This window comes from Planktothrix paucivesiculata PCC 9631, assembly GCF_900009265.2.
Classification (GTDB): Bacteria; Cyanobacteriota; Cyanobacteriia; order Cyanobacteriales; family Microcoleaceae; genus Planktothrix; species Planktothrix paucivesiculata.
On sequence record NZ_LR735015.1, the window covers coordinates 1 to 57,671 of the forward strand.

Annotated in this window: 47 protein-coding genes and 1 pseudogene; 24 read left to right on the forward strand and 24 right to left on the reverse strand. The window is 39.2% G+C overall.

All coding sequences use genetic code 11. The features are described 5' to 3' along the window. Window positions 1-108: 108 nt before the first annotated feature. Complete coding sequence (locus PL9631_RS11725) at window positions 109-1,521, reverse strand: flippase (RefSeq protein WP_083620547.1); 1,413 nt, start codon at window positions 1,519-1,521, stop codon at window positions 109-111. 152 nt (window positions 1,522-1,673) lie between these two features. On the opposite strand from PL9631_RS11725, the gene PL9631_RS11730 reads away from it, so the two are divergent. Then, window positions 1,674-3,410 (forward strand): Rqc2 family fibronectin-binding protein, encoded by a 1,737-nt coding sequence (locus PL9631_RS11730; protein ID WP_083620550.1) that lies wholly within the window; start codon window positions 1,674-1,676, stop codon window positions 3,408-3,410. A gap of 74 nt (window positions 3,411-3,484) precedes the next feature. Here the strand turns inward: PL9631_RS11730 and PL9631_RS11735 are convergent, their stop codons facing one another. After that, window positions 3,485-4,513 (reverse strand): peptidoglycan recognition protein family protein, encoded by a 1,029-nt coding sequence (locus PL9631_RS11735; RefSeq protein WP_231516709.1) that lies wholly within the window; start codon window positions 4,511-4,513, stop codon window positions 3,485-3,487. A gap of 208 nt (window positions 4,514-4,721) precedes the next feature. Continuing rightward, entirely contained in the window at window positions 4,722-5,831 is a 1,110-nt protein-coding gene (gene aroB / locus PL9631_RS11740; protein ID WP_083620551.1) for a 3-dehydroquinate synthase, read from the reverse strand. A gap of 113 nt (window positions 5,832-5,944) precedes the next feature. On the opposite strand from aroB, the gene petL reads away from it, so the two are divergent. After that, the gene (gene petL, locus PL9631_RS11745; protein ID WP_231516710.1) at window positions 5,945-6,049 is read left to right on the forward strand and encodes a cytochrome b6-f complex subunit PetL; all 105 of its coding nucleotides are present in this window, start codon (window positions 5,945-5,947) and stop codon (window positions 6,047-6,049) included. Between the two features lie 161 nt (window positions 6,050-6,210). Here the strand turns inward: petL and PL9631_RS11750 are convergent, their stop codons facing one another. Together PL9631_RS11750 and PL9631_RS11755 are read right to left on the reverse strand one after the other, a co-directional pair. Continuing rightward, window positions 6,211-8,481: a pentapeptide repeat-containing protein gene (locus PL9631_RS11750; RefSeq protein ID WP_083620553.1), complete on the reverse strand. Its 2,271-nt coding sequence runs from the start codon at window positions 8,479-8,481 to the stop codon at window positions 6,211-6,213. A 183-nt stretch (window positions 8,482-8,664) separates the two neighbouring features. Beyond that, window positions 8,665-8,910, reverse strand: a complete 246-nt coding sequence (locus tag PL9631_RS11755; RefSeq protein WP_083620554.1) for a hypothetical protein — start codon at window positions 8,908-8,910, stop codon at window positions 8,665-8,667. 359 nt (window positions 8,911-9,269) lie between these two features. On the opposite strand from PL9631_RS11755, the gene PL9631_RS11760 reads away from it, so the two are divergent. From PL9631_RS11760 to PL9631_RS11790, 7 genes are all read left to right on the forward strand, one after another. After that, a complete protein-coding gene (locus tag PL9631_RS11760) occupies window positions 9,270-10,781 on the forward strand; it encodes a diguanylate cyclase (protein ID WP_083620556.1) in 1,512 nt (503 codons plus the stop codon). Window positions 10,782-10,842: 61 nt separating this feature from the next. Then, window positions 10,843-15,693, forward strand: coding sequence for a PAS domain S-box protein (locus tag PL9631_RS11765; RefSeq protein ID WP_083620557.1), 4,851 nt, complete (start codon window positions 10,843-10,845; stop codon window positions 15,691-15,693). Window positions 15,694-15,765: 72 nt separating this feature from the next. Continuing rightward, entirely contained in the window at window positions 15,766-16,515 is a 750-nt protein-coding gene (locus PL9631_RS11770) for a DUF502 domain-containing protein (protein ID WP_083620558.1), read from the forward strand. Window positions 16,516-16,547: 32 nt separating this feature from the next. Next, window positions 16,548-17,252 (forward strand): transcription antitermination factor NusB, encoded by a 705-nt coding sequence (nusB, locus tag PL9631_RS11775; RefSeq protein ID WP_083620560.1) that lies wholly within the window; start codon window positions 16,548-16,550, stop codon window positions 17,250-17,252. A gap of 84 nt (window positions 17,253-17,336) precedes the next feature. Beyond that, complete coding sequence (ftsY, locus tag PL9631_RS11780; protein WP_083620561.1) at window positions 17,337-18,899, forward strand: signal recognition particle-docking protein FtsY; 1,563 nt, start codon at window positions 17,337-17,339, stop codon at window positions 18,897-18,899. A 154-nt stretch (window positions 18,900-19,053) separates the two neighbouring features. Beyond that, window positions 19,054-20,535 carry a GAF domain-containing SpoIIE family protein phosphatase gene (locus PL9631_RS11785; protein WP_083620895.1) on the forward strand — a complete coding sequence of 494 codons (1,482 nt, stop codon included), beginning with the start codon at window positions 19,054-19,056 and terminating at the stop codon, window positions 20,533-20,535. Then, on the forward strand, window positions 20,507-20,722 hold the full coding sequence (locus tag PL9631_RS11790; protein ID WP_083620563.1) for a hypothetical protein: 216 nt from the start codon (window positions 20,507-20,509) through the stop codon (window positions 20,720-20,722). The genes PL9631_RS11785 and PL9631_RS11790 overlap by 29 nt, the downstream gene beginning before the upstream one ends. Before the next feature lie 91 nt (window positions 20,723-20,813). On the opposite strand, the gene PL9631_RS11795 is transcribed toward PL9631_RS11790, so the two are convergent. From PL9631_RS11795 to PL9631_RS11805, 3 genes are all read right to left on the reverse strand, one after another. After that, window positions 20,814-22,133, reverse strand: coding sequence for a YcjF family protein (locus PL9631_RS11795; protein ID WP_083620564.1), 1,320 nt, complete (start codon window positions 22,131-22,133; stop codon window positions 20,814-20,816). Window positions 22,134-22,304: 171 nt separating this feature from the next. Beyond that, window positions 22,305-22,589, reverse strand: coding sequence for a WGxxGxxG family protein (locus PL9631_RS11800; protein ID WP_197046348.1), 285 nt, complete (start codon window positions 22,587-22,589; stop codon window positions 22,305-22,307). Between the two features lie 9 nt (window positions 22,590-22,598). Next, window positions 22,599-22,883 (reverse strand): WGxxGxxG family protein, encoded by a 285-nt coding sequence (locus PL9631_RS11805; protein ID WP_083620566.1) that lies wholly within the window; start codon window positions 22,881-22,883, stop codon window positions 22,599-22,601. 475 nt (window positions 22,884-23,358) lie between these two features. Between PL9631_RS11805 and PL9631_RS11810 the strand changes: the two genes are divergently transcribed. Next, window positions 23,359-23,868, forward strand: a complete 510-nt coding sequence (locus PL9631_RS11810; protein WP_156090537.1) for a hypothetical protein — start codon at window positions 23,359-23,361, stop codon at window positions 23,866-23,868. A 429-nt stretch (window positions 23,869-24,297) separates the two neighbouring features. Here PL9631_RS11810 and PL9631_RS11815 read toward each other — a convergent pair whose 3' ends face one another. The 7 genes from PL9631_RS11815 to rpsP form a co-directional block, all read right to left on the reverse strand. Continuing rightward, a complete protein-coding gene (locus tag PL9631_RS11815) occupies window positions 24,298-24,666 on the reverse strand; it encodes a Lin0512 family protein (RefSeq protein WP_083620571.1) in 369 nt (122 codons plus the stop codon). 68 nt (window positions 24,667-24,734) lie between these two features. Next, on the reverse strand, window positions 24,735-25,571 hold the full coding sequence (locus tag PL9631_RS11820) for a transglutaminase-like domain-containing protein (RefSeq protein WP_083620572.1): 837 nt from the start codon (window positions 25,569-25,571) through the stop codon (window positions 24,735-24,737). Between the two features lie 6 nt (window positions 25,572-25,577). Further along, entirely contained in the window at window positions 25,578-26,381 is an 804-nt protein-coding gene (locus tag PL9631_RS11825; protein ID WP_156090539.1) for a DUF6816 family protein, read from the reverse strand. 99 nt (window positions 26,382-26,480) lie between these two features. Next, window positions 26,481-26,885 (reverse strand): ChuX/HutX family heme-like substrate-binding protein, encoded by a 405-nt coding sequence (locus PL9631_RS11830; RefSeq protein ID WP_083620575.1) that lies wholly within the window; start codon window positions 26,883-26,885, stop codon window positions 26,481-26,483. Between the two features lie 89 nt (window positions 26,886-26,974). Continuing rightward, window positions 26,975-27,934 carry a PhoH family protein gene (locus PL9631_RS11835; protein ID WP_083620576.1) on the reverse strand — a complete coding sequence of 320 codons (960 nt, stop codon included), beginning with the start codon at window positions 27,932-27,934 and terminating at the stop codon, window positions 26,975-26,977. Between the two features lie 224 nt (window positions 27,935-28,158). Next, window positions 28,159-28,608: a KH domain-containing protein gene (locus tag PL9631_RS11840; RefSeq protein ID WP_083620577.1), complete on the reverse strand. Its 450-nt coding sequence runs from the start codon at window positions 28,606-28,608 to the stop codon at window positions 28,159-28,161. Next, window positions 28,544-28,831, reverse strand: a complete 288-nt coding sequence (gene rpsP, locus PL9631_RS11845) for a 30S ribosomal protein S16 (protein WP_083620579.1) — start codon at window positions 28,829-28,831, stop codon at window positions 28,544-28,546. Before rpsP ends, PL9631_RS11840 begins: the two co-directional genes overlap by 65 nt. Before the next feature lie 112 nt (window positions 28,832-28,943). Between rpsP and PL9631_RS11850 the strand changes: the two genes are divergently transcribed. Further along, the gene (locus PL9631_RS11850; protein WP_231516711.1) at window positions 28,944-30,044 is read left to right on the forward strand and encodes a ligand-gated ion channel; all 1,101 of its coding nucleotides are present in this window, start codon (window positions 28,944-28,946) and stop codon (window positions 30,042-30,044) included. 512 nt (window positions 30,045-30,556) lie between these two features. Then, complete coding sequence (locus tag PL9631_RS11855) at window positions 30,557-31,471, forward strand: polysaccharide deacetylase family protein (protein WP_083620580.1); 915 nt, start codon at window positions 30,557-30,559, stop codon at window positions 31,469-31,471. Between the two features lie 31 nt (window positions 31,472-31,502). On the opposite strand, the gene PL9631_RS11860 is transcribed toward PL9631_RS11855, so the two are convergent. After that, on the reverse strand, window positions 31,503-32,135 hold the full coding sequence (locus PL9631_RS11860) for a GNAT family N-acetyltransferase (protein ID WP_231516712.1): 633 nt from the start codon (window positions 32,133-32,135) through the stop codon (window positions 31,503-31,505). Window positions 32,136-32,418: 283 nt separating this feature from the next. Between PL9631_RS11860 and PL9631_RS11865 the strand changes: the two genes are divergently transcribed. From PL9631_RS11865 to PL9631_RS11875, 3 genes are all read left to right on the forward strand, one after another. Next, a complete protein-coding gene (locus PL9631_RS11865) occupies window positions 32,419-35,883 on the forward strand; it encodes a response regulator (protein ID WP_083620582.1) in 3,465 nt (1,154 codons plus the stop codon). A gap of 146 nt (window positions 35,884-36,029) precedes the next feature. Continuing rightward, entirely contained in the window at window positions 36,030-36,338 is a 309-nt protein-coding gene (locus tag PL9631_RS11870; protein WP_083620583.1) for a hypothetical protein, read from the forward strand. After that, window positions 36,338-36,787 (forward strand): type II toxin-antitoxin system VapC family toxin, encoded by a 450-nt coding sequence (locus tag PL9631_RS11875; protein WP_083620585.1) that lies wholly within the window; start codon window positions 36,338-36,340, stop codon window positions 36,785-36,787. Before PL9631_RS11870 ends, PL9631_RS11875 begins: the two co-directional genes overlap by 1 nt. Before the next feature lie 210 nt (window positions 36,788-36,997). Here PL9631_RS11875 and PL9631_RS11880 read toward each other — a convergent pair whose 3' ends face one another. Then, on the reverse strand, window positions 36,998-37,207 hold the full coding sequence (locus PL9631_RS11880) for a type II toxin-antitoxin system HicB family antitoxin (RefSeq protein WP_083620586.1): 210 nt from the start codon (window positions 37,205-37,207) through the stop codon (window positions 36,998-37,000). A 293-nt stretch (window positions 37,208-37,500) separates the two neighbouring features. On the opposite strand from PL9631_RS11880, the gene PL9631_RS11885 reads away from it, so the two are divergent. Further along, entirely contained in the window at window positions 37,501-38,592 is a 1,092-nt protein-coding gene (locus tag PL9631_RS11885) for an ISAs1 family transposase (RefSeq protein ID WP_083616174.1), read from the forward strand. A gap of 643 nt (window positions 38,593-39,235) precedes the next feature. Here the strand turns inward: PL9631_RS11885 and PL9631_RS11895 are convergent. Together PL9631_RS11895 and PL9631_RS11900 are read right to left on the reverse strand one after the other, a co-directional pair. Further along, window positions 39,236-40,015 carry a transposase family protein gene (locus PL9631_RS11895; protein ID WP_331281244.1) on the reverse strand — a complete coding sequence of 260 codons (780 nt, stop codon included), beginning with the start codon at window positions 40,013-40,015 and terminating at the stop codon, window positions 39,236-39,238. Further along, window positions 40,016-40,207, reverse strand: coding sequence for a hypothetical protein (locus PL9631_RS11900; RefSeq protein WP_083620588.1), 192 nt, complete (start codon window positions 40,205-40,207; stop codon window positions 40,016-40,018). Window positions 40,208-40,654: 447 nt separating this feature from the next. On the opposite strand from PL9631_RS11900, the gene dnaK reads away from it, so the two are divergent. Beyond that, window positions 40,655-42,562, forward strand: a complete 1,908-nt coding sequence (dnaK, locus tag PL9631_RS11905; protein ID WP_083620589.1) for a molecular chaperone DnaK — start codon at window positions 40,655-40,657, stop codon at window positions 42,560-42,562. Window positions 42,563-42,670: 108 nt separating this feature from the next. After that, window positions 42,671-43,174 (forward strand): DUF4112 domain-containing protein, encoded by a 504-nt coding sequence (locus tag PL9631_RS11910; RefSeq protein WP_083620591.1) that lies wholly within the window; start codon window positions 42,671-42,673, stop codon window positions 43,172-43,174. Window positions 43,175-43,819: 645 nt separating this feature from the next. Here PL9631_RS11910 and PL9631_RS11920 read toward each other — a convergent pair. After that, a pseudogene (locus tag PL9631_RS11920) lies at window positions 43,820-44,870 on the reverse strand (transposase). 107 nt (window positions 44,871-44,977) lie between these two features. Beyond that, window positions 44,978-45,655, reverse strand: a complete 678-nt coding sequence (locus PL9631_RS11925) for a hypothetical protein (protein WP_083620594.1) — start codon at window positions 45,653-45,655, stop codon at window positions 44,978-44,980. A 196-nt stretch (window positions 45,656-45,851) separates the two neighbouring features. Between PL9631_RS11925 and PL9631_RS11930 the strand changes: the two genes are divergently transcribed. Beyond that, the gene (locus PL9631_RS11930; RefSeq protein ID WP_083620595.1) at window positions 45,852-46,472 is read left to right on the forward strand and encodes a PD-(D/E)XK nuclease family protein; all 621 of its coding nucleotides are present in this window, start codon (window positions 45,852-45,854) and stop codon (window positions 46,470-46,472) included. Between the two features lie 230 nt (window positions 46,473-46,702). Next, complete coding sequence (locus PL9631_RS11935; protein WP_083620597.1) at window positions 46,703-48,091, forward strand: cobyrinate a,c-diamide synthase; 1,389 nt, start codon at window positions 46,703-46,705, stop codon at window positions 48,089-48,091. Window positions 48,092-48,230: 139 nt separating this feature from the next. Here the strand turns inward: PL9631_RS11935 and PL9631_RS11940 are convergent, their stop codons facing one another. Together PL9631_RS11940 and PL9631_RS11945 are read right to left on the reverse strand one after the other, a co-directional pair. Continuing rightward, entirely contained in the window at window positions 48,231-49,067 is an 837-nt protein-coding gene (locus PL9631_RS11940) for a metal ABC transporter permease (protein ID WP_083620598.1), read from the reverse strand. 86 nt (window positions 49,068-49,153) lie between these two features. Next, window positions 49,154-50,992 carry an aspartate kinase gene (locus PL9631_RS11945; protein ID WP_083620600.1) on the reverse strand — a complete coding sequence of 613 codons (1,839 nt, stop codon included), beginning with the start codon at window positions 50,990-50,992 and terminating at the stop codon, window positions 49,154-49,156. 317 nt (window positions 50,993-51,309) lie between these two features. Between PL9631_RS11945 and PL9631_RS11950 the strand changes: the two genes are divergently transcribed. Beyond that, window positions 51,310-54,078 (forward strand): hybrid sensor histidine kinase/response regulator, encoded by a 2,769-nt coding sequence (locus PL9631_RS11950; RefSeq protein ID WP_156090543.1) that lies wholly within the window; start codon window positions 51,310-51,312, stop codon window positions 54,076-54,078. Window positions 54,079-54,127: 49 nt separating this feature from the next. Beyond that, complete coding sequence (locus PL9631_RS11955) at window positions 54,128-55,387, forward strand: sensor histidine kinase (protein WP_083620603.1); 1,260 nt, start codon at window positions 54,128-54,130, stop codon at window positions 55,385-55,387. A 210-nt stretch (window positions 55,388-55,597) separates the two neighbouring features. On the opposite strand, the gene PL9631_RS11960 is transcribed toward PL9631_RS11955, so the two are convergent. After that, the gene (locus PL9631_RS11960) at window positions 55,598-56,680 is read right to left on the reverse strand and encodes an IS630 family transposase (protein WP_083616166.1); all 1,083 of its coding nucleotides are present in this window, start codon (window positions 56,678-56,680) and stop codon (window positions 55,598-55,600) included. Between the two features lie 30 nt (window positions 56,681-56,710). Between PL9631_RS11960 and PL9631_RS11965 the strand changes: the two genes are divergently transcribed. Next, complete coding sequence (locus PL9631_RS11965; RefSeq protein WP_269321698.1) at window positions 56,711-57,283, forward strand: mechanosensitive ion channel family protein; 573 nt, start codon at window positions 56,711-56,713, stop codon at window positions 57,281-57,283. A 78-nt stretch (window positions 57,284-57,361) separates the two neighbouring features. Next, complete coding sequence (locus PL9631_RS26130) at window positions 57,362-57,505, forward strand: hypothetical protein (protein WP_197046349.1); 144 nt, start codon at window positions 57,362-57,364, stop codon at window positions 57,503-57,505. Window positions 57,506-57,671 lie beyond the last annotated feature (166 nt).

The following is a 57,671-nucleotide window of genomic DNA, read 5'->3' on the forward strand; positions in this document are numbered from 1 at the left end:
ACAGGACTTACGCAAAACAACCATATCTAGTAGGGGCGAACGGCCGTTCGCCCCTACAGATGGTGTATAATTGGTTATTCTGCGTAAGTCCTAAGAGGTCTAATTTTTTTAGACCAAAGGATTAGATTCACCCAGAAAACGACGACGTTGAGCTAAATAGAGAATGGCTAAAAGTGAACCCATAATTAAAGCAATTCCGATGCTGGGATTTAAGCCATAAATAATAAAAGAAGGACAGGCGGCTGCGAATAAACTGAGTAAACATATCCCCATAATTTTTTTAGCAATGTGGGAATAGGGTGTGCGAATCATAATTTGTAATCCCAGTAAACATAGGGCAATTTCACTAATTAAAGTGGCGATCGCAGCCCCTGGCCCTCCGAACTGGGGAATTAAAAACCAATTAATTAAAACGTTACCCGATGCTGTCCAAAACAAAATATTAGGTAAGGTTTTTTCCTGTCCCGTTGCTTGTAAAAATCGTTGGGCTAAATTGCCAAACATACTAATTCCTAAACTTGGTAACAAAATTGCTAAGGAGTAAACCGATCGCTGAAATTCGGGGCCATAAATTAAGGGAAGTAAAATCTGTTGTAAGAATCCAGCTATAATCACCGCAGGTAAAACTCCAATTAATAAAAGGCGAGTTGCTTTATATAATTGTTCAGGTAAACGACTCGGATCATTCGCATGATATTTAGCAAATCGAGTAAAAATTACCTGAAAAATGACTCGGGGTAAGGCAAAAAACATCTCCATAACTTTATAAGCGGCACTATAATATCCCGCTTCAACAGTTGATCCAATTGCTTGTAACATGACTAAATCCACTTGATAATATAAAATCCATAAAACTCCCGACAGGGCGAAAGGGTAAGCCATCCGTAATGAATCCCAACAATCGCTAATCGTAAACGGCGACCAAATTGGCAGTTTACGACTGAGGTAGTAGAGTAGAACTAAAATATCTAAAAGTCGGACAACAACAATACTAATGACGACTAAAGTTAAACTTTTTGTAGCATATAATACCCCCAAAGAAATAACCACCGTAGCAGCCCGTTCTAGGGCAACAAAAACCGTTTCTGTCCTAAACCATCCCATGCCTTTTAATGCTCCCCGGAGGGTCATTTTGATGGCGCGGCAAATTTCTGAAAATACCACAATATAACAAATAATTAGGGTATTTTGCTCGTTGTATCCCATAAAAATTGCAATGGGATATAGGATGATAAAAACCGGAATTGATGTTAGTAACTCTAATAAAATAAACCGGGATGTTAATTTTGATCCAACTTCGGCATTTGCTGAAACTTCTCGGTTTAAAAGCACAGGTAAACCAAACTGAATTAATAAGGCCAAAATTGCGCCTAAAGCAGAAGCTGATGTGAAAATTCCATATTCCTCCGGCCCTAAAACCCGGGCTAAGAGAATATAAAAAATAAAGGTTAAACCTAGGGTTGCTTCTCCTAAAAAGACATAAAGATAAGACAAATCTAAGCGAGTCAGCAGGTTTTTCATGAAAATTTACTCAAAATTAAGTCGCGGATCAAAAATAATTGAAAATTTTAAACCCAGTATAGGTTAAAAAAACTTGATTCTGGAAAATTAGGTCAAGTTGAGGGAAAAATAGTGAGACAATAGGTAATGGTTAAGGCGATCAGGCAAATATTATGCAATCTTTTGATTTAACAACATTAATCGCAAGCTGTTGTGAACTGCGGCAAGACTGGCTTCCAGCCCGGTTAGAACAGGTGTATCAACGTGATCGCTTTACGATTTCTTTGGGGTTACGCACCCTCAAAAGTCGAGGCTGGTTAGATATTTCTTGGCATCCCCAAGCCGCCAGAATTTGTATCGGTGATTCCCCCCCCCGGATTCCTGATACCTTTACTTTTAGTGATCAACTTCGTCATCAATTGGCGGGATTAGCATTAGTTGAAATTCGGCAATTTGACCCCTGGGAAAGAATTTTAGATCTGCAATTTGCCCAACGTCCGGGGGATGATCCCCTATGGCATTTGTATGTGGAAATTATGGGAAAATATAGTAATGTAATTTTAACTGGATCGGATAATATTATTGTGACTGCTGCCCATCAAGTGAATTTACAACAGTCGAGTGTTCGACCGATTTTAACGAATCAATTCTATGAACTTCCCCCCAAATTAACCGAACCCATTCCGAGTTTAAATGAAGATCAATCCCGTTGGCAAGAGCGGGTGAGTTTAATTCCCAGTGCCTTAAAACAACAACTCTTAAAAAACTATCGGGGTTTAAGTTCTGGGTTAGTTCAAGGAATGATTGAAGCTGCCAGTTTAGATCCAACTCAACCCACTAATAGCTTGAATTCAGAAGACTGGAATCGGTTATTTCAAAGTTGGCAAACTTGGCTAAAAACCTTAGAAAATAATAATTTTATTCCTCATTATACCCAAAAAGGTTATGATATTATTCCTTGGAATTTAGATATTATTGCTGAAGTTAAAACGGTTCAAATTTTAATTAATACTTATTATACAAATGAGTTAAATCAACAGGAATTTAAGCAACTACACCATCAAGTTAGTCAAAAACTGAATAGTGTTTTAAAGAAACTACAAGTTAAAGCAGATCAATTTATTCAACGGTTACAACAATCCGATGAAGCGGACGATTATCGGGCAAAAGCGGATTTATTAATGGCTTTTCTGCACGAATGGAAACCGGGGATGAAGGAGATTCTATTACCGGATTTTGAGACGGGAGAACCTGTTAAAATTCCCCTCAATCCCGAGAGTAATGCCGTCCAAAACGCTCAAAGTTTATATAAACGACATCAAAAGTTAAAACGGGCGAGAATTGCCGTAGAACCCCTATTAAATGAAGTGAAAACCGAGATTAACTATTTAGAACAAGTCGAGTCAGCAATTAGTTTAGTTGAAACCTACAAAACCGCCGAAGATTTACAAACCTTAGCCGAAATTCGAGAGGAGTTAATTCAACAAGGTTATATTAATATTCCTGATTATCGCAGTCCTAATGCTACTTTATCTACACAATTCCATCGGTATCAAACCCCTAACGGAATTGAGGTTTTAATTGGCAGAAATAATCGTCAAAATGATCAGTTAACCTCTAAATTAGCCACGGATTATGATTTGTGGTTTCATACTCAAGAAATCCCCGGAAGTCATGTTTTATTACGGTTAAACCCCGGACAGGTTGCTGATGATATTGATTTACAGTTTACCGCTAATTTAGCAGCCTATTATAGTCGAGCTAGAAATAGTGAACAAGTTCCGGTTATTTATACTAAACCTAAGCACGTTTATAAACCCAAAGGGGCTAAACCTGGGATGGTAATTTATAAACATGAAACCGTGATTTGGGGCAGTCCTCATCAATCAGTTATCAGTGCGCTAACGTAGTGAGCCCTGAAGGGCTCTAATATAATTAAGAGAGGATGCGCTTAAGCGCAACAACAAGGCAACAACAAATAATTTTAATTCAGATAAGCTGATTGACAACTAATCATAATTTCCTGAGTCCGGGGATAGGATTGTAAATACTGCGAAAAAAGTTGAGCATCAAAACTTCTAGGATCTCGTCTTTCTCCCGAACGGTCAACCGTCGCATGGGTTGTAATTCGGGAATCAGGAACTCCGGTTTTTGCTATTAACCAGGCTAAAGATTGATATTGTGCAGTCGTATAACCACTGTGAGAATTGGCATTATTACGACCATCCACAGGGGTTTCTAAAGAAACATGATAGGCAAAATTATTCACCGAAGGCGGACGTTTAGCATGGGTTTTTACGGTTTCCGTTCCCGTTGAACTAGCAAATACCGAATTTCCCGCGCCAAAAGCTCTTAAATCCGGCGGAACAATATAAACAATATCCCCGGTTAACATAATTAAAGTATGATAACTGGCTTGATTATCCTCCGAAGCTTGGGCATTTTGGAACAAATTCACCGCACTATAAACATCCGATACGGTTTCATGGAGCACCACAATCGGGGTATTATTCACGGGCTGGCCATTAATATCATACAAAAATCGCTGTCCGTAATTTGTCGCATTCGCCAGGGCTTGATATTCATTGGGACTGTAACCCGCCCCACCTTGAAGATTGGCCGTTTGCAGATCCGTTGGCCGGCGAAACCGATATAACGTCACTGGATTAACGGCTGGCCCCGGTCTACCATTAACGGGAGGGTTCGGGTCGGGTTGGAGGGCACAGGTTCCCGGCACAGGAATATTATTAACATTAACTATGGTTTCTGGTTCTGGCTCCCTCACCTGGGGCTGTTCGGCGGACTCCTCATCGGCCACCAGTTTGACATCTGCGGGCTTTGGTGTTGGAGAGACTGTTTCCGCCATCACCCGCTCAAAGGGTGCGGGCGCGGGCTGTTGTTGCCATAATGTCATGCCTTGAGCCACAATCCAATCTTGATTTTTCAGTCCAATTGTTACCCCTACCGCTAGTAAATAGAGGGTTAACAGTAGAATCGGAGTCCATTTTCTCATGGGTGAGTTTAGCCCGGTTTAAGTGCAGTGTTTTCCAGTGTACAACAACAATTAATCAGGCAAAAAAAATCCACTGGGGGTGAGCCAGTGGTGAGGAACGAAACGTGATTTTGATGTGAGGAGTTAACTTGCCTTTGATTTATAGATTATCGTCAGGATATGAAGTTAATGTGTCAATCCGATGACATTTATATGAAATTTTGCCCGTCTAAGCCAAACAATTCATAGAAGAAGTTTCTAACACCTGACGAATTATATCAGAAGTGACAATATCTGTTACCGTTGCGGCTCCGATGCGGGTCGGTAAAACAAATCGGACTTTTCCAGCTTTGACTTTTTTATCCGTTTGTAGACTTTCTAAAATTTCATCAATCTTGAGTCCGGGGGGAAGTTGGGTCGGTAATTTTGCCTTCTCAATCATGGCCAACTGACGGCGATCGCTTTCTTGATCCCATAATTCTAATTTAAGCGCGATTTGACTGGCGGCGACCATGCCAATTCCCACTGCTTCCCCATGAATGACCACGGTATATCCGGTTAAACTTTCAACGGCATGACCGATGGTATGACCATAATTCAAAATTGCTCTTAACCCCGATTCTTTTTCATCCTGACTCACCACATCGGCCTTACTTTGACAGGAACGGGTTAAAATTTCTTGTAATAATCCACTATCTAAAGATTGAATATTATCTAAGTTTTGGGATTGTTCTAATTTATCAAATAATTTATGATCCCAAATCACACCATATTTAATCACTTCTGCCATTCCTGCGCGAAATTCTCGTTCAGGAAGGGTTTGCAAAACATCGGGATCAATTAAGACTAATTTCGGTTGATGAAACGCCCCAATTAAATTTTTTCCCTGGGGATGATTTACCCCGGTTTTCCCTCCAATAGACGCATCAACCATCGCTAATAAAGAGGTAGGAACTTGCACCACATTAATTCCGCGTAACCAAGTCGCCGCCGCAAATCCGGTCATGTCTCCAATAATTCCTCCCCCTAAAGCAACCATTGTGGAGGAACGTTCTAATTTATGTTTTAACGCCGCATCATAAATTTTTTGCAGGGTTTCGGGAGTTTTATATTCTTCTCCGGGGGGAAGGGTACAAATTGCCACATCAAACCCGGCTTTTTCTAAAGCGGTGCGGGTGCGTTCTCCATAATAATTAAAGATTTCCGGGTTAGAAACTAATAATACTTTTTTACCTAAATTTAAGGAGGTCATTTCCTCCCCTAATCTGTCTAAATTTCCAGTGCCGATAGCAATATTATAGGATAATGAACCTAAATCTACTCTAATAATCGAATCCATTTTTTCCCCTCATCAAGTTATTTCTAAAAATTGTATTCCATTTTTAACCCGTTACGGATAGTCACAGAATGATCACTCATGATTCAATAGAGTAATGTTTATGGAGATGTCTAATGATTACAGCCGATGGCGCGATCGCTTACCTGGTCATCTATGCGGGTGCTTTAATCGCAGCAGCAGGAATTATGTTTACCCTGCGGGCAGTTAAACTGATTTAATTCTACCCCCGTGGCGCGTCTTTACGGCGCGTCTCTACCCGTTGTTGCGCCGTTGTTGCGCTTCAGCGCATCTTCTCCTAATGAGAGGCGTGAACGCCTCACTACGTTGTTGGGATTAAGCGCATCTTATAGAGGCGTGAACGCCTCACTACGTTGTTTGATCAAATCTCCTCCCCCTTTAAAAAAATTCGAGTTTGATCCGATAATCCCGCATTATTCCCTAATTTAACCCCGACAGTTTGCGCTTCGGAAATCCCACTACGAAATAGATTAGCACCCTGTAAATCAGCGTATAATAAAATAGCATCTTTGAGATTAGTATGACGAACAATTGCATCTATTAAAGATGCACAAGTGAAATCGACCTGCATTAAATTAGCTCGAGTTAAATCTGCTTTAGTTAAATCTGCATAACTCAGATTACTTTGGGCTAAATTAGTATCTCTCAGTTGGGCATTGATTAAAATAGCCTGAGTTAAATTGGCTTGATTAATCATTGCGCCCATAAGATTTACATTAGATAAATTGGTGGATTGTAGGTTAGTTTGAGATAAAATAGCACCTTTTAAATTAGCATCTTTTAAATTAGCATTTTCCAGATTGGCTCCTTCGAGATTGGCTCCTTCGAGATTGGCTCCTTCCAGATTAACTTCTTCCAGATTGGCTCGTTTTAAATTAACTCCTTTTAAATTAGCTCCTTTTAAATTAGCTCCTTTTAAATTAGCTCGACTCAGGTTAGCCCGTTGTAAATTAGAAGCGGATAAATCTACTTCAGTTAAATCACTATTTTCTAAATTCGCTTCTTGTAAATTCGCTTTTGTGATAATTGCTCCCCTTAAATCAGCACGATTAAAATTAGCCTGTTGCAAATCCGTAGCAGTTAAATTAGCGTGTTTTAATTCAGCCCGACGAAAATCTGTTTTAATTAAATTAGCCTCCGTGAGATTCGTATAATTAAGATTAGAAATAAAAAATTTAGTTTCTGTAAAAATTCCCTGACTTAAATCCGCATGGCTGAGTTTAGCTAGGCTTAAATCTACTCGAATGAGTTTAATCGATTTTAAATCCATGTCGCGCAAATCTGCACCCCGTAAATCCTGACCTTTTAACTCAATTTCTTTAATATTAGTATGGCGTAAATCGGGCCCTTTAAATTGACAAAATAAACGATAGGTGTCTAATTCTGTTCCCGACTGAGTTCCGGGGTCTAAATCTTTAGTTTTGACTAAAAAATATTGGACATTTTCTGTAAATAAGGTAAAGACTAAATTAAAAATTTCTAAAAATTGAATTAAGCCCTGACACCGGACTTCCTCATGGTCTTGATAGAATTGAACTAAATTGGCAATACAAATGTCTAAATAGGTTCGACAGGGACTCCCCAATAATACCAATTTGAGCAGTAAAATCACTAAAGTCAGTTGACTTCCCTGACGAATCATTAAGTTAAATAAAAATGAGGGAGGTTTCCCCTGTTCAATTAATAAAAACTCAATCAGTCGGTTGCAGGTTCTAATAATCAGAGCTTTATTAACAATTTTGTCATCATGAAGACGGTACAAAGATTGTAATTTTTCTTCTATTTTGTCTCTGAGAATATTAGCAGGATATTGCTGACTCAGATTAAACAATAAATATTGAGGCAAACATTGCTTAAAGGCTTGATAATTAAAATCCTGACTATTTTGTAAAAATAAATTGGCTTGAGTACCATAATTAAAGACTCGCTGGGTGGAAATTGTTTGTTTAATTAAACTCACGACTTCATCCCCGAGTTGGGTAGGATTATTTAGTTTACGATTTTTACCCGTTGGAGAGTCTAAACGGGTAATATACATCGCCAAATCAAATTTATATTTATCTTTAAGCTGTTTTGCTAAATTGCGGGCGACTTCTTTTTGTTCCCTGGAATTGCGAGGATTCAGGTATTGAGGAACTAATAAATAGGATTGATAACGGCTACTCCAATTATTGCGATCAAAATTCGCACATTGAAGTAAATTTTGATAATCTTCACTGTTTAAAAAGTTGTTAACCCATAGAATTAGTCGGCTTTCTTGAATCGATAAACAGGTTTGATTAATATCCGGGGGGTTTGATAATTTTTGGATGAGGTTTTTAATTAACCTTTGTTGACGTCTAAGCAGCCAATTATTAATCAGAATATAGCAACATCTTTGAATCGTACTATGAAAACAAGATTCCCCGGTTTCCACACTCAGAATGCTCTCTAAAGCCCTTTGTACTTTAGGTTCGCTGGGACAGAGCAGGTAGAAGAATAGTTGTTCAAAGGTATCTAAAACGGCTTCGGGACTCGATGTTTGTACCCCATGCAGGAAAAACTCATAGATCGCTTCTGCTGTCACTCCCAAAGGAGTAGAAAAGGAGTGACCGGTAGAATGGTCGGAAGTGTGATAAGAGTTGCTAATCAATTTTTTTCCTGACCCAATAAACTGTTAGATGCCCTGAGTAATAATACTCCTAAGACTATCATAGCTCTGTTTCAGATAATTGGCAACATTTAATCATTGCTTTATATTGATTTTACATAAATAATAGATTTGTGAAGATTAAAAGTTAACTGGGAATTTTATCTATAATTTAGTAATCTTCCCCTACCCCACCGCCCCACTATTATCCACACCAAAATCACCACCACCGCCTGAACTTCTGCCTCGACCGGAACTACTATTATTTTCTTGGGGAATGATTTCTTGTCCTTCTTTGTGATAGTTACAACATTGACAAGTAGAAGTAATTAACCGGATTCGACTATAGGAGGTTGTGGCTTGTCTTGTAATTTTTGATCGGTGAGTAATGGTTAATTGATTACCTTTTGGGCAGTTAATATGGAAATACAAAATAACAGAACAGTCTCCCCAAAAATGATTTGTGATGACGTTTAAATCTATACATCAGCATTATTTATCCCCTCAAGGGGTGACTAATTTTAGTTATATCTATTTTTTCCAAGATATAACAAATTATTAAGAAAATCAAACTTTTGTGCGCTTCTTCAGTTTTTATTTATAATCTTCCAGTTTAAACTGAATAGATCCGCTTCCAAAATCTATTTAGGTCTAAGGTGGGCAAATCATTAACTTTACTGCTGTTCAGAACAGATTAAGATAGAATAAATAAAACTTGGGTCTCTGATCGGGGTATAATGGAGAGTAATCTCAGACTGGCAGATTAAAAACCATTTAATCTGAGGTTTATTATGTTAGCTGAATTAGAGCAAATGTATGTGTCTTATAATTTTGCACCTAGGGCAGATTTGCTAGTTATTGATGATACACTAGCGAATTTAAGGCTCTTAGTCAATCTCCTTCGAGAGAACGGCTACAAAGTTCGAGCGGTTAGTAATGGTTACGAGGCTCTGGAGACAATTAAAAAGAGTCCTCCCGACTTAATCTTATTAGATATTCTGATGCCGGATTTATCCGGTTATCAAGTGTGCCAAATATTAAAACAGGATATCATAACTCAGGATATTCCGATTATCTTTCTGAGTGCTTTGAGTGATGGATTAGATAAAGTTAAAGCATTTAGTGTAGGAGGTTCAGATTATATTACCAAACCGTTTCAAGTCGAAGAAGTGTTAGCCAGGGTAAAAAATCAACTCACGATTCAATGGCACAAAAAACAACTTCAGCTTGAAATTTTAGAACGGGAACAGGCTCAAGAGGCTTTACGATCGCAATATCAACGGGAACAAGCCTTAAACCGAGTCATTCGGGCTATGCGTAATTCCTTAGAAATATCAACGGTATTTTCTACGGCGGTTACGGAAATTGGTCAACTTTTACAAGCTGATTGGGTAGCCATTGTTCAACATTTATCTGAATCCAAAACTTGGCAACCGATTGTTGAATATTTTCCCAATTCTGATCTGGCTAAATTAGTCAATATCAAACTGTCTAATACGGGTTATTTATTAACAGAACGTTTAAAATTATTGCAGACTTTTTGCGTCGAAGATCCCGAAACCATTATCAATCCCTTTAATCAGGATTTGGTTGAACAATATTCTAGGATTTGGTTGCCGATTCCTGTGGATGCTAATGGAGATGCTTGGGGAAGTTTAAGTATTGTGAGACATCACTCTGTCCCTTGGTCAGAAAGTGATGTAGAACTGGCCGTAGTGGTTACGGATCAATTAGCGATCGCCATCGAACAATCTCAACTTTATCAACAACTACACCAAGTCAATCAAGAATTAGAAAATTTAGCAAATTTAGATGGATTAACTCAAGTGGCAAATCGCCGGCGGTTTGATCAAATTTTAGAACAAGAATGGCTCAGACTCCGACGAGAAAAACTGCCGCTTTCTCTAATTTTAGCTGATATTGATTATTTCAAATTATATAACGATACCTATGGTCATTTATCCGGGGATGATTGTTTAAAACAAGTTGCCCAAACTATTAATGAAACCCTAAAACGTCCTGCGGATTTAGTTGCCCGTTATGGAGGAGAAGAATTTGTCGTGATTCTTCCTAATACCTCCCTACCAGGAGCGCTACAAGTCGCGGAAAAAATTCGAGAAGCCATTTATAACTTGCAATTATCCCATGAAAAATCCCCAGAAAAAGGTGTAGTAACCCTCAGTTTAGGCGTTAGTAGTTTAATTCCTTTAGCAGAGGAAAAGCCACAAATATTAATTAAAAAAGCCGATAAAGCTCTATATAAAGCCAAAAATAATGGTAAAAATATTGTTTGTTATTTTTAATCTTAACCAGATTTTTTAATTCAGATCATTATAGGTATATCCACTAAAAAGGGCAGGTGTTATGATGAGTAATAAATGGTCATTTTCATCAAATCCTACTCAATATTTAGGAGATATTAATGGATTTTCTGCACGGATAAATTTATTGATATTTGGGCTAGGATTTCTGGTTCTAGTCACTGGTATCAGTCAACTTATTTTTACTAATTATCTTCTTATCCCTATAATTTACAATCTCATTAGTTTGATTCTAAGTGGATTAATTGTATTTCTTTATGGTTATGATATTTGGATTAAAATTAAATCGTCTGACACAGAATTGATTGGAGTCTCTAAAATTGATCAAGATATTAGCGATCGCCAACAACTAGAAGCAGAATTACTCCAAAAACAACAATTATTAGATGCTTTTATTACCAGTGCGCCAGTAGGGATGACGATTCTGGATACGGAACTCAAATATACTTTTATTAATCAAGCCCTCGCCGAGATAAATGGGGTTTCCGTGGCCGATCATATTGGGAAAACTCCCTGGGATATCGTACCCGAAATCGCCATTCAACAAGAACAAATATTTCAAGAAGTTTTAAATACTGGAAACTCAATTCTTTCCGTTGAAATTTCTGGAGAAACCCCCAAACAACCCGGTATTCATCGCACTTGGTTAATCTCTTATTTTCCGATCAATTCACAAGCTCAAAAACCCATCGCCCTGGGAGTTGTTGTCGCTGAAATTACCGACCGTAAACAGGTAGAAGCCGCCCTTAAAGATAGTGAAGCCCGTTTCCGAGGGATTTTTAATCAAACCTTTCAATTCATGGGACTATTAACCTGTGAAGGACTGACCTTAGAAATTAATCAAACTGCCTTAGATTTTGCGGGTTTACAACTTCAAGAAGTTGCGAATCAACCTTTTTGGGAAGGGTGCTGGTGGCCGATTTGTCCCCAATCCCAAGCCCAACTCAAAGATGCAATTAATCGGGCTACTCAAGGAGAATTTATTCGCTATAAAATTGATATGTTAGGTCAAGGTAATCAAATTAAAACCATTGATTTTTCTCTGCGTCCCTTATTAGATGAAGATGGAAAAGTAAAACTTTTAATTGCCGAGGGACGAGATATTACAGAACACCAAGCTTTGCAGCGAGAACTGGCGCAACGAGAATCCTGGTTAGATGCTTTTTTTGCTTGTGCTCCCGCCGGATTATTAATTTTAGATGATCAAAAAAAAATCATCAAAATTAACAATGCGATCGCCAAAATGCACAAAATTTCCCCCAAAGATCATATTGGGCAATCAATTCAAAATGTTTTTTATGAATATACAGCAATTTTAGAATTTGTTTGTGATGAAGTATTAAATAAAAGCAACCCCATTCTGGATTTAGAAATTAGTGGAGAATATATGCAACCGGGAATTAGGAGTTATTGGATGGCATCCTTTTTCCCCCTATCTACTAATATTAAAACTGCTGCATCTGGAGTGGGTGGGGTGTTATTAGATATCACGGAACGTAAGCGAGTAGAATTAGAATTACGGTCTGTTAGTGAACGGTTGCAATATTTATTAACGGTAAGTCCCGCCGTAATTTTTAGTTGTCAACGGGATGGAGATTATGAAATTACTTTTATTAGTGATAATGTGCATCGTTTATTGGGTTATTCTGCTCAGGAATTTCTCAGAAATCCTGGTTTTTGGTTACATCATGTTCACCCGGAAGATATTCAACTATTGCGTTCAGGTTTGAAGCAGATTTTAAAACGAGATAGCTTTAATTATGAATATCGATTTCTACACGCTGATTATACCTATCATTGGTTAGATATGCAAATGCAGTTGGTTAGAGATCCTAAAGGTAGACCTTTAGAAATTGTCGGATATTGGGTCGATATTAATGAGCGAAAAAAAGCTGAATCTGAACTCAAAATCACCCAAAGACGCTTACAAACAGTAATTGAAACCATTGGTAATGGAATCACCTTGAGCAATACCCAAGGTAAATTTTTGATCTTTAATTCCCAAATGGAAAAGATCACTGGATATGGTGTAGAAGACACTCAAAGTCATCCCGATTTCATGCGCTTACTTTATCCTGAGAGCCTAGCTTATCAAGAGGCTGGGGAACGATTACAACAGGTAATCCATGAAGGATCATTACATAATATTGAAACCAATATTATTACTAAATTAGGAGCAACAAAAACCCTATTAGTTTCAACGGTATTATTAGCCGATGAATGGGGAGAACTATTTTTAACAGTTTATCAAGATATTACTGAAAGGAAACAAACTGAAGCCTCTTTACAAGCAGTTAATGATTTATTAAAAGCGACAATTCAAGCCGCCCCCGTGGCGATTGATGTCATTGATCATCATGGTAATATATTAGTTTGGAATCCGACGGCGGAACGGATTTTTGGTTGGAGTTTTCATGAGGTAATAGGTCAAAAATTACCGATAATCCCTAAAGATTTTCAACAGGAATTTCAGCAAATGGTTGAAAACACTTTTTCAGCTAATACCTTGAGCCAAGTGGAAACAAAACGTCTACGAAAAGACGGATCTTTAGTGGATATTAGTTTATCTACAGCTTTAGTTAGAAATTCCCAAGGTCAAATTATTGCCTCCATGGGAATTTGTGAAGATATTAGTGAACGTAAACGCACGGAGGAATCTTTACGCCGTTACGAGAGAATTGTGGCGGCGACAACGGATCAAATTTGTTTGATTGATCGTAACTATACCTATCAATTAGCTAACCCGGCTTATTTGAGTCTTTATCATCAAGTTTTGGAAGCATTAATCGGTCGTCCGGTGATGGATTTTGTTGGTCAATACCAATTTGAACAGATTATGAAACCCAACTTAGAAAGGTGTTTAGAAGGAGAAGTTATTCATTATCATTGTTGGTCAAATTCCCCTCCCCTAGACCATCAATTTTTGAGTATTACCTACGCCCCTTATTATGAACTAAATCAGAATATTTCTGGGGTAGTAATTAGTATTAGAAATTTAACCGAACTAAAAATTGCTGAAGAAAAATTGCGACAAAGTGAAGAAGCATTAGTAGAAGCTCAACGGATTGCTCATATTGGCAATTGGAAATTTGATGTTGCCACTCAAAAAATGATGTGGTCAGAGGAAATGTTAAGAATTTTTGGCTTAGAAAAATCCCAGACTGAATCCAGTTATGTGGAGTATTTACAGTATGTTCATCCTGAAGATCTTCGCCATATTGAATATAATATTAAACAAGCAATTAAAACCGGTATTTCCTTTGAACTAGATTATAAAATTATTCGCGCAGATGGTTCAATTCGTTATTTAGAGGTTCGGGGAGAAGGAGTCAGAGATGAACAAGAAAATATTGTACAACTGTTTGGAACAGTTTTAGATATTAGCGATCGCAAACAAGTCGAATTAGAACTGCAAACAGCGAAAGAATCCGCAGAAGTTGCGAATAAAGCCAAAAGTATTTTTATTGCCAATATGAGTCATGAATTAAGAACTCCCTTAAATGCAATTCTGGGATTTGCTCAATTAATGAGCCATGATTCCGCCCTTCCTGCCTATCAACAAGAAAATTTAGAAATTATTCGCCGTAGTGGTGATTATCTGCTGCATTTAATTAATAATGTTTTAGATTTATCCAAAATAGAAGCCGGACGGATGACCGTTGACGAAAGTACCTTTGATCTGAATTATTTGATTTTATCCATCTGGGAAATGTTCCGTTTACGAGTAGAAACAAAAGGACTAAAATTTTGTCTCAATCTTGACCCTAATGTCCCTCAATATATTATTACAGACTCGAATAAACTTCGACAAATTTTAATTAATATTTTGGGAAATGCTATTAAATTTACCCAGAAAGGCAGTGTGAGTTTAACTGTATCTCAGGGGAGTGAGGGAGAACCTTCAATCCCTAGAATTCAAAATAGCCAACCCACACTCCTGAAGGGTCAAGGTCAATACCTAACCCTGAAATTTGAGGTTGAAGATACGGGAGCCGGAATTGCTGAGGCAGAATTAAATAATATTTTTGATGCGTTTATTCAAAGTCAATCGGGGAAAAAAGCCCTCGAAGGAACGGGTTTAGGACTGACAATTACTCGGAAATTTGTTGAGTTAATGGGGGGAGATTTGGGAGTTAAAAGTAACCTAGGTGTTGGGAGTATCTTTTGGTTTGAAATTCCGGTATTAGTCACCCAGGGAAGCCCAATTCAATCCCTAGAAATTAGTCGCCAGGTCTTAAGTTTAGCTCCGGGTCAACCGGAATATAAAATTTTAGTGGTCGATGATCAACCCGAAAATCGGCAATTGATGATTAAATTATTAACTCAAATCGGCCTACAGGTGAAAGAGGCTGAAAATGGACAAGAAGCTCTCCATTTATGGGAAGAATGGCAGCCCCATTTGATTTGGATGGATATTAGAATGCCGATTATGAATGGTTATGAAGCCACTCAACGAATTCGCGCGAGTTTAGATGGTGAAAATACTGTTATTATTGCCTTAACTGCCTATGCTTCCAAAAGCGATCGCAACCTAGCTTTATCGGCGGGATGTAATGACTACTTGAGTAAACCCTTCCAGGAAGATGAACTATTCAGTAAAATGGCTGAATATTTGAAATTAAAATATGTCTATGCAGACTCTACCCCTTCCGCCGCCCAGTCCTCTATTCTCTCATCTTCAGTTAACCCATCCTTAACCTCTGAAAGTTTGTTAGTGATGTCGCAGGAATGGATTATTGCCCTACAGGAAGCCTGTCTCCTCTGTGATGAAGAAGAAGTTCTGCATTTAGTCCAACAAATCCCCCCCGAACATCAAGCTTTAGCCACGAGTTTGAGATCTTTAGCCCGGGATTTTCAATTTCAACAGATTCGACAGTTAACATTTGGTAAATAGCTCGCTGCAAAAACCAATAATCGTTAATAATGGGAAAGAGAAACACCAAAAAAAGAGGAGACTGGACGCTCTGTGTTCCAACGCTTAAAGCAGGACTTTAAAAACGACTTAATTGCAGGTCTGTTGGTCGTGATTCCCCTAGCAACCACGATTTGGTTGACTATCACCATCTCCAGTTCCGTGATTGAGTTTCTGACTCGTATTCCTAAGCAAATTAATCCCTTTGATGGTTTGCATCCCATTTTAGTTAACCTGCTGAATGTTTTGGTCGGGTTAGCTGTACCCCTGTCAGGGATTTTATTTATTGGTTTGATGGCCCGTAATATTGCGGGACAATGGCTTTTGGGCTTTGGTGAAAAAATCTTACAAGCTATTCCCTTAGCGGGTTCGGTTTACAAAACTCTGAAACAACTTTTAGAAACCCTTTTACGAGATTCTAACGATAAATTTAGTCGCGTGGTCTTAGTGGAATATCCCCGTCGAGGTCTTTGGTCACTGGCTTTTGTTACCGGGTCGGTGAGCGATGATATGCAGTCTAAATTGTCTGAGGAAGTGGTGAGTGTATTTATTCCCACTACCCCGAACCCCACCAGTGGATGGTATGCTATTGTTCCACAGCACGAGGTGATCAACCTGACCCTCTCGGTAGAAGATGCGTTTAAAATTATCGTGTCCGGTGGAATTGTCAATACCACGTCTTCAACGACGGTAAAAGCCCTGAGCCCTAAACCTGAACTCCCATTAGAATCTATGGTTAACGGCGAAAATATAATTCCAGCTATTGTCCTAGAAGATGAGGGAATTGGGGTCGGCGAAAATTAAAGGGACAAACTTTATTCTTTATTCTTAAACTTATGCAAGCCCGTCGTACTGCTCGCGAACTCGCTTTACTTGGAATTAGTCAGCTTCCGGCGACTTCCGAACGCCTAGAATCTCAAGAATTACATGATGTTTTAATTGCCGCCGTCAGGACGTTAACCACTGAAGGTCAAGAGTCCTTAGAAACAGCAGCTACTGAATTACAACGCAGTAGCGATCGCCTTTTAAATAGCCAAATTCGGGCGAGTGATTTACAAAGTTCTAGGACAATGGTTTATGAAGCCATTGAATTAGTTCAAGGGGCGATTAATCGTTTAAGCACTGCCATTGAATTACCGGAATTGGTACAATTAGCCAATCAACAAGAAGTCTGTAATTATGCCCTGGAAATTCTGATTCAAGTCAATAGCCACAAGGCCGAAATCGATCAGTTATTAACAGATGTATTAGTTGATTGGCAACTCAACCGACTTCCCCGAATAGATCGGGATATTCTCCGCATTGCCGTTGCCGAATTAATGTATTTAGATTTAAAAGAACAAGTAGCAATTAATGAAGCCATTGAACTCGCAAAACGCTACAGCGATGAAGAAAGTTATCGCTTCGTTAATGGCGTTCTCCGTCGATTTGTCGATAAATTAAAAGCCGGGGAACAGGGAACAGGGAACAGGGAACAGGGAACAGAGAACAGTGAACAGAGAACAGAGAACAGGGAACAGAGAACAGGGAACAGGCAATAGTTTGCTCCTCCTACCTCCCCTGCTCCCCTGCTCCCCTACTCCCCCTGCCTCCCCTGCCCCTAATAACTAATATTAAAAAAAACTATGGTATTTAATTGGTTTCGTCGTCAATTTAATGAAAAAACCGATCAGAATCAAGAACCGGAAACGGAGGTTAAATCTGAACCCGTCAAGGTAGATAAACCGGCTGAAACGGCTGATAGTTCAGAAGAAAAACCTCAAATTTCTGAGGATTACTTACAGTGGGCAAAAGCAGCTTATAAAAATATTCAAAAACAACAGCAACCGGAACCGGAAGTTGAACCGGAAGTTGAACCGACCGTTTTAACCGATGAAACTCCAGAGGTGGAAACAGCTGTAGAAACCCCTGTAGAAGCCATTGAAATTGAGGAGACAGAACCCGAACTAGAACCTGAAACCGACCTCCCAGATACAGAAACCCCCCCTGCTTCCCCTGCCCCCCCTGCTCCCCCTGCGGCCACTGAGCCTGTCGAAGTGCCCCCTGCTCCCCCTACTCCCCCTGCCCCCTTCTGGGCTGCATCCACCACAGAACGTCAAACCCGCCTAGAACGGCTGAAAGAAACCGCCATTGAACCCGAACCCGAAACCAGCGAAACGGCTTCTGGGGAAGCGGGAATGGTGTTTGATGAGGTCTTTATGTGGTCGGCTCAGGTCTTAGCCGATCAAGGTCGGCGTCCCGATCAAGTGGCCCTAGAAGAAATTACCTGGTTACAGAAACTCTGGAAAGCCCTAGGAAGAACACGGCGCAACTTACTCAACCAATTAAAAGCGATTGTCGGCCAGGGGCCATTAAATCAACAGGCTGTTGATGAAATTGAATCCATGCTCTTACAGGCAGATGTCGGGGTGGCAGCCACTGATCGCGTGATTGAAGCCCTACAAAGTAAACTCCGTCAAGAAGCCCTGCCCCCAGAACAAGCGATCGCCTATCTGAAACAAATCTTAAGGGGCATTTTAGAAGAACCCTTTTCCCAGGGCTATCCCATCAGCTTTGCACCGGAAAAAGATACCTTAAATATTTGGTTAGTCACCGGAGTTAATGGGGCGGGTAAAACTACAACCATCGGCAAAATTGCCCATTTAGCTCAAAAATCCGGTTATCGGTGTTTAATCGCCGCTGGGGACACCTTTCGGGCGGCGGCCGTTGATCAGGTGAAGGTCTGGGGAGAACGCACGGGGGTGGAAGTTGTGGCGAACCCCGGAAAAAATACCGATCCGGCGGCGGTGGTTTATGATGCGATCGAAGCAGCCCGCTCTCGCAATACGGAATTGTTAATTATTGATACAGCCGGGCGCTTGCAAAATAAAAAGAATTTAATGGAGGAACTCAATAAAATTCGCCGAGTCATTGATAAGCGCGCTCCATCCGCTAAAATCCAATCTTTGTTAGTATTGGATTCAACCCTGGGTCAAAACGGTTTACGCCAAGCCGAAGTTTTTTCAGAAGTGGCCCAATTAAGTGGGGTGGTCTTGACAAAACTCGATGGAACTGCTAAAGGTGGTGTTGCCCTAGCGATTGTCCAGCAACTCGGCTTACCGATTCGATTTATCGGAGTTGGGGAAAGTATCGAAGATTTACGCCCCTTTTCCAGCTACGAGTTTATCGAAGCCCTCCTCAGTGGCTAAATCACAAACACCCCCGTCCTTTATTTATCTGAACACCGGAATAGGGAATAGGGAACAGGGAACAGGGAACAGGGAACAGGGAACAGACAATCGGGAACAGACGATCGGGAACAGACAATCGGGAACAGGCAATAGTTTGCCCCCCCTGCCTCCCCTGCCCCCCTGCCCNGCCTTGCCCCTTCCTCGACGCTCGGATCAATTTGCTGACTCGATTACGGGTTCTGCAACACCAGAAACGACACCAGTTTTTGCCCTCAAGGAAATGGTGGCGCGTTTGCATCGAGAACAGCAAAACGTGAACGAGTTGTTAAGTTCCTTGGGGTATGCCCTGCGTAGCTTCAACAACCTGAATCAATTTTTAGAGTTAACTCCCCTAGTCGCTAGTCGGGTGACGGATTCCGACGGGGGGGCTTTGGTATTATTTAAACCTAACGGCCAAGTCCGGTTTCAACGGCTCCACTGTCAGGAAGGACGCCAATGTCAGGATATTCGGCAGGCGATCGAAGCTGTAACCCGACAAATTACCGCATTCTCAACTACAGGAAGGTTAGAAGACCTCTCGGAATCTGCCTTACAAACCTATACGGCAAATTTAGATTATCAAGTTAGTCGCTATCTCGGCGCCGATGTGCAGCTATTCGGGACGCCAATTTTGGTGAATAATATCGAGCGGGGACGGTTATATGTTTTTAGCCATGATGTTAATTATGTTTGGACACCGACCCGGCAAAAATTAATCCGGTTAGTGGCGGATCAAACGGCAGTTGCTATTGCCAATGATGAGTTAGCAACTTCCCTCCGGGAGAAAGAAAGATTAGATCGAGAATTGGAAATTGGGGCGGAAATTCAGTTACAATTACTGCCTCGAAAATGCCCAACTATTCCGGGTTTAGATATTGCCGCCCAATGTCAAACGGCGAACCGAGTGGGGGGGGATTATTATGATTTTATTCCCTCTAATTTTGACCAACGGGGTGATCATGTTTCTGTCCATCATGATAAACGCTGGAGTATTGTGATCGGCGATGTCATGGGTAAGGGAGTCCCGGCGGGTTTGATTATGACCATGACCCGGGGAATGTTGCGGGCTGAGGTATTAAACCGTCATTCTCCGGCCTTGATTTTGGGGCATTTGAATCAAGTTATGTATGCGGATTTGGAAAATTCTAGCCGGTTTGTGACGTTATTTTATTCGGAATATGATCCGGCGACTCGAATGTTATCCTATAGTAATGCGGCCCATCATCCGCCGTTATTATGGCAGATTGCCACTAATAATATTATTAGGTTGGATACTTTGGGAATGTTGATTGGATTAGATGCGGATAGTCGCTACTATGAAGATAAAATCCAACTTTATCCGGGGGATACAATTATTTATTATACCGATGGATTTACGGACGCGATGAATCAACGGGGCGATCGCTTCGATGAGGACAATCTTAGCCAAGCATTCCATTGGGCGTGTCAGAATTGTAGAAATCCCCAGGCGATTCTTGATTATTTGTTTGAACAAGTTCAACAGTTTATTGGTGCAGAAAATCGAAATGGGGATGATATGACCCTCGTGGTGTTGCAAGTTCAATCGAGCAATGGAGGCAGTAATCATGATTCTTCTAATTCTGAATCCTGTTGATGGGTTTAATATCCTCGATCACAGTTTAAATCTGTTCCATCACACAATAATTTTAGCTCAACAGGTGAATGTCGATATTGTGGGGGATTTTGTTAGTAAATGGAACCATATTGTTAAAACCGGGCAAATTTGGGCGTTTTTTGTGGGTGTTGTTGCGGGATGGGGAATTAGGAGTTTGTTACCCTAACTCAGAATAGGGAATAGGGAATAGGGAATAGGGAATAGGGAATAGGGAATAGGGAATAGGGAATACTTCGAGCTTCTTCAGCAAGCCCTAATTATTTTGGCAGATTAATTCCTTTAAATCGTTCTTTTGCCGTGGTAAATGCTTCTTTCATCACCGCTTGAATTCTCTGAGAATCAGGTTTTTTCCCTCCCATTAAATCCCCAAAATAAACACAAGCTCCTTCCCCTAAAGCCCAAGTATAAGCAGCAGCCCAAGACGCGGCAATCACACTACCAAAACCGGGGATAAATTTAATCAATTCCCGACCAATCATTTGGGCCAAAAATCCGCCGCCGATCGCACTAACTAAACCACCAGCTTGAGAAGGATTTAAGGTTTGTCCATAGAGATTTCCTAATAACACCACCAGAGAAACTTGTATAGCAGTTAAAACAGGCATAGTGGCAAAAGGAAGGGGAACAGCGGCAACGGTCGCTGCCATAATACTAAAGGCTAAAATATACCGTCGTCCCACATCTCGATAGATGTTTCCTAGTTGATTATTAACCTCTCCATTTAATAATTGATGAATCGTTCTAGCTTCCGCTTCAGGAAGTAGATCAGCCAAGGTATCCCGCAGAGATTCCAAGCCATAAAATACAGGATTATACCCATCTTCTTCTAGGGTAAAATCAATTAATACCGCTTGATCATACAACCCTTTAAATGCTATTTTTAAAGTATCGAAAGCACGATTAATATCCTCAAAATCTGGGGGATAAAGGGGATGATTTTCCGTTTGGGGCGGATAAATTTCATGCAGACAAGTCACTGCTAATAAACAAGGAATATGGGGATATTGTTGTCGTAAACTTTCGGCAATGCTTCGCAGGGTATCGGTGGCAAAATCGTTAATTTTAACAGTTAGAATTAAAACCCTAGCCCCTTGAGTTTCCTGTTGCAAATCGCCGATTAATTCTTCAATTAGAATAGAAGTATTTTGGTTAATATCTCCCAAACCAACGGTATCTTTAAAAATCAGTAAGGGTAAATCATTAGACGGATAAGCATAACGTTCTGTATGTTGAGTATGGGGACGGAATCCTTGGCCGATAATTTCGGCTGAAACCCCGGTTACTCCCCGCACAATTGAGCTTTTTCCCGCTTGAGGTTTACCAATTAATAAAGCTTCGGTTGTGGGAAGTTGCGCCTTAACTGTTTCTAAAATCTCAGCAATTTGGGTTTCATTAACATTGAACCATTGCACAAAGGTTTTGGCGATTTGATCACCAGGGAATAGTTTTTTTAATTCTTGGGTGGTTCTATTCCAGCCCGTTGTGATACCCTCTATCCAAGGGGAATGAGCAGATGGGGGTTGATGGGATGTTTCACCCTCCGGGGGGGAGATTTGAGAATCAGGGGTTTCGGTCATGGGTCAGGTCTGATATTTTCTACTTTGATCATTCTAGTTCAAAGTTAAAAGCGTATTTTTTCCTTTCGGTTTCCCCTGGAAGTTTAGAGACTCAACATAAAATTAGGGTAGGTGATACCTACCCTAGCTTTTTAGGATGATTACTTCTAACCTAAACAACATCATGAGATTTTATTCTCGATAGCCGGGACGAGTTGTAACGTTCGGATCACGATAGGTTTCGGGATTAGTCTTGGGTTGACGGAACAAATTGGCTAAACCGATTAACCCCAACAATCCTAACCAACCCCAGTTATTATTATCATCTGTTGTTTCTTGAAAAGGAGTCCTATCAATAATCGTGGTATTATTGGGATTAGTTTGAGCATGAGCAGGTAAGGAAGCAGGAAATATAGCTAAACTTACAGCGATAATTCCTACACTTAAAATCTGTTGCACGGAAGGTTTAATCTTCATGAATATTCCTCAACTTGAGTAGCGATTAGGAGTTTCATCAGTAGTACGATAACGTGCGACGGGTTCTTCAGATTTGCGAGCTAAACCAGCTAAACCAATTAAACCGAGTAGACCCAGCCAACCCCAATCGAAATCTCGATCCGATGTCGTTGTACGGTAGGTTGTACTGTTATTCTCTGTACCTGTATTTGTCGGTGTTGTTTGAGCCGAAGCAGGCGATATAGATGGAAGAATTGTTAAGCTTAAAACTAAGGCAGTGGCACTGACTAACTTAGGTAAAGAGTTCATGTTCATAATATGGATCTCCTAGAATATTCGCCCGGTCATTGTGTGAATAAACGATTTACAATTAACATCGTGCTTCACCAATGCAGGCTATCTTTTTAATTTAGGGGATTTGGCTGCCTATTTCCTCTATCTTTAGCTATAAAATAAAGCGAAGTGAAGTTCATCTAAAGAGATAGACTTTCGGTTAATTACTATCTGGAATTTATGGTTACTTTATTTATAATAACCTACTTAAATATTAAATTAATAACCTTAATAAAGGACTTTACCGCCTGAAGGGGGATTGTCACAAAAAAAAATAACAGCCTTGTTTGAAATCCTGTTCACAATCCGATGCCTTTTCTCAAGTTACTCGCCTGAATGAACTGAAGGAGAAAATCTTAGAAAAGAGCTAATAGGTCTGATATTAATAGTATGCTAATGGTGGCGTACTTGTTTACAAGTAGTGTTAATGTTGAGGTAGTATAATTTAATCATACTCATGGTAACCAAGAATATTAGGGCCGTTACTTACGTTCCACCGGAATATCATAAAAAGCTGCGTCAGTACATGAAACGGCATAACTTAACTGAAAGTGCAGCTTTAGTCCAAATGATTAAACAGTTTTTTGATGGGGAACAACCTCAGTTTAATTCTGACTTGAAAACCGAGGTGGAAGAACTTGTACAAGAACAACTTAAACTGTTCAAAGGTGATATGGATCTGTTAAAAGAACAAATCACTTTAATTCAGCAGTTATTAGACAAAAAAATCTCCGGCGAAATCAACCGTCGATCTTCCAATTCAGTCAATAGTAGTCATCCCAGAAGTTTATTAAGGTTGACTCCTAAAACCGAGGAAGAACTCACTCGTCGTTTAGGAGTAAATACAGGAAATGTTGCCAAAGAATTTGCTAAAGGTGCAGAACATTTTAGCCATTGGAGTCAACAAAAAGATCCCAGTGGTATTGGTTGGCACAGACGCGGTGATGGTTTGTATTACCCTGTTTAAATCACTATATTGGAAATAAACATACTGCTTATGCTCGCTCTGGAAGGCTATCAAATCCTCTCTCTTATCTATGAAAGCACCAATTCCCTAATTTATGGATTCAAGAGCGAGATGAGCAAAGGGTAATTCTAAAGGTTTTCAAATCTGAGTATCCAACTCCCTACCAACTGACCCGCTACCAACAAGAATATGAAATAATTAGTAGCTTAAAGGGCCAGGGTGTTGCTAAAGTCTATGGTTTGCACAACTATCAAAGAACCCTCGTAATTGTCCTATAAGATTCTGATATATTGTCTCTCAAGGAATTGATTTATGAACAATTTAAAACCCATAAAAGAGGATTCTCTTTAGAACAATTTCTAACGATCGCGATCGCCATTACCGAAGGTTTGGGAAATATTCACATCGGCCATATTATTCATAAAGATATTAATCCTCTGTTTCTACCCAAACCGTCACCGCAGCCACCGCAATTAACATTTCATCATTTTTGTCTTGAAATTCCTCAATTGCCCTTCCCTGTACCACCATTCCCCCATTTTCAACGGTCAAAGTTTTTTGTCCAAAAGGTAATACTGCTAAGACTTCTTCGGTTCTTACTTGTTCAGGATAGGGAACGGCCACCTGTACTTCTACAATCATTTGATTCGGATGATTTAACCCCGCCACTTCCCAAATTCCGGGTAAAGCATTATGGGCGATCGCATTTCTTACCGCCCTGGCAGCGGCAACCGTGGGCTCCTGTCCGTGTTGATCCACACCCATTCCCATTTCAATCACAAATCGTTTTTTAGCCATGATTTTTACCTGTTATTTTTAACTGTATTTTAAGTTTATTCAGGAGATATTATACTAGAAAAGTGATCTTAATGGCTAATAGCTTGAGTGGTATATTCAGAAGAATCATGATCAGAAATTGTTTCTAAACACTCAACATTGACATTCATTTGTGTCATTTCCACATCTCCAAAAATCGTCGCAAAAGCCGTATCAGCCGCATCTCGTCCCGTACCAATTTTAATTAATCCATTGCGCGGTACTAAACGGGTTGCATCAAATAAATACCAGCGATCGCCTAAATAGGCTTCAAAATAAGCATGAAAATCCGGCGGTTGTAGTTTATAAGCATAACCAGAGGAAAACCGAGCCGGAATATTTAATGCTCGACAAAAGGCAATTCCTAAATGGGCAAAATCTCGACAAACCCCCGCCCGTTCGGTTACTGTATCAAAAGCTGAAGTATGTTGATCACTACTCCCCGATAGATAAATAACATTATCATAAATCCAATTACAAATTGCCGTAATTCGGGAATAATCGGGAACTAAATAACCAAATTCCGATTGAGCTAATCGCATTAATCGGTCGGATTGACAGTAGCGGCTCGGATAAATATATTGTAGGATTTCTAGGGGAAGTTGAGCGATCGGAACTTCATTAATTGTTGTGGGATTTGTTTCTTCATAAATTACATCAACAATGGCTTGATACGATAAGCACAAGGTTCCCGAGGATACATTGATCCTCAGATAACGATTGCCTAAAACTGGATTCAAATACTCCTCATAATAGACATTCGGATCTAATTTTAGAGATTCTTCTAATATCCGTTGATTGCGGGTTTTAGCAACATTAATATTAAAAATAAATGTACTATAATCCCTGACTTCATACTCTAATTGACAACCAACTTTGAATTTCATATTTCCCTACCTCTTAACTAACTTAAGTTGATATCGATACAACGCCACCGGATGACCACTCGCCGCAAAGAAATTGGGATCTTTAGGGGATAAATAAACCGCCGTTACTTGATCTGCAACAATCGATCCCACTTCCGATTCTACTTGATAAGCTGTGGTGGTTTCGACTTCATTCAAATAAATTTGAGAGGAACTTTCAAACAATTGCTGACTGATTTCCGTGGCAATAAACCTATCTTTACTGGGAGTTTCACTACTCCGACCGGTTACGGTGGAAACCAGTTCTACATTTCCCGGTAAAGCGGTCATTTGACGATTGGGATTGGTCGGATCAATCTTAACTGATAAAATGCCCTTTTCTCCCAAGGTAGCCTTGCCAATATTAAAGCTATTAAAAGCGCGATCGCCCACTATCTTAAGAGAGATTTTATCATAATTTTCCGAGTCTGAACCCAGTTGTTGAAAAAATAAAGTTAGGGGGAAAATCTGTAACTTAGGTAACAATTCAACCCGTTTAAATCTCACCTGAAACTGAATCGGTTGATTTAGAGATTCCGAACTATTTTTAAACCCAGGAGTGTTAATTTTAGGCGCGAGAGGAGCCACTTTATCAACTAATGTACTGGTCACATCCCATTCCCCTTCCATCCACTCAGGATAATATAAATCTTCCTTTACCGCTTGCACCATGGGTTTATGATTCCAGTTAGGAAACGCTGATAAACGGTCTGCTAACTGTCCAGCTTGAGCTTGGGTTTCTCCCACTATTAAACCTAAAATTAAACCAATAATCAAAATTAATTTTTTCATGTTTCTTAAAATTATAGGGAAAGATAATTTGCAGGGGCGAGAAAACCTCGCCCAAAGTTATAACCGTTTTCAAACATCTTAAAATTTAGATGATTAATCCTATAAACTTTCCAGAGGAATTGGTTCCCAAACTTCCCCATATTGTTCTTTTAAACCCCGCCAATTTTCCACCTGTCCCGGCTCATATTCTCCGGGTTTTCCCCATTGTAAAAAGGCACTTAAGGCTACTTCATTTTGTTCATTCAGGAACCGAATGGCGTAGGTGGTAAAATTGCCCCGTTTGGCTTCTCCGGTTTCAAATTTCACTTGTTTAATATGATCCATATTCAGATGAAATTCAAAGCCCTCAGTGTGCATATTTGCATATTTGCCCTTGGGTAATTCTGCATAAAATAGCTTTTCAATCTTTCCCCGGGCTTCTAAAACCGCCGAACTACTGGTGACAATTAACCGTAAGGTTCCTAAACTTTCACAATCTTCTAAAAACGATTTGAGATTACTCATCCTTCCAGTTTCCCAACTTAATTAGTTTTTAAGACTTAATTTTACTAGAATTTTGGGAACTTAAGCCTAAATCTTTCTGAGGTTAATCTTTACTGTGGCTTTTCATGTTTTTCATAGGCCGCCACAATCCTCTGGACTAAGGAATGACGCACGACATCCGCTTGAGAAAATTCACAAAAAGCAATTCCCTCAACATTTTTTAATATTTTTAACGCCATCGTTAACCCCGATGTTTGATTGGGTAATAAATCCGTTTGGGTAATATCTCCTGTAACCACCATCCGAGAACCAAACCCTAAGCGAGTTAATACCATTTTCATTTGACCCGGGGTGGTATTTTGGGCTTCATCTAAAATCACAAAGGAATTATTTAATGTCCGACCGCGCATATAGGCAATAGGCGCCACTTCAATCACCCCACGTTCCATTAAATTTGACGTTTTTTCCGGGTCAATTAACTCATAAAGGGCATCATATAATGGTCGTAAATAGGGATTAACTTTTTGTTGTAAATCCCCCGGTAAAAATCCTAATCTTTCCCCCGCTTCCACCGCCGGACGAGTTAAAATTAACCGTTCATATTGATCAGATAATAGGGCTTGTAACGCTAAAATTGCCGCTAAATAAGTCTTTCCTGTTCCCGCCGGGCCAATACAAAAGACTAAATCATTATTACGCATCGCCTGGATATATTGACGCTGACGAAAGGTTTTTGCCCGAATTTCGATTCCTCGCCGGGTTTTCGCCAAAACATCACGCTGAATATCTTTAAAAACATCCTCTTGATGGGTATTAATGGCATGACGCGCCGTTAGAATATCTACAGAACTAATCGGTTTTCCATCTTTCCACAATTCATTCAAAGATTCAACTAATTTTTGACATAATTGAATCTGACTGGCGGTTCCACTGATGAGCAACTCCTGTCCTCGCATGACCAATTGAGCGCCCGTTTGTTGAGATAGAATTTTGAGATTATCTTCTTGATAGCCAGAAAGCGCCATGGCACTTTCCATACTTGGTAACTGAAGGTTGAATCGCTCAGTCATTAGATATTACAAAATATGATTACTTTTATTCTAAAAATTGAAAACCAAATTACCCATTACCCATTACCCATTACCCATTACCCATTCCTATGAGAAGATGTTGGGCAAAATTCCCAGGGTTGGTTAAACCCTATTCTGCCCAACAGGAGAAAACTAATTCAAAGATTTAACCGGTCTTTAGCAATGGTTAGAGCTTCACCGCCAAGGACAGAGTTAAAATCCCTTCATTCTTCGTATCTTCGATTCAAACGAGGTTTAGAAGGGGCTGCACGGACTGGACGAGTCTGCTCTGAATACTGACCCGGGGAACGCTGATTAAAACTCTCCCTGGGTTCCCTAGGACTAGGGGGTTCATCGGATTCACCATTGTTATAGATATCCAGATAAACCGTTTCCCCAGAGGAGGTTGCCAGAGCCGTTAGAACCATCCGAATCGCTTGGATATTACGTCCTCCACGACCATAAACCCGTCCCTTATCTTCGGCTTCTACAGCTAACCGAATCCAAGTTCTGCGTAAGCCAGGAAAACGTTCACAATCGACTTTAATGGATTCTGGAAATGCCAGAAACGGCTTGAGTAAAAACCGCACCAGTTCGTCATAACTGGGACTAGACTGCGGGTTCTGCGACAGTTGCTTCGGGTTGGACTCCGGACTTGAGTAATTCAAAAACATTTTCTTTTCTCAGGATGTCACGCACAGTGTCAGTCGGTTGTGCCCCTTGCTGTAGGCGACGGATAATACCAGCCTTATCCAATCGAACTTCGTCGGTTCTGGGATTGTAGAAGCCCAGTTCTTCTAGGGGACGACCATCTCGGCGAGACAAACTATTCATCGCCACAATGCGGTAACTAGCTTCCCGCTTTTTTCCGAATCTCTTTAAACGCAGTTTGATCATTATTGATGCAAAACACTTCTCTATGGATTGTAAGCTATTTTTCAACAACCGAGTCATTTATTTGGGATAAACTTTAGCCCATACTTGCTGTATGGGCGATTGATCCCTCAAAATGACTCAAACCGTCACAAATATTATGCCATCATCTATTCTATCCCACTGGATTGACCTAAAAAAAAATAGTCGTAAATTCCTGTTCCCTGCTTTGGGTATTCTCAGCCTGATCTTGATTTTACAGCTAGGGAAATATTTCCGTACCCCGACCCCGCCGGAAAATTCGTCCTTTTATCAACCCCTAACCGAAATTCCCACCACCGCCCAAAAAGTCACCGTTGGGGTTTTTGCTCAAAATATTTATGAACTGAATGCCTCTAGCAATACCTATTATTTGGATTTCTATTTATGGTTACGTTGGAAAGGGAAAATTGACCCTCTTGCTAACTTAGAATTTATGAATGGGGTGGAAAAATGGGGAAGAACTATAGAAACCGCCTATCCAGAACCAAAAACCCTCAAAGATGGAAGTTTCTATCAAATTATGCGGGTAGAAAGTCGGTTTCGGGAACCGTTTAGATTTTACCGTTATCCCCTAGACGAACAAAGTTTAGGTGTGACGATTGAAAATGCTGTTTATTCATTAAATGAATTAGTCTATATCGCAGATACAAAAGAATCAGGTTATGCCTCCGATTTAACTGTTCCCGGGTGGAAAATAAAAAATTATGCAATTAAGACTTTATCCCATCTCTATCCCTCCAATTTTGGCGATTTAGATCAAGCAAAAAATGACTCAATTTATTCTGCGGTCAGGTTTGAAATGAACATTTCTCGTCCCCTGAGTTTCTTTACTTGGAAATTATTACTCCCGTTATTTGTGGTTTTATTTTCTAGTTGGGGTTCCTTATTACTCTATCCCATTTATGTTGATTCTCGTATTATTCTGCCCGTCACGGCTTTATTAACAATTGTATTTTTACAACAATCCTATTCCGATGCTTTACCAGATGTTGGCTATTTGGTTTTATTAGATAAAATCTATGCTTTAGTTTATGTTTTAATTATTGCTGGGATTTTAGAAACAATTATTACAGCAGATTGGGCAAAAAGTGAAGATCCCCAATCCATTGTCCGGGTCAACAAACTTGATCAATGGTTTTTAATCGCCAATATTGTAATTTTATCCGGGGGAATGATCGTATTGTTACTATTCTAAAATCAAAAAAGCTACTAGCTTATCTTTATTGCATAAGCGTTACTTATGATTTTAGGGACAACAGAGGCAGATTTATAAGTAAAGTATAGGCATTGCAAAGGTTTATGATCTTAATTTAAAGATTAAGTGAAATTAAGACCGATCAGAAGTTAAATCGATACTGCATGAGGGTGATTAGAGTATATTAGAGAATATCAAGGGTATTATCAAGACGTTCTCTGATGCTATAGCGGGTTTTTGGCCCAGATTAGTTAGAAATCAGACTAAAAATTAACTCTGCATTCGAGGGGGAAATTCATACCGCAACCCACAGGGGGTAGACTATGACCGGATTAGAATTAGCCATTTTCATTGTCGGGCCGTTAGTATCATTTTTATTTGCGATCGCACTCACACCCAATAAAGCCGAGATTGTTTCCGATCAAGAACATTCTCGTATTTAGTTAAGATTTACGGGAATTAGAGGGAAAGTCTTGTAATTTATAATTAGATGATCCTGACCCGAAAAATCAATGATAGGTTCCCAAAATTTTAAAAGATTTTCCCAGATTCTACTCAGTGGTGGCAGTGGAATCTTTATATTAAGTTTTAATCACGGACAAGTGGCTGTATCCTTGCCTATTGTTGGGCTGCAAGCTGAAAATTCGGTAAGCACAAAACCGATTAATTTTGCTGACAATGGGATGGAATATCCGACAATTCCACCCTTAGAAAACCCCGAGCTATTTATTCCCAGAAAACCCTTTCTCCCCCCCGATTTAAACAAACCAGCAAAACCCTATAATTCTTTAATTCCAGAACATTATAAAGGCAAAATAGTTCATCATATTTCGCCTCGAAATCAGGAAAAAGTTATTGCCTTAACCTTTGATGATGGCCCCTGGCCAGAAACACCCAAGGTTTTAACAGTTTTAAGAGAGTTTAACGCTAAAGCAACATTCTTTATTTTAGGTCAAAATTTACTATTATATCCTGACATTATCAAACAAGTTGTTCAAGAAGGTCATGCCGTGGGAAATCATACTTGGACACATTTGTATCCCAAAATGGAACCGCAAAAAGCCAAAGCTGAAATTGAAAATACATCGGCAAAATTACAGTTAATAACAGGATTAAAAACCCGTTTATTTCGTCCTCCTGGGGGAATTTTAGATAATGGCGTTGCCGACTATGCCCGCAGTAAAAACTATGCCGTTATTATGTGGTCTATTGACACCAAAGATTATCAAAAACCAACAGCCGCAGTATTAGCCGATAATGTCTTAAATCAAGCCCGTCCAGGGGACATTGTTTTAATGCACGACGGCGGCGGAAATCGTTCAGTAACCATAGAAGCGTTAAAAATTATGATTCCTGAATTACAAAAACGCGGCTATCGGTTAGTAACAGTTTCGGAATTATTATCCCTATCAGAATCAATAGAATAGGGAGCAGTAAATAGGGAATAAACTAATACCTTTAGGGATTAATAACTATTTTTTTTTGTAAAAATAAACGTCGAGGCTGTCCTAGTAATGCGGAATCCCAACCCGAATCAATTTCAATTAATCGATAACCCATTTTGTAATATAGACCTCGGGCTTGATGATTATTTTCTAACACATGAAGATAAAGATTAGAAAATCCCCAACAGTGGGCTGTTTGTTCACAACTGGCGAGTAACTTTTGGGCAATCCCCATCTGGCGATATTGGGGATGGACTGCTAAATTAGAAATATACAAATAGCGAGAGGTTAAAGATAATTGCCAGGGATAACGCGATCGCAAACCGATTTCTATTGTTCCTAAAATAGAGGGTTTAGCAGACCTAACCCCTGAGATCACCGCCACTAAACACAAATATTGATCAGGATTTGCCAATAAACGATAGCGTGAATCTTCATAAATGCCCAACCGTAAAATTGGATAAATCCAGCCAAAAAGTCCTTCCCGGGAATGAAAACTCTCAGCCAAAACATCCGTTAATCCCGTTAAGTCCGCAGAAGTTGCGGGCCGAACCTGTAAACTGGAAAAATCCACAGAACTCTCCGTGGGTAGGGGGTTTTCCTGTCCAGACAGGTTGTTTGAACCCGTGCCATTTCCGTAACCCAAGAAGAATCTGTTAGATCTCGAAGTGGAAAACAATTGATTCACAGTATATCGATGGTGCAATATTAATTCCGATCTCCCTTTTTAGGGTCATCGTTACAGTTTTATACTTTCTGAAAGAATAAGGGAATTCCGCGCCCAGAAGTATCAAGGTACAATAAATATTGTGCATCAATACCCTGATAGTGGTTTAACCCGTATTAGATAGGGGCTCCGAGTTAACACCAAATTTATAGATCCTACGGATCATAGCCCCCTACATCCATTGCAGCAGGAGATTCGGTGCATGAGTTCCCAGAAAAAATCTAAGCCGACGATCTTGGTTGTCGATGATGAACCCGATAACCTAGATTTGCTGTATCGCACCTTTCATCGGGAATACCGGGTGTTGCGAGCAGATGGTGGGCCAGAGGCGCTAGAGATTTTAGCGTCCGAGACCGACGTGGCGGTGATTATTTCTGACCAAAGAATGCCGCAAATGAGCGGGACAGAATTCTTGAGTTTAACCGCAGCCCAATATCCCGATATTATTAGAATTATCCTCACCGGCTACACCGACGTCGAAGATTTAGTCGAAGCCATTAACTCCGGTAAAGTTTTTAAATACGTCACCAAACCTTGGGATGCGGACGAACTCAAAGCCATCGTTAAACAGGCCTTAGAAACCCATGGGGTTCTCAAATCCCGTACCGAAGAACTGCGGCGCGCCCTGCAACAAGAATCCCTCCTCTACGCCGTTACCAATACGATTCGCTCCGCCCCCAACTACCGGGAAATGCTGCAACGGATTGTAGAAACCGTTGGCCAAATGTTTGAGGCCCGCTATTGCCTGCTACGACCCTTTCAAGATCGGCAAATGGTGGATGAATGGTTTATGTACCAGTCTGGACGGGGAGAGGTCATAGGAACCGCCGAGAGTCAAAAACCTTCCAAGCATCTGCTGCAATTATTAGTCTGGGAAACCACCGACGTTGAGGTGATTCAGGATGCAGCTACCGATGAACGGATTTTATCGGTCACGGAACGTCAACAGGCCTATGATCAAACTCAAATTCGGTCAAGTTTAGTGGTTCCCCTATTCTACAAACTCGACTTAATGGCGGTTTTAGCCCTGCATCACTGCCAAGAACCCCATATCTGGCTTGACCACGAAGTACAATTAGTGATTACGGTTTCCGACCAAGCGGCCTTGGCCCTCTCCCAAGCCCGGGCCTATGAACAGGTGCGGGAATTAGCCAAACGGGAAGCCCTAGTTAATACCATTACCTCCGCTATTCGTTCGAGTCTCGATCCGCGCACGATTTTTGCCGCCATTACCCAACAATTGGGAGAAGCCCTACAGGTGGATGGCTGCGCCCTATCCCTCTGGACAAGGGATGATGAATATGTTCAATGTGTGGGGTTATATGATGGGACTCGACAGGCTTCGATGGTCAGTGATGAATGGTCATCGGAAGCAACTACTCCCACCCCCAAGCCGTCCCTAGAAACCCTACCTCAGTCGGCCGTTCCAATTCGAGAAAATCCAGTCTTACAAAAACTTTTACGCACCCGCCAACCCGTTATTATTGAGGACTTAGATCTGCAACCGGAATGCAAGATTGCTGAATTACCCCTGCGTTCTGCTTCTAAGGCCCTAATGTTAGTGCCTTTGCAGTCCGAAGGTCAGATTATTGGTAGTATTTCCTTGCGGCAAAATAATCGGACTCGTAAATGGCAGGAGTCGGAAATTAATTTAGTGGAAGTGGTGGCCGTACAAGCGGCTCTAGCGGTGCAACAGGCTCGTTTATATCAAAAAACTCGACAACAGGCGGAAAGACTCTTAGAAGCTGACCGGGTAAAAACCGAATTTTTCCAGAATATTTCCCATGAGTTTCGTACTCCTTTAACCCTAATGATTGGGCCGTTGGAATCGGCAATTAATCAACAGCAGGATTTACCCCAAGAACAAGCCAAAATTGCCTTAAGAAATTCTCGACGACTGTTACGGTTAGTCAATCAATTATTGGATTTACAACGATTTGATGCTGGACGAATGCAGCCCAGTTTTCGTCCCTGTGATTTGATTGCTTTTTGTCATAGCACCGTTGAGTCTTTTCAACCCTATTGCCAGAAGAAAGAAATTTATTTAGAAACGGATTTAAACCATTGTCCGTTGTTGTATTTAGATTTAGAACGGTTTGATAAAATCATCTATAATTTATTGTCTAATGCCATGAAGTTTACCCCCGCCGGAGGGACAATTACTCTCCGGGTGGAACCCATGGGCAATCATTGTCGGTTGCAGGTGACAGATACTGGAATTGGGATTAAACCGGAACAAATTCCCTATTTATTTGAACGGTTTCGACAAGCGGAAGGATCGGCCAATCGTTCCTATGAAGGCTCGGGTTTAGGGTTAGCTTTAGTCAAGGAATTAGTAGAACTGCACAAGGGACAAATTTCCGTGGAATCGGTGTATGGGAGAGGCACAACTTTTACCGTTTGGTTACAACAGGGAACCTCCCATTTACCCGGGGAACAAATATTAGAAATTCAGGCGGAGTTAAATTCAAGTCGGGCGTCGGTGGAGTTTGCCGATATTGATGTGGATGTGACCGATGGGGATAGTTTTGATGCAGACGAAGGCAGTCAGGAGAATATGAATTTACCTGAAAATGTTTCCCTGACGAATTTGGTTTTGGTGGTAGATGATAACCCGGATTTACGCCGTTATGTCTCTAAAATTATGCGTCAATCGGGTTATAATGTGGTCGTGGCTTGTAACGGGGTGGAAGGGTTTGAAATTGCCCTAAAATATCACCCGGAAGTGATTATTACGGATTTAATGATGCCTTTAGTATCGGGGTTAGATTTAATTCGGTTAATTCGGAATAACCCGGAGTTGAAGGGAACCCCGACGATTTTATTAACTGCTAAAGCTGATGAAGATACCCGTTTAGAAGGGGTGGAACGGGGGGCCGATGCCTATTTATCAAAACCCTTTAATGATCGGGAATTGTTAGCAGAAGTTAGAAATTTACAATCTTTAAAAGAGAATGAGAGACGTATATCTGAATTAAATCGATATTTAACAGAGTCGGTATTGAAGCGATTTTTACCCGAAACCATGGTTAAAAAAGCTGCGACGGGGGAATTATCCTTGGATCTAAGTCCCGAACCTCGGTTAGTCACAATTTTATTTAGTGATATTGTCGGATTTACCCAGATGTCCAATCAATTACAATCCCAGGGGATTGCCGTGGTGTTAAATGAGTATTTAGCGGAGATGACCCGGGTAATTTTTGCGAATGGGGGCACAGTAGATAAGTTTGTCGGGGATGCGGTGATGGCTTTATATGGCGCCCCAGAGGAGTTATCGGCCCAAAAACAGGTGGAACAGGCGGTAAACTCGGCGCGGCAAATGTTGCGATCGCTCGATAAATTAAATCAACACTGGCGAGAGCAGGGCATTGTCGGAGAAAATGGCGTTGTCCCCGTGCGTTTCCGGTGCGGCATTCATATTGGGACGGCCGTTGTTGGGATGTTCGGATCTCAGGAACGTTCCGATTATACCGCCATTGGCCCGGCGGTGAATATGGCCGCTCGGTTACAGGAAGTTGCCCATCCCAATAGTATTTTAGTCTCTACGGAAGTGGCTAACTATCTCCCTCCCCAGGAAATTATCAGCCAAGAATTCCATAAATTAAAAGGCATTGGGGACGAAGTATTAACTCTAATGGTCAGTCCCGAACTCCCCCCTAATTTGTAGTGAGTCCTTTAGGACTCTGCTATTGTAGTGAGTCCTTTAGGACTCTGAGACGTGAACGCCTCACTACTAGGATTGCTATAGTATAATAGTGTGGTAAGTCTTGTTAAGCTCACCTGACCTAAATTTGATCATAAAGGTGAATAATTATGAATAATTCTCAAATAACAGCAACAAAGCAACGTCTTGATTTACTATCAGAAATTGAACAAACTCCAGAGGAATACATACCAGAGTTATTGAAATTTGTGCGTTTTTTTCGTCAAAGTATAATGACAAGACAAACATCAATAACTGCTTGGGATAATGCTATTAATCAAATTAATCATCGTGAGCAAAATCAAGAAAAACCGGAAAGAATTAAACAATTGTTTCAATTTTGGTCTGAATTAGATGATACAAATGAGCAGAAAGAAACCTTAAAAATTATTGAATCTCTTGAGGATATTTCGATTTAATGAGTCAAGTTATTTTATTAGATTCTTCCCCTGTGGGCTTAATTACGAATCCGAAAGCTTCCCCTTTAGCGTTGCAATGTCAACAATGGTTTTTTAGTCTTTTTGCAAGAGGCTACGAAGTCGTTTTACCAGAAATAATAGATTATGAAATTAGACGAGAATTATTACGAGCTAATCAACTATCAGGAATTAGAAAATTAGATCAATTAAAGTCGGAAATTATTTATCTTCCTATTACTACAGAGGTAATGTTAAAAGCAGCCGAGTTATGGGCTCAAACGAGGAACAAAGGTAAACCAACAGCCGATAATAAGGCGTTAGATGGTGATTTTATTTTAGCATCTCAAGCTATTTTAGTTACTAATTATGGACATGAGGTGATTGTTGCAACAACTAACACAAAGCATTTATCTTTATTTGTAGATGCGAGAAAATGGCAAAATATTTAATTGATATTGTAGTGAGTCCTTTAGGACTCTGAGGCGTGAACGCCTCACTACAAGCGATCGCAATAACCGAAAAAAATCCAATTTCCTAAGATTATATGAAATCTAATTATAAAACCTGTAGAGGCGGGTTCAACAAAATCTAACAAATCCCACAAATAATCTTTCTAAACCCGGCCTTACATCCAAACTAATCTATCTAATAATTTATGATTAAACTTCAACATATTCGGATATAGCCACAGGTTCAGGAATCGGTAAACCTTCGATTTCTAACCCTTCCAGATGAAAAATAATCGCTTCTCTAATTTCGGTTTCGATTTCTTCTAGGGTGTAACCTGTCGCCACACATCCAGGCAAATCTGGAACATAAGCAGAATAGTTCATAGCCGCTTTTTCAATAACAATTGCATAACGTTTCATGGGTTAATTTCTCCTAAAATTTTAAAGATTAATTTGAGCTTGTTTAATAATACTGTTTAATGTTCCTGGTGCTTTAATCAATCAAACCCGTAGGGGCGGGTTCAACAAAATCTGACAAATCCCACCAATAATCTTTATAAACCCGCCCCACTAAAGGGCTAAAGGACAAAGGGCTAAGAATCCTGGCCAGCAAGAGCAGGGTGTTTTCATTGTCGGGGGTAAAAAAGAAAATAAAAGTGATCTTTTTTTGGTAAAATCAAAGAAAGATCACTTTTATTTGATTTTAAAAAACTATGTTAAACAGTATAATCGAACAACTGAAGTTAGTCAAGGATTTTCGGAAAAATCGTGGTAAAAGACATGAATTATGGGTAGTGTTGACTATCATTGTTTTAGCACTGCTAACTGGCAATGTTACTTATAAGCAAATAGATAATTTTAGAAAAAATGAAGAAAATAAGCTAATTAAATTATTAGAAACTAACACTAAAAAATTGCCGTCTTATAGTACCATAAGACGAGTAATGCTCGGAATAAATTCAATAGAAATTCAGTTGGTTTTTCAGTCAATAGTCCAGGAATATTATTGGCAACAAGAAGGCGTTGATTGGATTGCGATCGATGGAAAATCTTTAAAAAACACCCTGACTAACTATGAAAATCAGAAACAAAATATGTTAATTATGGTATCTTGGTTTAGTCAAGAAACAAAGTTAGTAATTAAATCGGAAAGTTTTGAAAGTAAACAAAGTTCTGAAAACGCTAAAGTTCTGTCTATGATAGAAAAATGCGGGTTATTAAATAAAGTATTTACCCTCGATGCTCTCCATTGTAGTAAGGAAACAACTCAGGCAATAATTGAGAGCAAAAATAATTATTTAATTACGGTAAAAGGGAATCAAATTAAATTGCACAATCGGATCAAGATTTTAGCAGAAATCGAAAAACCTTTAACGGTATATGAAGAAAAAGATGTCAGTCATGGGCGAAATATTAGCAGAAAAGTATCAGTATTTGATAGCCAAAATGTCAACCATAAAAATTATCCTCATCTTCAAAGTTTTATTCAGGTAGAAAGAACGGGTTTTCGGGGTGATCAAGAATATAATGAGACTTTATATTATATTAGTAGTCAGAAATTAAGTGCGAAAACATTTGCAGAAAAAATTAAAGCACATTGGTTAATTGAAAATCAAGTACATTGGGTCAAAGATGTGAATTTTAATGAAGATAAATCAAGAATAAAAGGCATAGACGTAGCCGGAAAATTCTCGTTATTAGTAACATTAATTTTGAATATATACAGAAGTTTGGGTTTTAGCTCAATAAAAGAGGGACAGTCATGGTTGGGAAATAATTGGGAAAAGATTTTAGCGATCGCCTGAATTAATTAAGTTTTTAAAACTATTTTTCTAAAAAAACATTCAAAATATTTAATAATAAATAGTCATAAAGTCTTATTAATCAAGACAATGGCTATCTTTTGCTGTTAATAAATATGAAAATTGTTCATTCTTAATATTTCCCACTTATCTGATGAAAATTAGAGAGAATTTGATCGGAAAAATTGATAATTTTTTTTGAAGATAGCGATCGCATTTGGGAAAATGAAAACCCCCTGCTGTTACTATGGGGATTGATTTATCCCTGGTTAGATATTTTTCCTAACTCCGATTTGTTGCTGGGATTCAATCAACTCATTGGTATAATGAATGAATTTAAACCCTTTTATTCTTCTGGATAAATTAGTTGATTTACTACTAGCTTAATTCGGAGAGTGACAAAAGAGGGATATAATGTACTGCTTCCGCTTCTGGAAGCGCACCTTTTCCCCTGACTAACTCCCAAAAGTTCTGTCCGGCAATATATTCCATTAGACATCTCCGAAAATCCTCAAACGCCCTCTATCGCTACTTTTTGAGCCTCTAGCACTCCTGTGCCGGGTTCTCCTAAAGTAACGGATTCATAGGCTTTTTCAGTTACATTAATAATAATTAATGAATTTTATTTCTGATATTCAATCATTTTTCAAAAGTATTCTGGGCAATTCTTAGATGATAATACAATCGCTCCTATTCGCCATCTTATTAGTCCACATACTGTCAAGATTACTGCTTCATAATTTTGGCTCTTTAACCGAAATCTTTCGGAAGCAACTCGATAAATTTTTATCAGTCTTATTAAATGTTCGACTACAATCCTTTGTTTGGCTTTTAACCGATTTTCTTCTCGATGTTCAAGGGATATTTCTTGATTCCTCGGTTTCTTATGTGGTGTATTAATTGCTGTTTCCCCTACATAAGCTTTATCCCCCCTGTATTTTTGATGATTCCCCAATTCCTCCCTTCTTTCTCTCCACAATTTCAGATCGCTTGTTGCTCCGGTATAACCCACAGCTACATCCACTATTTCTTTCCCGCTCGGCATGACAATGACTTGATTTTTAAACGTATGTGTTTTTTTCTTTCCTGAGTAATATTTTTTCTGCTCTTCGTTGTCTATTGGTCTTTGCATGGGCTGTTCATAGCTATCTACTATTAACTCAAATTCCAGCAGAATTTCTTCTACCCACTCCCAATCACTCTCGTTTTTTTTTACTTGCTCAACTAAACTGGCTGGCAGTAATTCTCTGAAGATTTTTATCCAGTTATGGAAAATATCATTCGCTGTTGATTCACTCACTTCAAACTGTAACCCTAACATTTGAAATGTGGGCATCTGATGCAGATAAATTAGAGTTAGTAAGATTTGTTCATCGACAATAGCCTTTTTGTTTGCTGGGGATTCTTGTCCAGATAGCCTCTTAATTTAGTCATCTCTCCTTGGGGTAAAATCTAATTTTACCATCAAGTATCCCTCCCCATTTTTATTTCGGAGATGTCTAATATCTTCCCCTTTGCGGTTTCGCGCTAAAAAGGTAATACCAAAACCGCCTTCCCCTAGTTTTTTGATGATAGTATAGCGATCGCCATAAAGTTTTGTACCGGGTTGCCAAGCCATATTTTCTCAAATTGATAGCTATGGTTATTATGCCATATTAATTGACTGAAAATATTACCTATTATTTTATTAGGATTTTAGCGATCGCTTTTTCCATCCTCGTAGTGAGTCCTTCAGGACTCAGCCCTAAAGGGCTTACTACAATTTATCGGAAACTACAACCTAAAATATACGGTTTGCCACAATACCAAAACCGATCGCAGTTCCTACAGTAGTAGATGTGAACAACAAAGGGCAACTGTCCAAAGTTGAAGTCAAACCGTCCCAAATAGGTTCGGTAAACACGCCTTCAAGGAATGGACAAACCGCCCCCAGTATAGAGATAAGCAATCGTATCTTAAAAACTGTATGGAAATTGGACTCGCCGAGTCCAGAAGTCGAATTAAAACGACTAACCTCAAACAGAATCTAACTTTTTTGTAGTAAATTGGAGAACAATTAAAGAATATGGGAAAAGTAGTAGGCATTGACTTAGGAACCACTAACTCTTGCGTCGCCGTGATGGAAGGGGGGAAACCCACCGTTATCGCTAATGCGGAAGGGTTACGCACCACACCTTCGGTTGTAGCTTTCGCTAAAAATGGTGACGAACTGGTGGGTCAAATTGCCAAACGTCAGTCGGTGATGAACCCCGAAAATACCTTTTATTCGGTTAAACGGTTTATCGGACGCAAATCAGAAGAAGTTAACAACGAATCTAAAGAAGTTTCTTATAAGGTGCTGCGCGATAGCAGTGGTAATGTTAAATTAGATTCCCCCGCCCGCAATAAACAATTTGCCCCGGAAGAAATATCCGCCAAAGTGTTGAGAAAACTGGTTGATGATGCCAGTAAATATTTAGGCGAAACCGTTAAAGAAGCTGTTATCACCGTTCCTGCTTATTTTAACGACTCCCAACGTCAAGCAACTAAAGACGCGGGTAGAATTGCTGGAATTGAAGTTAAACGGATTATTAACGAACCTACCGCGGCTTCCTTGGCCTATGGTTTGGAACAAAAAAGTAACGAAACTATTTTAGTTTTTGACCTAGGGGGCGGTACTTTTGACGTCTCGATTTTAGAAGTCGGGGACGGGGTATTTGAAGTGTTATCAACCTCTGGAGATACTCACCTGGGAGGAGATGATTTTGATAAGAAAATCGTTGACTACCTAGCAGAAGAATTCCAGAGAAATGAAGGAGTTGATCTTCGCAAAGATAAACAAGCCCTGCAACGGTTAACCGAAGCCTCGGAGAAAGCTAAACAAGAACTGTCCAGCGTTACCCAAACTGAGATTAACCTGCCTTTTATCACGGCGACCCAAGATGGCCCGAAACATCTGGATATGACCTTAACCCGGGCAAAATTTGAACAATTGTGTTCTGATTTAATTGATCGGTGTCTGACGCCCGTAGAAAAAGCCATCACTGATTCTAAACTCAAAAAGTCTGATATTGATGAAGTGGTGTTAGTGGGCGGTTCGACCCGAATTCCGGCGATTCAAAAATTAGTTCGGGACGCCCTGGGTAAAGAACCTAACCAAACCGTTAACCCCGATGAAGTGGTGGCTTTAGGGGCTGCGATTCAAGCTGGGGTGTTATCGGGCGAAGTCAAAGACATTCTGCTGTTAGACGTTACGCCGTTGTCCTTGGGTGTGGAAACCCTCGGTGGGGTGATGACTAAAATTATTCCGCGTAACACGACTATTCCTACCAAGAAATCGGAAGTGTTCTCAACGGCGGTTGATGGTCAAACTAACGTAGAAATCCATGTTCTCCAAGGAGAACGGGAAATGTCGAACGATAACAAGAGTTTGGGAACTTTCCGCCTCGATGGTATTCCTCCCTCGCCCCGGGGTGTTCCTCAAATTGAAGTGATTTTTGATATCGACGCCAACGGGATTTTGAACGTGACCGCGAAGGATAAGGGGACTGGAAAAGAACAGTCCATCAGCATCACAGGCGCGTCTACCCTCCCCGATGACGAAGTACAACGGATGGTACGGGAAGCCGAACAAAATGCCGCCACCGACAAAGAACGTCGGGAGCGCATTGAACGGAAAAACCAAGCCGATACCCTTTCTTATCAAGCGGAAAAACAGCTTAATGAGTTAGGTGATAAGGTTCCTGAAGCTGATAAAACCAAGATTGAAGGGATGGTGAAGGAACTGCGGGAAGCGATCGCCCAGGATGATGATGATAAGATTAAAACCTTAACTACGGATTTACAACAAGCGTTATTTGCGGTGGGTTCTAATCTCTATCAACAAGCGGGTGGCGGTGTTCCCCCTGAAGACGGTGGCCCTAGTGCTGGCGGTTCTACCCCTCCAGGTGGCGGTGATGATGTGATTGATGCTGACTTCACCGAATCTAAATAATTTCGTTGTTGTGCTTTAGCACCATCTTAGTTGTTGTGATTTAGCACGATTATTCCTCCCTCCTTTATTTTAAGCCGGGGGGAATTTTTATTATTAAATGCAAACAAAATGAAATCTATAAAACCCTCAAATTCTAATCTCGAAAGAATTGTTATTGTCCGCAGAATGCGAAGTCTGAGCACTCTTTTAGATAATGCTATTCGAGTTCCTGGTACATCAATTGGGTTTGGAATTGATCCAATTTTGGGATTAATTCCTGGGGGCGGCGATATATTAGGAGGAGTGTTATCGATTTATATTGTATTTGAGGCGTTTAAGTTGGGTTTACCTCAAGAACGGTTAATTACAATGGTCTCCAATATTGCCCTAGAAACTATTACGGGAACTGTCCCGGTGTTTGGAGATATTTTTGATGTCGCTTGGAAAGCTAATGTTAAAAACGTAGAAATTTTAGAAGATTACGTTAATTCTCCAGAAGATGGAAAAAAAGCAGATTCTTGGTTTATTTTTCTATTATTGGGGGGATTGTTATTATTAATTATATTTATTGCTATTATCGGTATTGCTATTTTTACGCTACTTTTACAAGTATTGAGTGCTATTTTTTCCTAGATTGATTCATGGTTATTCATCTTAGGGTGATTCGGGCATTAAAATATAAGCGATCGCTATTTTGTTAATTTCTGAAACAACAGTAGCTATAACAGAAAAAACCGCCCTAAAACCATGATCTTTCAAATATAATTTATATTCGGCTATAATATCCCTGGTGGGAATGGATTTGTGTTTCCTTGACAAACCCAAGCCGCCCAAAAATAGGGATTGGCTAAGGGTTGAAAATTAGGAGAATTTTTAATATCATCTATTAGACATCTCCGAAATAAAAATGGGGAGGGATACTTGATGGTAAAATTAGATTTTACCCCAAGGAGAGATGACTAAATTAAGAGGCTATCTGGACAAGAATCCCCAGCAAACAAAAAGGCTATTAGGGATGGAATATGAACAGTTGATAGAACTAATTCAAGCCGCGGAGTTATTAGAACAAGAAAAACGACAGGAACAAGAAAAAGCTAAGATCAGGTTGATTAAAGCAGGTGGGGGTCGTCACCAGAAATTATCTGTCGATGAACAAATCTTACTAACTCTAATTTATCTGCATCAGATGCCCACATTTCAAATGTTAGGGTTACANGGCTTGCTGAAAAAGTAACAGAAAAGGAAACGAATGATTAACTAGCTAATGAAGTCAGAAGGTCAGATAAGTTTTTTTCGAGGTAATGAGTTAAGAGATAACTTGTCATAATCAATGACTTGAAAAAAGTAATGGAATAAAAAAATTGACCCCAAAATCTGTCTAAGAATCACAGAGAGATTCATGACTAAAAAAGTAATAGCAATTGCCGTTTCGGAAGTATGAGCTAGTTTATTCATAATCCGATTCAGGCTAAATCTTCTTTTTCCTTGGCCAAATTTGCCTTCAATAGAATTCCGAATCTTTTCATCTTCTGACGCCTGCTTCTTAGTAGCTTTACTAATATTTACTGGAGGTCTACCTAACGGGGGGCCACTCATTCTAATCCCCTTTTCTTTACACCAAGCTCGGTTGTCTCTAGTTCGGTAAATTTTATCTACATGGACTGACTCAGGATAATGTCCCGTATATTCTTTAAAAGCCTCTATTTGTGCTTTTAAATCACATGATTCGTTAAAATTATCCCAACTAATCCGGTCAAGAAATACATATTCATCCAGACAACTAGCAGACAATTTGGCTCCAAATTCTACTGACGTTCCGGCTTTTCCTCGGACAATTGGACGAATATGGGGTTGGCTTAAACTTACGATTCTGTCGGAAATACTTTGTTTGTTATGATCATACATCCATTGCTGTTGACGATAAACTTCTGATACCACTAATAAACTCTTATATTGTCTGTCATTCAATTCATCCAGCCTCCCTCTATTGGCGATTATTTGGTCTATATGTCCTAAGTTTCGTTTAATATATTGCATCGGACAACCCAATAAAATACTGCAAGTAGGGATTTTCTTTGATTTGTTCTACTGTCTCTCTATCACTTATCCCTAATTTTTCTTTAATGATTAAGGCTCCCAATGCCATTCTAAATGTTTTGGCTGGTGCTCCCATAACAGATGAGAATAATTCTGCGTATTCCGCTTCAAATTCTGCCCACGGTATCCATTGGGCCATGATTACCCACCGATTCTCTTCTGAGAGTTTTCCCTCAAATGGCAGTTTGAACTCTTCGGGTGGTGTCCTTGGTTGCTCGTCTTTACGGTACATTTTCACCGACTCATGCAAGGTTTTTGCGTTATTTTACACCCATCCCTTGCACCTGATTCATTTTTTCTTGTCTTCACCTCCCCTCTGTTCTGGCTTTTCGCCTTTTTTCAGCAAGCCCTAATTACTGCTAATAATTGTTCTTTTCCTTCTTCAACTGGAGCAAAAGCAGGGTTAGGTGCGGAGGATTGAGGTAGTGTTATCTCTCCTTTATCCAAATACGACTGAGGAGCATATTCTGATGGACACCAACAGTACATTCCGCCAGAGGGTTCTCGTTCTAATAAAATTAAGTGTCCAGGTTGATCAAGATTAATTTTGAAAAGAAAATCACTATGAAGCGGTACAGTATCAAGATAACTTTTAGGTCGTGGTTTCAAGCTTGATAAACTTGGTAAAACTGGCCCCATTCTATTCTTAGCCGTTGTTTGTGTTTTCAGTTCATCCCAAAGTTGTTGTTTCAACCATTGTAGATAAACTGTCCCTCGTAACCAAGATTTAGCACTTAGAGATTTATCTCTACTCTTAAAATCACAGCCTTGTTCTGTCATTTTCCTGAAGATATTTTTGGTGAGATAGTCTTTTAAAACTTGAGGATAATTAACGTCAGGTTTACTACCTTCTAACTTATCTTTTAATTTATCAGCTAGATCATCATGTGTTTTCTGATCATTGCTACTGCGGAACCGTTCAACGAATACTAATTTACATCTATCCTTGAAACCCCATTGATCAGCGATCGCATTGAGAAACATCTCCTCGTTATCATTATATTCTTTAGAAATCATATTAAATTTGCCTTATTGATTTAATTACTATCATCAGTATATAAGCAATTTTCTGGTTTGCCTAGAGGGTTTCTACTCGGTTCTACTTGATTCTACTCAGTTCGATCAAGCTCTATATTCTTCTATTTTTTGCGATTTACAAACTCAGATTTAAAGATTAATTTAAAGAGGTAATCAATCAATAGAGGCTAAGGCAATGAAACCAAGATTTAAGTATTATAGCTGGGTCACTCGTTTAGCTGAAATGCTAACAGATGATAAAAAGTGCCATTATGCACAAGCGTTAATGACTCAGTATCAAGTTGATAAAAAACTGAGTAACTATGATTCCTCAGAACATGATGAAATGGTTCTCGAAAGAGCAAGACAATTAGAATCAGAAGGTTATAAAGTGTATGTTGAGGAGCAAAATTCGTTCAAATATCATGGAAAATACTTTCCGATTTGTGTCGGAGGTAGACCGGATCTTAGACCCATGAAAGGTAATCAATTGATTGTAGAAGATTGTAAATCAGGCAGACGCAAACATTCTCACAAGATGCAAGTATTACTCTATATGTTTCTCCTTCCCTTTGCACCCGAAACTAAAGCTCTCTATCAAGGTAAAATTCCCCATGGACGAATTATTTATCAGGATGGAATTGTCGAAATATTTCCAGAAGAAGTTAACGCAGAATTTCAACAAAAGTTACGAAATGTGATTGCAACGTTGTGTAATTCAACATTACCTCAAGCAACACCGAATAAATGGGAATGTCGTTATTGTCCAATTCCTAATTCTCACTGTCCTGCTCATTATTCAGGTGAAATTGCATAATCATTATAAGTTAAAATTGCCGCGTAGGATGAAAAACACCCATTCTACGCAATAGCATCAGGTCTAAGAATCTGGTGCACATCTAAACTGGGGGGTTTAAAAATAGTTTGGGTTAACATAGGGATTAAAATAGTTTTATATTTTTAGTTATCGTGTTTAAGGTTATTATAACACTCAGACGCACCCAGAAACCTGGTATTTAATCCTTGATTGACTCAAACTGTTAGATTATGACCTTGATTATTGCCGGAGAACGTAGTGGTGTTGGTAAAACAACAATTACATTAGGGATTTTATCCTATTTAAAAAAACACTATTCTAATATCCAATCCTTTAAGGTTGGCCCCGATTATATTGATCCGATGTTTCATCACTATGTGACGGGTAAACCTTGTTATAATTTGGATTCAATTTTAACCTCTGAATCCTATATTAAAACCTGTTATCATCAACATATTCAGACTGCGGACTATGGCTTAATTGAAGGGGTGATGGGTTTGTTTGATGGCATTCCCGATGGAGAAAATGTTCCGATCGCTTCAACAGCCCAAATTGCCTTAATTCTGGATTTACCTGTGATTTTAGTCTTAGATTGTAGTCGATTATCGGGTTCTATTGCTGCGATCGCCATGGGTTTTAAAAACTTTAATCCCCATATAAAATTAGAGGGTTTGGTTTTAAATAAAGTCGGCAGCGATCGCCATTTAGAATTATTAAAAGCCTTCTTAGCCCCCCTGAATATTCCGATTATAGGAACAATTAAAAGACAGGAAAATATTGTGATTCCCGATCGCCATTTAGGGTTAATTCCTACGAATGAACTCCCCCAAATGGATTTATTCATTCAAGAGTTAGCTGAATTAGCGGAAAATTGGTTTGACTGGGAACAATTATTACCCTTATTAAAAAATACTTTAAGTTTTAATGATCGAGTAGACTATACTCCTACGCCATGGGTTGAAAACACCCATCAACCGATTAGAATTGCGATCGCTAAAGATGCTGCATTTAATTTTTATTATGCCGATAATTTAGAGATTTTGCAACAGTTGGGGGCAGAATTAATCGAATGGAGTCCGTTAAATGATGATCAATTACCTGAAGAAATTCAAGGATTATATTTTGGGGGAGGTTTTCCCGAGGTATTTGCCCAACAATTAAGTGAAAATCAGGTGGTTTTGAAAGCGCTTAAAACCGCTATTTTATCAGGAATGCCCACCTATGCCGAATGTGGGGGGTTAATGTATTTGTGTGAAAAAATTATTGACTTTGAAAATAATGCTTGGTCAATGCTGGGGATATTACCGACCACTGCGGTTATGGGAAAACGCTTAAAATTAGGGTATTATCAAGCCAAGGTGTTAACAAATACCCCTTTATTATCGGAGGGAGAAATCATCACAGGACATGAGTTTCATCGGTCTGAATTAAGGGAAAACCCCTCTCACCCTTTATATGAAATGCAGCGTTTTTTGTCCTCAGAAACTAACGCCCCCGTATTAGAAGGTTGGGGAAATTATCCTAATGTGCATGGGTCTTATTTACATCTCCATTGGGGAAATAGGATTGATATTCCTAGCCGTTTTTTAAAGTCTTGTAGGGAGTGGAATGTTATATGAAATCGAAAAAATAATGCTACGGCAGAGAATTATGAATTACGAATTACGAATTACGAATTGGGAATAGTTATTAGCCACCCGATCCTGATTAATAATTTGTAGCATACATTTAAGGATTTCATATTAGTATTTAAAACTTTTAATGTTTTATTCTTAATAATCCTTGGGTGGGACTGAATAAAAAAGTTAAGACAAATAACCCCGAGGTTACTAATACAATAGCTGGCCCGGAAGGGAGATTATAAAAATAACTCAGGTACATTCCGCTAATACTAGAAATTACCCCAATAATTACACCCAAGATCATAACTAAATGCAGACGTTCAACTAATAAATAAGCTGTGGCGGCGGGGGTAATTAATAGGGATAATACCAGGATGACACCGACGGCTTTTAAACTGGCAACAATGGTTAAGGCAATTAATCCCATTAATCCTAAATTAAGCAGGTTAACGGGTAAACCTGTGGCTTCTGCACCGAGGGGATCGAAGGTATAAAATAGCAGTTCTTTATAGATTAATGCAACTACAGTTAAGATAATAATAGCAATAATAAATGTATCCCTAACATCGTCTCCTGTTACTCCCAGAATATTACCGAATAGAAAATGATTCAGGTCAATTTTATTATCTTTTTGAACTAAAGTAATTAAAGTTATTCCTAATGCGAAAAATGCAGAAAATACTATTCCCATCGCCGCATCTTCTTTAATTCGAGAATAGGTTCTAATGATATTCATGCAAATTGTACTGAGAATTCCGGCAATAAAAGCCCCGACAAAGATATTAGCATTGAGGATAAAAGCGATCGCTAAACCGGGTAAAACAGAGTGACTAATGGCATCTCCTAATAATGCCAATCGTTGTACCATTAAATAGCTTCCGACAACGGCACAAATAATTCCGACTAAAATCGCTATAGTTAGCGATCGCTGCATAAAACTATATTGTAAAGGTTCGATCAAAAGATTAATCATTAGATTTAAACTCAAATCAAAGTTATATTATAGCTATTTGTAGGGGTAATTCATGAATTACCCCTACAAAATTTGGGGGAATTTGATCAAGCAACGGGGGCGCGTTCAGGAACAATAAAGGTTTTCTCCCCAGATAGTTCAAAGATTTCGTGAACCGCTTTTAATGCTTCTACGCCCTGGTCTTCATCCACTAAACAACTAACTTTAATTTCAGAAGTCGCAATCATAGAAATATTAATATTTCTGTTAGCTAAAGCCTCAAACATTTTAGCAGCTACCCCGGGATGATGTAACATTCCCGAACCCACAACACTTAGTTTGGCAATGGATTTATTCAGAATAATTTCACCACAGCCTAATTCAGATACCGCCCGTTCTAAAATTTGTTGAGATTCATCCGCATCTCCTTGGGCAACAGTAAAGGCAATATCTCTAGTTAAAATCCCATTAATTTGATGACAGCGTTGGGATTGAATAATCATATCCACACTGATATTATGGTCGGCTAAAAGGGAGAATATTTTGGCTGCCATCCCCGGACGATCGGGAATATAACGAATTGCTAAACGGGCTTGTTTAACATCTAATGCCACCCCACGCACGGGGGGTAAGGTTTGATTCTGGGAAGTTTTTTCTGGTTCAAAATTGCGGGATGGTTTTTCAGGAATATTAACCTCACAGGATTGACATAAAGCCACAACAGCCCGTTCACAATCTGCGGAGGAAATTACACAACTAACTTTAACTTCTGAAGTCGAAATCATCTGAATATTAATTCCGGCTTCGGCAAGGGTATTAAACATTTGGGAGGCAACTTTTGGGTGACCAATCATTCCTGCCCCCACAATACTAACCTTAGCAATAGGAGTATCATCTCCGGTGACTTCAGCATTACTAATATCCGAACTATTGGTTTTTCCTAAAGCGGGTAATAAGGCATCCGCAACGGCGATCGCTTTATTAAAATATTTTCGTTCTACAGTGAAGGTAATATCATTAATATTGGCTTCATGAATCGATTGAATAATTAAATCCACATCTAAATTTTGTGAGGCAATACCCCCAAATAATTTAGCCGCAATTCCGGGACGATCTGGTATTCTTAATAAAGAAACCGCCGCTTGATCCGTATCAAATTCCACACCATCTACCGGACGAGCTAATTCTAATCCTTCTAAGGGTCGAGGTTGTAGTTTGGGGGGAATAACTTTAGTTCCAGGGTCATCTGTCCAACTGGAACGAACGACTAAAGAAACCCCATAATTTCTAGCGATTTCTACGGCGCGAGGATGCAAAACTTTTGCCCCCAAACTGGCGAGTTCTAACATCTCATCACAGGTAATTTCTGTCATTAATTGAGCATTAGGAACTAAGCGGGGATCGGTGGTTAAAATCCCGGGAACATCCGTATAAATTTCACATAAATCAGCTTTTAAAGCCGCTGCTAAAGCCACCGCCGAGGTATCAGAACCGCCCCGTCCTAGGGTAGTAATTTCTAAATCATCTTGACTACTTACGCCTTGAAATCCGGCAACAACTACCACTTGTCCTTGATTTAAGTGACGTTCTATCCGTTCGGTTTCAATCTTTAAAATTCGGGCGCGAGTATGTTCGGCTTCGGTGACAATTCCCACTTGGGCACCGGTTAAAGAAATTGCAGGTTGTCCTAATTCCTGCAATGCCATACTTAATAAAGCGATACTGATTTGTTCTCCCGTTGAGAGTAACATATCCATCTCTCTACGGTTAGGAATCGGAGAAATTTGTTGGGCTAAACCAACTAATTGATCAGTGGTTTTTCCCATAGCAGAAAGAACGACAACCACTTGATGATCTTGGGCTGTTTTTAACACCCGTTGAGCCACCGATTGAATGCGTTCAACGGAACCGACCGAACTACCACCGTATTTTTGAATAATTAGCATATTAACTTCCGAGTTAGTGATTGGGATGGAACAATTAAACTAATTTAAGATTAGGCTGAATCAACCTATTATATTCTAAAGGGAAAGAGGAGAAAATCATCCTCAAGTTTGGAAAAATATTTCAGGAAATGTTGACATAAAGGGTATGGAAGTGGGGATTTTGGATTATAATATCATAGCACAGACAAATATAATCGCAATCATTTTATTACGGAAGTTGCCAAGTGTTAATATTTTCCGCAATTCATTAACTCCCGCTCTGGTTATCTTGTCTGATTATTTTAGATAAAGACAACATCATTAATCTGGAATACCCAATGTTTGAAAAACTTTCCCTCCGCTTTATTCTAATTGTTCCCTTTGTTTTACAAGTTTTTGCTGCGGTTAGTTTGACGGGCTATTTATCCCTGAGAAATGGGGAAAGAGCAGTTAATAATTTAGCGATCCAGTTACAAAATGAAGTCAGTAGTCGCATTTATCAACACTTAAATAATTATTTAGCGATCGCTCCTCAACTGAATCAAATCAATGCCCATGCCATTAAAACAGGAATCCTGAATCCAGATAATTCAACTGAACTCGTACAGTTTTTTTGGAAACAGCGAGTTACCTTTGATATTGGTTATGTATTATTGGGAACATCCACAAGAAAATTTTCCAGCGTGGGTAATTATTTTGGAGATAGTAGAATTGGTTGGGACAATGTAAGTTATCAAAATCATGGCAATTACTTGATGCACACTTTTGCCATTAATAGTCAGGGAAAACCCACAAAACTCCTCTTAAAAAGCCAGAAAGATTATTTATTTGAAAAAGAAGGATGGTATGCGGCGGGAGCCCAATTAGGAAAACCCACCTGGAGTAAAGTTTATAACTGGGAAGTTGAACCCTTTGCCCTGTGCATTGCCGCCAGTTATCCTTTATTTGATGATAATAAAAAATTAACTGGAGTCTTGGGTGTAGAAATGCGATTATCCCAAATTAGTGATTTTTTACAACAATTGAAAGTCAGTCCTTCCGGCCAAACTTTTATTATGGAACGGAATGGATTACTCATTGGTAGTTCCAGTGCTGAAGAACCTTTTCTCATCAAATCAGGACAAAAACCCCAAAGATTAAAAGCCATAGATAGTCAACAACCTTTAATTAAAGCCACCGCCAACTATTTAGAATCACAGGTTAAAAATCTTGAAACTATTGAAACAACTCAGAATCTGAATTTTTCTTGGAATAATGATCAACAATTTGTGGAAATTACTCCTTGGCGAGATCCTTTGGGTTTAGATTGGTTAGTGGTTGTGGTGGTTCCAGAATCAGATTTTATGGCAGAAATTCAGGCAAATACTCGGACTACAATTTTGCTATGTTTTGGGGCATTAATATTAGCAACTCTATCAGGAATTTATACCACTCGTCGGATTACTCAACCGATTTTACGCCTGAGTGCTGCATCGAAAACCATTGCCAAAGAAGCTCAACAGGGGTTTAAAGGGGACTTAGCTCAACCGAGGGTGGAAGAACCTAAAATCAAAGAATTAGGAGTTTTAGCCCATGCTTTTAATCAAATGATTCAACAGTTACAAGATGCTTTTATTACCTTAGAACAGGCAAATAAAGTATTAGAAAAACGGGTAGAAGAACGGACAATTGAACTGCAAACTGCTAAGGAAAAAGCGGATACAGCCAATCAAGCAAAAAGTGAGTTTTTAGCGAATATGAGCCACGAATTACGCACTCCCTTAAATGGAATTTTGGGCTATGCTCAAATTTTACAACAATTGGAACCTTTGACGGATAAAGGACAAAAAGGGGTGGAAATTATTCAACAATGTGGATATCATTTATTAACCCTGATTAATGATGTTTTAGATTTATCTAAAATTGAAGCTCGCAAAATGGAACTATACCCTTCTGATTTTCATTTTCCAGCATTTTTAGAAGGAGTATGCGAAATTTGTAATATTAAAGCCGAGCAGAAAAAAATTAAGTTTTATTATCGACCCCAAGACGGTCTTCCCATTGGTATTAAAGCCGATGAAAAACGTCTCAGACAAGTCTTAATTAATTTATTAGGAAATGCGATTAAATTTACGGATAAAGGGAGTGTAACCTTTTCAATTCAAGCTACATTTATCCCAGAAACTTCTATGTATCGCCTAAAGTTTCAAATTAAAGATACGGGAGTAGGGATGAATTTAGAACAAGTCTCTCGAATTTTTCTACCCTTTGAACAAGTCGGAGAAACCAAAAAAAATACAGAAGGAACTGGGTTAGGATTAGCCATTAGTCAACAAATTGTTTCCTTAATGGGAAGTCAACTTCAGGTAGAAAGTCAGGAGGGAGAAGGGAGTATTTTCTGGTTTGATGTGGAATTACCCGAAGCCAAAGAATGGGCAAATACCTCTCGAAATATTCAGAAAGGAACGGTTACTGGGTATCAAGCGGAAGAAAAAACTATTTTAATAGTAGATGATAATTGGGCAAATCGTTCTGTAATTGTCAATTTATTAGAACCGATTGGATTTAAAGTGGTAGAAGCTAATAATGGTCAAGAAGGATTACAGCAAGCGATCGCCATTCTTCCTAGTTTAATTATTACGGATTTGATCATGCCTCTCATGGATGGGTTTACATTAATTAATCTATTACGTCAATCGTCAAAACTCAAAGATATTCCAGTAATTGCCTCCTCTGCTAGTGTATTTGATAGTGATCAACATCGCAGTTTAAATGCGGGGGCTAATGCGTTTTTACCTAAACCCATTTCAGCCGATTTATTACTGAATTTATTGCAAGTTCACCTAAACTTAGAATGGATTTATCTAACCTCTGATGCTCCGGTTGAAACCCTGAAACCATCGGTAGATTTTCCCGCAGAAAATCCTAAAATTCCGGTTGAAATCCTCTCAAGATTATATGAATTAGCTCAAGAAGGAGATGTAGATGGTATAATAGAGAAAACCACCCTATTAGAAAATAATCATCCGATTTATTCTGCCTTTACTCAGCAAGTGATTCAGCTTACAGAAAACTTTCAACTCAAAAAGCTGCGAGAATTGTTGAATGAAACCCTCAGTCAATCTTAAAGCCTTGATTTTTCCCATAAAATTAAAATAAAATCCCCTATTTTTATCTATGCAAGACCTTGGTTTTATCCTGATTGTTGATGACAACCCCACTAATTTAGCCGTTTTATCCCAAACTCTAAAAAGTGCAGGATTTGCTGTGCGAGTCGCGGAAGATGGAGAAAGTGCTTTAGAATTAGTGGAACGGAAACAACCTGCCCTAATTTTATTAGATATACAAATGCCTGGGATAGATGGGTTTGAAACTTGCAAAAAATTAAAAGCTGATCCCAAAACTCAAGAAATTCCAATTATTTTTTTAACGGCTTTAACAAATACTGAAAATAAAGTCAAAGGACTTTCTTTAGGAGCAGTTGATTATATTGGTAAACCCTTTGAAAAGGAGGAGGTTTTAGCTCGGGTTCGTGTACATTTAGAACTCAAACATTTGACGGAAACCCTAGAAGAAAGGGTGGCAGAAAGGACAGCGATTTTAGAAAAAACCCAAGTTCAATTAGTGCAACAAGAAAAACTTTCAAGTCTCGGACAATTAGTGACCGGAATCGCCCATGAAATGAATAATCCGATTAGTTGTATTGTTAATAATATTCCTCCGGCGCAGGAATATGTCATGGATATTAATCATATTTTGAATTTGTGTCAAACCTATTATGATCAGCTACCTGAACCTCTCCAAACTGCGATTATTTCAACGGATTTAGATTTTATTTTAACTGATTTAAACGATCTGTTTAATTCTATGAAATTAAGTACGGAGCGAATTAAAGATATTTCCACTTCTTTAAGAAATTTTGCCCGATCTGATGTGTCCACTAAAGTTCTTTTTGATATTCATGATGGCATTGATAGCACACTATTAATTTTAAGTCATCGCTTTAAACCCCTAGGGGAAAATATGGCGATTCAATTGCTTAAAGAATATGGGGATTTACCGCCTATTTACTGCTATCCAGGTCAACTCAATCAAGTGTTTATGAATGTTTTAGCTAATGCCATTGATGCCTTAGAAGAAGCGAGTAACCATGGACTATTCAACCCTCGGATTCCCCTAATTACAATTCAAACTAGCCAACCAGAACCTCAATCGGTTTTAATTAAAATTTCTGATAATGGAATTGGCATGACCAAGGAAATTATTCAGCGAATTTTTGAACCTTTATTTACAACCAAACCCGTAGGTCAGGGAACAGGATTAGGATTGCTGATTGTAAATGAAATTATTGAAAAACACCGGGGTAAACTCAATCTAAATTCAACCCCAGGAGAGGGCACAAAATTAGAAATCTTACTTCCGTTGCATGAGCAATAAGCAATAGACTTGCTATAAAATATTAGTCGCTACCGATTTGAATTGAGAATTTCTGGTGCAGTAGATAGGGTTTCGGCGGCAGTTGTCATCCATTCAAATTCCGTCGGACTCCAAAGATGAGGAAATCGACAATGATGAGCAATTAATAAACCCCAAAGTTGGTTAGTAAGTAGGTGGTCATAAATAAAGTCAATAATAGAAAAAGATTGTTTAGGATAATTCTTGAGAGTTACTCAGGGAATTAAATCGCAAGCGATCGCAGGTACAATCATTTCTTTCGTTTCTATCTTCAATGGCTTGAATCACAGCTTGGCTCAAATCATATTCATCTTCAAACATTCTTCCCGCCAGTTCATGAGTTTTTAATTGATGCCATTCTGGTTCGATTTCATTCAATTCAGGGCTATAAGCAGACAGGAAGAAAAATTCTAATTTTTTGTCTTGCCACTCCCTTTCTTTTTCTTGTATTTTTTGACTTTTATGGACACTGTAGTTATCTTGAATCAGTACGGTAATTTGTCGAGTATTTTGAAAATGCTTTTCAGCTTTTTCCGCTTGCCAATCTATAAATTTTATGTAATTCTCACTTGTAATTCCTGACAAACTTAAACCGTACTCAAAACTTTTTCCTTTTTCTAATACTCCAATTACATTCAATCTTTTTCCTCGCTTTTTCGTCTGGTTTATTTGTTTCTGCTTCCCCTTTTTTACATAGGTGTAACTCACAGGACTCCATAAACAAAAACCTGCCTCATCTAAATATTTTAATCTGACCAAACCCTCTTCTTCATAACGCTTTAACGTCTCCAAATCTCTTTTCTTGCTCGCTGTTTTTTCGGGATTCTGTTTTTTCTTTAAACTGGCTTTTGTTCTTTTCCAGCGCCAGTCTTTTTTTTTTAAGATTTTTCTAATTCTTTCTGCGCTTAGTGCGATCGCTCTCTCTCGCAGAAGTTTTTCCGACAGTTGACGGCTATTATAAGTTCTTTCATCTGACTCTATACAAGTTTCTAAATATTCTATATCTTCTTCTTTCCACCTCCGTTTTCTTCCCGAACGAGGAGCATCAAATAATCCTTCTTTTTCTTGATTTATCCATCGAGTTATTGTTTTTCTTACCATGGCTTCTGAACACCTTAAAGTCTGGGCTATTTTTGAGACCATCCATCCTCCATCACTAAACATTAATATATCTATTCTCTGCCTTGTTCTTTTCGGAACTTTCTCTTGCTGATACAGAGTTAGTAGCTCTTGTTTTTCTTCTTCTGTTAGTTGAATTCTTAACCTCAGTGGCATGACTATTCCTCTGATATTTCTTCATTTCTTATTTTAACTCTATTTATGACCACCTACTTAGGACTTAAAACCACCTCATTTGTGGCAATTCTAGGGGCTGCTGGGTTAGCTATTGGTTTAGCGTTGCAGGGATCTTTATCTAATTTTGCTTCGGGTGTATTTATGATTTTTTTTCGCCCGTTTAAAGTCTATGATTATATTGAAGGGGGAGGAGTGGAAGGAATGGTTGAAGAAATCCAAATTTTTACTACTCTCTTAAAAACACCTGACAATAAAACCATTATTATTCCTAATAGTAAGCTATACGGAGATAAGATAGTAAATCACTCGATTCAACCGATTCGCCGAGTTGATATTAAATTGAATTTCAGTTACAATACTGATCTGGATCAACTTAGGGAAGTTTTTAATACTTTGGTTCAAGCTGAACCCCGGATTTTATTAGAACCGATACCCGATATGGAAATTCAAGAAATAGCCGCGGGGGGGATTAAAACTTTATTAACGGTTTGGGTGGTTAATTCTGACTATTTGCGGGTACGTTCTGATCTGAATCAAAGGCTTAAACAGAGCTTAGATGGGGCGGAAATTCAATTGGTTTGATCCCTTAGTTGTTAAGGTGCGATCGCCAAAATTAGAATTATTTGTGTTATAACTACTCATAAGAGTTAGGCATAAAATATGGCATCCGATTTAGATCGTGGAATCATGAAATTTAAAGGGGCGGACAGCCCCACGGCAATTATTATTTCTTCTGTGCTGGTTTTGGGAGGTATCGGCGTTCTGGTTTGGTGGGCACTGCAAACGGCCTATTCTCTATCTTGATCAGGAACTATAACGGATATTGATATTAATAAGTCAATCTCCATTACTATTTTAGCAACTGGGTTTCTTGCAGAAATCCGGTTTTTTTTTACTTATAACTGTGGGAAACGGGTTATATTAAGATCAATAGGTGCGATTAATCTCCGTCGCAAGTCTAGCCAAGGAA

What these genes read in the sequence shown, in the direction of transcription:
- PL9631_RS11725 (WP_083620547.1), bottom strand. Translation starts at nt 1,521, where the DNA reads ATGAAAAACCTGCTGACTCGCTTAGATTTGTCTTATCTTTATGTCTTT.
- PL9631_RS11730 (WP_083620550.1), top strand. Translation starts at nt 1,674, where the DNA reads ATGCAATCTTTTGATTTAACAACATTAATCGCAAGCTGTTGTGAACTG.
- PL9631_RS11735 (WP_231516709.1), bottom strand. Translation starts at nt 4,513, where the DNA reads ATGAGAAAATGGACTCCGATTCTACTGTTAACCCTCTATTTACTAGCG.
- aroB (WP_083620551.1), bottom strand. Translation starts at nt 5,831, where the DNA reads ATGGATTCGATTATTAGAGTAGATTTAGGTTCATTATCCTATAATATT.
- petL (WP_231516710.1), top strand. Translation starts at nt 5,945, where the DNA reads ATGATTACAGCCGATGGCGCGATCGCTTACCTGGTCATCTATGCGGGT.
- PL9631_RS11760 (WP_083620556.1), top strand. Translation starts at nt 9,270, where the DNA reads ATGTTAGCTGAATTAGAGCAAATGTATGTGTCTTATAATTTTGCACCT.
- PL9631_RS11765 (WP_083620557.1), top strand. Translation starts at nt 10,843, where the DNA reads ATGATGAGTAATAAATGGTCATTTTCATCAAATCCTACTCAATATTTA.
- nusB (WP_083620560.1), top strand. Translation starts at nt 16,548, where the DNA reads ATGCAAGCCCGTCGTACTGCTCGCGAACTCGCTTTACTTGGAATTAGT.
- ftsY (WP_083620561.1), top strand. Translation starts at nt 17,337, where the DNA reads ATGGTATTTAATTGGTTTCGTCGTCAATTTAATGAAAAAACCGATCAG.
- PL9631_RS11790 (WP_083620563.1), top strand. Translation starts at nt 20,507, where the DNA reads ATGATTCTTCTAATTCTGAATCCTGTTGATGGGTTTAATATCCTCGAT.
- PL9631_RS11795 (WP_083620564.1), bottom strand. Translation starts at nt 22,133, where the DNA reads ATGACCGAAACCCCTGATTCTCAAATCTCCCCCCCGGAGGGTGAAACA.
- PL9631_RS11800 (WP_197046348.1), bottom strand. Translation starts at nt 22,589, where the DNA reads ATGAAGATTAAACCTTCCGTGCAACAGATTTTAAGTGTAGGAATTATC.
- PL9631_RS11805 (WP_083620566.1), bottom strand. Translation starts at nt 22,883, where the DNA reads ATGAACATGAACTCTTTACCTAAGTTAGTCAGTGCCACTGCCTTAGTT.
- PL9631_RS11810 (WP_156090537.1), top strand. Translation starts at nt 23,359, where the DNA reads ATGGTAACCAAGAATATTAGGGCCGTTACTTACGTTCCACCGGAATAT.
- PL9631_RS11815 (WP_083620571.1), bottom strand. Translation starts at nt 24,666, where the DNA reads ATGGCTAAAAAACGATTTGTGATTGAAATGGGAATGGGTGTGGATCAA.
- PL9631_RS11820 (WP_083620572.1), bottom strand. Translation starts at nt 25,571, where the DNA reads ATGAAATTCAAAGTTGGTTGTCAATTAGAGTATGAAGTCAGGGATTAT.
- PL9631_RS11825 (WP_156090539.1), bottom strand. Translation starts at nt 26,381, where the DNA reads ATGAAAAAATTAATTTTGATTATTGGTTTAATTTTAGGTTTAATAGTG.
- PL9631_RS11830 (WP_083620575.1), bottom strand. Translation starts at nt 26,885, where the DNA reads ATGAGTAATCTCAAATCGTTTTTAGAAGATTGTGAAAGTTTAGGAACC.
- PL9631_RS11835 (WP_083620576.1), bottom strand. Translation starts at nt 27,934, where the DNA reads ATGACTGAGCGATTCAACCTTCAGTTACCAAGTATGGAAAGTGCCATG.
- PL9631_RS11840 (WP_083620577.1), bottom strand. Translation starts at nt 28,608, where the DNA reads ATGTTTTTGAATTACTCAAGTCCGGAGTCCAACCCGAAGCAACTGTCG.
- rpsP (WP_083620579.1), bottom strand. Translation starts at nt 28,831, where the DNA reads ATGATCAAACTGCGTTTAAAGAGATTCGGAAAAAAGCGGGAAGCTAGT.
- PL9631_RS11850 (WP_231516711.1), top strand. Translation starts at nt 28,944, where the DNA reads ATGACTCAAACCGTCACAAATATTATGCCATCATCTATTCTATCCCAC.
- PL9631_RS11855 (WP_083620580.1), top strand. Translation starts at nt 30,557, where the DNA reads ATGATAGGTTCCCAAAATTTTAAAAGATTTTCCCAGATTCTACTCAGT.
- PL9631_RS11865 (WP_083620582.1), top strand. Translation starts at nt 32,419, where the DNA reads ATGAGTTCCCAGAAAAAATCTAAGCCGACGATCTTGGTTGTCGATGAT.
- PL9631_RS11870 (WP_083620583.1), top strand. Translation starts at nt 36,030, where the DNA reads ATGAATAATTCTCAAATAACAGCAACAAAGCAACGTCTTGATTTACTA.
- PL9631_RS11875 (WP_083620585.1), top strand. Translation starts at nt 36,338, where the DNA reads ATGAGTCAAGTTATTTTATTAGATTCTTCCCCTGTGGGCTTAATTACG.
- PL9631_RS11880 (WP_083620586.1), bottom strand. Translation starts at nt 37,207, where the DNA reads ATGAAACGTTATGCAATTGTTATTGAAAAAGCGGCTATGAACTATTCT.
- PL9631_RS11885 (WP_083616174.1), top strand. Translation starts at nt 37,501, where the DNA reads ATGTTAAACAGTATAATCGAACAACTGAAGTTAGTCAAGGATTTTCGG.
- PL9631_RS11900 (WP_083620588.1), bottom strand. Translation starts at nt 40,207, where the DNA reads ATGGCTTGGCAACCCGGTACAAAACTTTATGGCGATCGCTATACTATC.
- dnaK (WP_083620589.1), top strand. Translation starts at nt 40,655, where the DNA reads ATGGGAAAAGTAGTAGGCATTGACTTAGGAACCACTAACTCTTGCGTC.
- PL9631_RS11910 (WP_083620591.1), top strand. Translation starts at nt 42,671, where the DNA reads ATGAAATCTATAAAACCCTCAAATTCTAATCTCGAAAGAATTGTTATT.
- PL9631_RS11925 (WP_083620594.1), bottom strand. Translation starts at nt 45,655, where the DNA reads ATGATTTCTAAAGAATATAATGATAACGAGGAGATGTTTCTCAATGCG.
- PL9631_RS11930 (WP_083620595.1), top strand. Translation starts at nt 45,852, where the DNA reads ATGAAACCAAGATTTAAGTATTATAGCTGGGTCACTCGTTTAGCTGAA.
- PL9631_RS11935 (WP_083620597.1), top strand. Translation starts at nt 46,703, where the DNA reads ATGACCTTGATTATTGCCGGAGAACGTAGTGGTGTTGGTAAAACAACA.
- PL9631_RS11940 (WP_083620598.1), bottom strand. Translation starts at nt 49,067, where the DNA reads ATGATTAATCTTTTGATCGAACCTTTACAATATAGTTTTATGCAGCGA.
- PL9631_RS11945 (WP_083620600.1), bottom strand. Translation starts at nt 50,992, where the DNA reads ATGCTAATTATTCAAAAATACGGTGGTAGTTCGGTCGGTTCCGTTGAA.
- PL9631_RS11950 (WP_156090543.1), top strand. Translation starts at nt 51,310, where the DNA reads ATGTTTGAAAAACTTTCCCTCCGCTTTATTCTAATTGTTCCCTTTGTT.
- PL9631_RS11955 (WP_083620603.1), top strand. Translation starts at nt 54,128, where the DNA reads ATGCAAGACCTTGGTTTTATCCTGATTGTTGATGACAACCCCACTAAT.
- PL9631_RS11960 (WP_083616166.1), bottom strand. Translation starts at nt 56,680, where the DNA reads ATGCCACTGAGGTTAAGAATTCAACTAACAGAAGAAGAAAAACAAGAG.
- PL9631_RS26130 (WP_197046349.1), top strand. Translation starts at nt 57,362, where the DNA reads ATGGCATCCGATTTAGATCGTGGAATCATGAAATTTAAAGGGGCGGAC.